Source organism: Enterobacter sp. 22499, from assembly GCF_052044815.1.
GTDB lineage: Bacteria > Pseudomonadota > Gammaproteobacteria > Enterobacterales > Enterobacteriaceae > Enterobacter > Enterobacter bugandensis.
The window spans coordinates 227,138-274,909 of the sequence record NZ_JBQENR010000006.1 but is presented as its reverse complement, the minus strand read 5'-3'; the positions used below and the strand labels follow the sequence as shown (position 1 = coordinate 274,909).

The window sequence follows — 47,772 nt, the reverse complement described above, 5'->3', positions numbered from 1 at the left end:
ATGGTATCTCTCGCATCCCAGGGCATAAGCGACTCCATAAACGGGTTCTTATGCCTCAGTTGTAAGTGTCTACCATGTCCCCGAACAAGTGTTCACTATGTCCCCGGACCGTACACCCACAGGGAGAGGGAGAAAAGCACGTTACGGCGCCGGATTCACCAGCATCTGCCCTACCGAGCCCCTGTCCATCATCTCCAGCGTCTGGCTGTGGAACAGGAATGGGAAGTGCGGCCACGAAGGCTGACCGTAGTAGACGAGCAGTTCAACCTGGCCGTCCACCCACACGGTATCTTTCCAGCCACGATCTTCCGGGAACGGCATCGCGCCATTAACATTGCGGATCAGGAATGACACACCTTCAATATGGAACGACTGCGGCATGTCTGACCGGACCGTCCAGCGCTCCCACGTTCCCTGCTGAGCGGTGATGTCGATGCGATTTACATCCCACAGCGCGCCGTTGATGCCCGGATCGTCGCCCAGGCTGATATCACGGCTGCGCACCGGCGAGCCACTCATGATCTCCTGCGGCAGCAGGCGCATCGGCAGGCTATCGGTGACCAACGGCAGCAGGCCGGTTGGACGCAGAGTAAGCACCAGCGTGGAAACCAGAATGCTCGACGGCTCAAAGAACCCGCGAATACGGTCAACGATGCTCGCGGCTTCACCACAGGTGACGGAGACTTCGTCCCCGTTGGTCATATCCACCAGAATTTCACGACGTTCACCCGGCGCCAGCGCCAGCTGTTTAACGGAGACCGGCGCGGGTAAAAAGCCCTGGTCACCGGAGATCACGTGCAGCGGGCGGCCATCGCTCATCTGCAGCTGATAGCGACGCGAGTTAGAGGCGTTGAGCAGGCGCAGGCGCACCCAGCCGCGGGACACTTCCACGTACGGGCTCTGCGCGCCGTTAACCAGCAAGGTATCGCCGACAAAGCCACCGCTGCCCGGCTCGCTGTACTCCGGCGTGCCGAAGTTATCCAGACGTTTGTCCTGAATAATGACCGGGAAATCGTCCACGCCGTAGTGGTTCGGGATCGGCAGAGATTTACTGACCTCATCTTCCACCAGCCACATGCCGGCCAGACCGTTATAGACCTGCTGCGCCGTACGGTTAGGGGTATTGGCGTGATACCACAGGGTTGCCGCACTCTGGCGAATCGGCAGGACGGGCGCCCAGTCAGCGTTGGGGGACATCATTCGCGCCGCGCCGCCAATCAAAGGGCCAGGAACCTGTAAGCCGCTGATGGTCATGGCGACATTTTCAGCCGTACGGTTGCTGTAAATGAGCTTAACGTCATCGCCGTTCCACACGCGGATGGTCGGCCCGAGGTAGCGCCCGTTAATGCCCCACACCGGCGCGCGCGTGCCCTGGGTAAAGGACCAGTGGCTGCGCTGAAGCGTGAGGAAAAGCGGCTGCCCGCGACGGGATTCAATCAACGGCGGAATGGGCAGCGGCTGCTGCTGCCCGGCGGCGCTGGCTGTCAGCGGCATCGCACCCGCACAAAGGGCAATCCCCGAAGCCTGAATAAACTGACGCCGACTGAGTGACATATAAGCTCCATCTGAAACGACTAACAACGCGGGAATTCTTTTTCCCTTTAACGCCGAATTAAACCTTACCGGCGGCTTCTCTTTCTGCGACTTCTTTATCCAGCAGCGCAATATGCTGAGCCATTAGCTCGCGGCAGTGTGCTGCCAGTTCGCGCACCTGGTCTTTACCGTATTTGCTGGTATCGACGGGTGGCAGCATTTCGACAATCACCAGACCATTATTCAGGCGGTTAAGATTAATCTTATTAGAAGTATTGGAAACGCACACGGGAATAATTGGAACACCTGCCGCAATTGCGGCATGAAACGCGCCGGTTTTAAACGGCAGCAGGCCGCGCCCGCGGCTACGCGTCCCTTCCGGGAACATCCAGATTGAGATCCGGCGCTTTTTAAAATGATTCACCACTTCTGCAATCGTGCCGTGCGCTTTTGCACGGTTGTTACGGTCGATCAGCAGGTTACCGGTCAGCCAGTACAGCTGGCCAAAAAACGGGATCCACAGCAGGCTTTTTTTCCCCACCGTCACGGTCGGAGGCAGAACAATATTGGAGGCCGTCACCATATCGTAGTTGTTCTGATGGTTGGCGATATAGATGGCGTTACCGAAGTTCTCCGCTCCTTCAGGCAGGCGTTTTTCAACCTTCAGACCAAACAGCGGCGCAAGGCGACCGAACATATGGCCAAAGGTGGCAACATGCTTCGGATTACGCGGGCTGAACAGGCAGTAAATAGAGCCGAAAATACAGACCAGAATGCAGTAAATAACGGTAAGAATGAGACGAACAATGTATAGCATAGCGACCTCTGAAGCCCTGACAGCTGACAATTATACTTCACCTGTGGCCAGGTAAGGACTTTATTACGAGCGCGTATTGTTAATCGCAACGCACGAATTAACAACGATTTTACGGGAAATTTTATTGAAATACCCCCTCCGGACAGAGGGGGTGTCATGACATTACTCTTCGCTATCGCCCGCGCTGCTGCGCGCAGGCGAATCAATCTCCACGCGGTCGATACGCTGCAGGCCGCGCATCAGCGAACCGCGGCGACCGCGCTCGCCCACCACTTTCTGCAGCTCTTCCGGGCGAAGCTTGATTTTACGCTTGCCAACGTGGATGGTCAGCGTGCTCTGCGGCGGCAGCAGGAAGAGGTGCGCCAGGCCATCTTCACCTTTCGCGGCTTCCGCCGACGGGATGTTGATGATCTTGTTGCCCTTACCTTTAGACAGCTCCGGCAGGTCGCTGACCGGGAACATCAGCATGCGTCCGGCAGAGGTGATCGCCAGCAGCATGTCGCTCTCGTTCTCAATCACCAGCGGTGTCATCACGCGGGCATTGTCCGGCAGGCTGATCAGCGCTTTACCGGCACGGTTACGCGACACGAGGTCGTTAAAGGTACAGATAAAGCCGTAGCCCGCATCGGACGCCATCAGCAGCTTCTGGTCGTCGGCCTCCATCAGCATGTGGTCAACCGTTGCGCCCGGCGGCAGCGTCAGCTTACCGGTGAGCGGTTCGCCCTGGCCGCGCGCGGAAGGCAGCGTGATCGGGTCGATAGCGTAGCTGCGGCCCGTGGAGTCGATAAACGCCACCGGCTGGTTGCTCTTGCCTTTCACCGCCGCTTTAAAGCTGTCGCCCGCTTTATAGCTTAGGCCCGGCGCGTCGATATCGTGGCCTTTGGCGCTGCGCACCCAGCCGCTCTGCGACAGCACAATGGTCACCGGCTCGGACGGCTGCATGTCGTGCTCGTTCATCGCCTTCGCTTCTTCGCGCTCGTGCAGCGGAGAACGACGGTCGTCACCGAAGGCATCGGCATCCGCCTGCAGCTCTTTCTTCAACAGGGTGTTCATCTTGCGTTCGGAGGCGAGGATCGCCTGCAGCTGATCGCGCTCTTTTTCCAGCTCGCTTTGCTCGCCGCGGATCTTCATCTCTTCCAGCTTAGCGAGATGGCGCAGCTTCAGTTCGAGGATCGCTTCGGCCTGGGTTTCGCTGATGCCAAAGCGCGACATCAGCGCGGGCTTCGGCTCGTCCTCGGTACGGATGATCTCAATCACTTCATCGATATTGAGGAACGCCACCAGCAAACCTTCGAGGATATGCAGGCGCTTAAGCACTTTCTCCAGACGATGGTTCAGACGACGGCGCACCGTATCGCGGCGGAACGTCAGCCACTCGCTGAGGATCTCCAGCAGGTTTTTCACCGCCGGACGACCGTCCAGACCAATCATATTCAGGTTGATGCGGTAGCTTTTTTCCAGATCGGTAGTGGCGAACAGGTGGTTCATCACCTGCTCCATGTCCACGCGGTTAGAGCGCGGCACGATCACCAGACGAGTCGGGTTCTCGTGGTCGGATTCGTCGCGCAGATCATCCACCATCGGCAGCTTTTTATTGCGCATCTGGGCGGCGATCTGCTCCAGCACCTTCGCACCGGACACCTGGTGCGGCAGCGCGGTGATCACCACGGCGCCGTCCTCTTTATTCCACACCGCGCGCATGCGCACGGAGCCGCGACCGTTCTGGTAGATTTTGCGGATTTCTGCACGCGAGGTGATGATCTCGGCTTCGGTCGGGAAATCCGGACCCTGCACGATATCCAGCAGGTCGTCGAGCGTGGCTTTCGGCTGCTCAATCAGGGTGATGGCGGCTTTCGCCACTTCACGCAGGTTGTGCGGCGGAATGTCCGTCGCCATACCGACCGCAATCCCGGTGGTGCCGTTCAGCAGGATGTTCGGCAGACGCGCAGGCAGCATCTTCGGCTCCTGCAGCGTACCGTCGAAGTTTGGCACCCAGTCAACGGTTCCCTGACCCAGCTCGCGCAGCAGCACTTCGGCGTATTTGGACAGGCGGGATTCGGTATAACGCATCGCTGCGAAGGATTTCGGATCGTCCGGCGCACCCCAGTTCCCCTGCCCGTCCACCAGCGGATATCGGTAAGAGAACGGCTGGGCCATCAGCACCATCGCTTCATAGCAGGCGCTGTCGCCGTGCGGATGGTATTTACCCAGTACGTCACCGACGGTACGGGCGGATTTCTTGAACTTGGCGGTGGCGTTCAGCCCCAGTTCGGACATCGCATAGACGATGCGGCGCTGAACGGGCTTCAGGCCATCCCCGATAAACGGCAACGCCCTGTCCATGATGACGTACATGGAGTAGTTCAGGTAGGCGTTTTCCGTGAATTCATGTAGCGCGAGGCGCTCTGCCATATCGCTCATTACGTGTGATTCCTCAACTCAGAAACCGAAGGGTTTCAGGCAATATTGCCGCAGATACTACCTCATCTGACGAATTGAGTCACAAAGAAAAAGGGCCGCATAAGCGGCCCTTTTCGGGTTATTTGTTCAGCTTGATAACCTGCTTCACGTCGATTTCAAACTCGTTCCAGTCTTTGTCGACTTTACCCTGCAGTTCTACTTTATCCTGCGGGGTGACGGTCACGCCGTTCCAGCGCTTGTGGTCAATCTCAACCACCACCGTGCCCGACTCGTCGCGGAAGGTGTAGCGGTCATCGGACAGGCGCTCGGTAATGTTCCCGCGCAGCTTCACCCAGGCATCGTCCTTCAGATCTTTCACTTTAGCCGCGGTGGTGAGGTTGGCGTTGTTATCGACAAAACCGCCCTGCTGGGTTTGCGTCTGGGTCTGTGTCGCAGATGGGCCAGTAAAACCGCCCTGTGCAGCAAAGACCGGCGCGGTGGTCATCATCATGATGGCAGCAATTGCAGCGAATTTTTTCATCTTCATCTCTCCCTTTAATGTCGTTTCGCAGTCCATTAAACAGGGTAAACCTTAACAACTTCTTAAGGGGAAAATTTATTTATTTTTACTGTACAGCAGGCGCTTGCAGAGGGTTTACTGACGGCATCAAGGAGGGAACATGCGCATTTTACTGGTAGAAGACGACAGGTTAATCGGCGATGGCATCAAAGCAGGCTTAAGCAAACTGGGCTTTAGCGTGGACTGGTTTACCGAGGGGAAAACCGGGCAGGCCGCGCTTGCCTCTGCGCCCTATGATGCCGTGGTGCTTGACCTGACCCTACCGGGAATTGACGGTCTGGAGATCCTGCGCGCCTGGCGCGAAAGCGGGCGCAGCGAGCCGGTACTGATCCTGACCGCGCGGGATGCGCTGAACCAGCGCGTTGAAGGGCTGCGCCTCGGTGCGGACGATTATCTCTGTAAGCCGTTCGCGCTGATAGAAGTGGCCGCCCGTCTGGAAGCGCTGGTGCGCCGCAGCCACGGTCAGACCCGCAGCGAGCTGCGCCACGGCAAGGTGACGCTCGATCCGGCAAGCCTCGTCGCCACGCTGGAGGGCGAAACGCTGACGCTTAAACCGAAAGAGTTCGCCCTGCTGGAGCTGCTGATGCGCAACGCGGGCCGGGTGCTGCCGCGCAAGCTGATCGAGGAAAAGCTTTATACCTGGGACGATGACGTCTCCAGCAACGCCGTCGAAGTCCATGTCCATCATTTACGCCGCAAGCTCGGGAGCGAGTTTATCCGCACCGTGCACGGCATCGGCTACACCCTGGGTGACGCATGAAGCTGAGCCTTAAGCTGCGCCTGACGCTCCTCTTTTTAGCGCTGTCTCTGACGGCCTGGTTTGCCGCCAGCCTGGTGGCGTGGCAGCAGACCACCCACAAGCTCGATAAGCTGTTCGACACCCAGCAGATGCTGTTTGCCAAACGGCTGCTGACGATGGATCTGGACGAGATCCGCGCGCCGGAGCGCATGCGCGAGGTGCCGAAAAAGGCCAAACACGGGCATCTGGACGATGACGCGCTGGCCTTCGCTATTTACGCTTCAGACGGCACGATGATCCTTAACGACGGCGAAAACGGGCGCGATATCCCGTATCACTATCGTCGTGACGGCTTTGATGACGGACGGCTTCAGGATGACAACGATGAATGGCGCTTTTTATGGCTGACGTCGCCAGACGGAAAATACCGCGTGGTGGTCGGCCAGGAGTGGGAATACCGGCAGGATATGGCGCTGGACGTGGTCAGCTCGCAGCTGACGCCGTGGCTGGTGGCGCTGCCGGTGATGCTGCTGTTGCTGATCGTCCTGCTGAGCCGGGAGCTGAAGCCCCTTAAAAAGCTGGCCCAGACCCTGCGTTCCCGCTCGCCGGACGCCACCGACGCCCTGCCCACTCAGGGCGTGCCGGCGGAAGTGCGCCCCCTGCTCGACTCGCTGAACCATCTTTTTACCCGTACCCAGGAGATGATGACCCGCGAGCGCCGCTTTACCTCCGACGCCGCCCACGAGCTGCGCAGCCCCCTGGCGGCGCTGAAGGTGCAAACCGACGTGGCGCAGCTTTCTCAGGACGATTCGCAGGCGCAGGAAAAAGCGCTGGCGCAGCTGCACGCGGGTATCGACCGTGCCTCCCGGCTGGTGGATCAGCTCCTCACCCTGTCGCGCCTGGACTCGCTGGACAGCCTGGACGGCGTAGAACAGATAGCGATGGGCGACCTGCTGCAGTCTGCGGTAATGGATATTTATCCTTCTGCACAGCAGGCGGGTATTGATATTCGCCTGCACATCAACGCGCCGGAGGTGACCCGCACGGGTCAGCAGCTGCTTCTGAGCCTGCTGGCGCGCAACCTGCTGGATAACGCCACCCGCTACAGCCCGCGCGGCAGCGTGGTAGACGTGACGCTGAACACCCGTAGCGTTACCGTGCGCGACAATGGCCCGGGCATTTCGCCCGATGCGCTGGCGCGTCTCGGCGAGCGCTTTTATCGTCCACCGGGTCAGGACGCCACGGGCAGCGGGCTGGGGCTATCCATTGTGAAACGCATTGCCGCGCTGCACGGCATGCGCGTCTCGCTGGGCAATGCGCCAGAAGGCGGCTTTGAAGTGAAGGTTAACTGGTAAGGGATTATTGCATTTAGCGCAAAAGACTTTGCACATTTTGCTTATTTTTCCGCTCCGTCCTCGCGCGTAGAATACCCGGCATACTCTCATCACCGAGGACAAATAATGAGCAACATTCTGATTATCAACGGCGCGAAAGAGTTCGCGCACTCTAAAGGCCAGCTGAATGACACCCTGACCGAGGTCGCGGACGGTTTCCTGCGCGACGCCGGGCATGATGTTAAGGTCGTGCGCGCGGACAGCAACTATGACGTGAAGGCCGAAGTACAGAACTTCCTGTGGGCCGATGTGGTTGTCTGGCAGATGCCGGGCTGGTGGATGGGCGCGCCGTGGACCGTGAAAAAGTACATGGACGACGTCTTCACCGAAGGTCACGGTTCGCTGTATGCCAGCGACGGACGCACCCGCTCAGACGCCTCTAAAAAATACGGCTCCGGCGGTCTGATTCAGGGCAAAAAATATATGCTCTCCCTGACCTGGAACGCCCCTCTGGAGGCCTTCACCGAAAAAGATCAGTTCTTCGAAGGCGTGGGCGTAGACGGCGCGTATCTGCCGTTCCACAAGGCGAACCAGTTCCTGGGGATGGATCCGCTGCCGACCTTTATCGTCAACGACGTGATTAAAATGCCTGACGTCCCGAGCTATATCGCAGAATATCGCAAGCATCTCGCGAAAATTTTTGCTTAACTGGTAGCCTGGAATTAAAGGAGTAGTAACCATGCTTACAGTAATCGCAGAAATCCGTACTCGTCCAGGTCAACATCACCGCCAGGCGGTGCTGGATCAGTTCGCGAAAATCATCCCAACCGTACTGAAAGAAGAAGGCTGCCACGGCTACGCGCCGATGGTGGATGCCGCTACCGACGCAAGCTTCCAGGCCACTGCGCCAGACTCCATTATCATGGTTGAGCAGTGGGAAACCGTCGCGCACCTTGAAGCACACCTGCAGACCGCGCACATGAAAGCGTGGAGCGATGCGGTGAAGGGTGACGTGCTGGAGACCCACATCCGTATTCTGGAGCAAGGGGTTTAAAACCTGCCTTCCCTCTCCTTCCGGGGAGGGAATTCTCTCTGACCTGCTATGCTTATTCTGACTTCATGATTAACAGGAGGATGGAATGGGTCTTTTTAACTTCGTGAAAGAAGCAGGCGAAAAGCTATGGGATAACCTGACCGACCACAAAGGTCAGAGCGACAAAATCACCGAGCACCTCAAGAAACTCAACATTCCCGGTTCAGACAAAGTTCAGGTTAACGTTACCGACGGCAAGGCCAGCGTGACGGGTGACGGGCTGACCCAGGAGCAGAAAGAAAAAATCCAGGTCGCCGTCGGCAACATCGCGGGCGTCAGCGAGGTGGAGAACAACATCACCACGACCGATGCCAAAGATGAAGCCACCTACTACACGGTAAAATCCGGCGACACCCTGAGCGCTATCTCCAAAACCGTGTACGGCGATGCCAACCAGTACAACAAGATTTTTGAGGCTAACCGCCCGATGCTCTCCAGCCCGGATAAAATCTATCCCGGCCAGACGCTGCGTATTCCTAAAGCGTGATCCGCGAGTCGGGGGTCGCCCCCCGACCGTTTTTACCAGTACAGTTTCCAGCTCTGCGTAAAGCGCACCAGCGCCTCCACGTAGAAGTAATCTCCCCAGCTCGCACACTCGTCCACCCCTTTGTTGCTCGCCAGGTGATAGACCGAGTGCTTCAGCAGCCCGGTGCCCTTCTCCTCTTTGCCCATCAGGTAGTGCTTCGTCAGTGACGACATAATGCCTTTGGCCCACTCCAGATACCGCTCCCGGTCCGGATCCGTCACGGGCAGGTGCTTCACCAGCTCCAGCAGCCCGCACACCGCAATCGCCGCCGAGGACGAATCGCGCAGCGCGTCGGTCCCCACCAGCGCCAGATCCCAGTGGCAGACGTAGTCTTCCGGGAGGCGGTTGAGGAAGTAGTTCGCCAGCCGCTTCGACAGGGCGATCATCGTCTCGTCGCCGGTATAGATATAGCTCAGCAGGAAGCCGTAAATCCCCCACGCCTGCCCGCGCGACCAGCAGGAGTCATCGGCATAGCCCTGCTGGGTATTGCCGTAGCGCGGCGCGCCGGTTACCACGTCCATATAATAGGTGTGGAACGTGGAGGCATCGTCGCGGATGAGATAGTTTGCCGCCTGCATGACGTGCGCTTTTGCGGCGTCAGCAAAGCGCGGATCCCCCGTCTGCTCCGTCGCCCAGTAGAGCAGCGGCAGATTCATGTTGCAGTCGATGATCATCCGTCCGGCCAGCTCCGGGTCTGAAAGATCGCCCCACGCCTGAATGATTTTCGCCTTCTCATGAAAGCGCTCCAGCAGGGCTTCAGCCGCCAGCAGGGAGAAACCGCGCGCCTCGCGGCTGCCGGTGAGTCGCCAGGCCGCCACGCAGGAGAGCGTGTACAGGAAGCCCAGATCGTGAGTGTTGGTGTCGCTGCGCCCGGCGATGCGCAGGCCGAAGGAGCGCACGTGTTTTTCCGCCATCGAGCGGAATTTCTTCTCGCCGCTCATCTCCCACGCCAGCCACAGCTGGCCGGTCCAGAAGCTGGTTGTCCACTCTACGTTGTTGGTCAGCGGGTAATAACCGTTCCGGCAGGTTTCCGCCGGGAACTGCTCTCCGAATGCCGTTAAATGACGGCTAATCAGCTCGAGGACGTGGCTACGCGCAGAGATCAGTTCATCGCTAAACAGGCGCGAGTCTACTGGAGCAGGAATGGCAGACAGGCGTTCCTCTCTGATACGACTTAACATATTTCGGTTCCTTGTGGTCAGCGTGATGAAGGTTCTGCTACGTTCAGCGGGCGGGGGCCGCGCCATTTGCTCTGGCAGGCGGATAACGTAAAGGCAGAAATAAAGGTAAAGATCAGCGCCGTCGCCCCCATGATGATATAGGTCTGTTCAAAGCCGATGCGGTCATACATATATCCGGCAGGCGAGGAAACCACCACGTTCCCCACGTACAGCATCGCCTGATAGCCCAGTAAATACATGGTGGCGTTCACGCGCTTGTCGAAATGCTCCGCAATATATTTAAAGACCGACACCAGCAGCAGGCAAATTTCTATACCGTATAGCGGCTTGAGCACGGAAATTAACAGATGCGAGTCGCACATCCCGGAAATAATCAAACGCGCCCCGACGATCAGCCCGACAATTAATAGCCCGCGTCTGGCGCCAATAAAGTTAACGAACAGCGGGACAACCATATACATGACGAATTCTATGCCCGACTGCACGGTGCCGAGATAGCCAAACACCGCGTTGCCCTCATGAATATCGTCAAAGAAGGTGACGAAATAGCGCGAGAACTGCTGCTCGGCGATAAACATCATCCACGCCACGCCCGCCACGTACAGGCAAAAAGCCCAGAATTTACGGTTACGCAGCAGGGCATACACATCTGCGGGGGCAATTTTCTCTTTGGTCAATACCGCATCGGCATGAACGGAGTTAGTGTTCACTTTCAGGCTGAGCAGGACAACCAGCATCACGATCGACGTCACGCTGCCCATAATGAAGTTATAGGTCGGTGAGAGGTTGAACAGCAGGCCGGAGAAGGACGATGCCACCGCCCAGCCGAGCGAGCCCCACATACGAATTTGCCCGAACTCCATGCCGTTTAAGCGGCTGAAGCGGTCGGAATAGGATTCACACGCCGCCACGCCTGCATACCAGGCAAAGCTTAAATAGAGCGCGCCGATAATAATCCTCAGCAAGGTGCTGGACATTAACAGCGGCTGATAGACGTAAATAAAAAACGGCGCCATCAGGGCCGACATGGCGACCACAAAATAGAGCAGGTATTTGCTCATGCCGATTTTATCGAGAATATAGCCGTAGATGGGTTTGAGAATAACGGAAAATATTCCGTTCACCGCGAACACGGTTCCAATTACCGTCCCGCTGAGATTCGCTTTTTGACCCAGCCAGATCGCCAGCAGGCCAATACTCGCGGACCAGGTAAAGAAATAGAGAAAAATAAAGCTGCTGATTTTGTAATATTCGGTTCTGTTGGTTGTCGATGTATTTTTCATACCATCCTCGCCGAGGTGTAGGGTTAGAATTTTTATAACGTGAACGACAGCAGACGTTCGCCTCCAGGGTCGCGGATTACGACCCGGTTATGGTTCATATCCAGATGCGGCGCGGCCGCAACGTTCTGTTTTTCACTGGCAATGACGGCGCAGCAGAGCCAGCGCTCTCCCGGTTGGAGATCGGTTTTTAACAGCGGAATGGAGGCGCACTCCGGGAACATGATGCTGCTGTTCGGCGGCGTGACGATGCTGTCCGGGGTGCGTTCAATGAAAGGCGACAGATCGACAATCGCACTGCTGCCGTTCTCTGCCGCCAGATAGCTGCCGCGCTCGCGGATTTGGTGCTCCGTTTTCATCACGGCGAAACCGCCCTCCGCCGTTTGCAGCGTGCGCGCGCTGTTGATGCGGTGCAGGCGCAAATGCCACTCGCCGAAGGGGATTTGCCAGGTCTCGATGTGAACGTCGTGCCACGGCGACCAGCGTGAATAGATGTAGTTTTCATCCACCCGCACCGCGTCGCACTCGCGACGTCCGCGGAAATAGTTATCCCCGTCCGCCAGCAGCAGCATGGAATCACAGGCCGCATGCTTCAGGCCAAAGCGTCCGCGCTCAATGGTGAAGCCAAAGCGGCTGGAGTAGGCAAATTTGGTGTATTTCGCTTCGGTGTTGACGTAGTTATTCAGCTCCAGCTGACCGCCGGTGAGCATGGTGACGTGCTGAGAGTTCGTCGAATGCATCAGGATCTGCTGCGCGTGCGGGATGACGTGCTTCTCCGCCAGCGTGGGCAGCGGCTGTTCTTCTGCCTGCCAGAACGGATGCGTCTCCGGCAGCGCCAGAATCAGGTAGCTTTTAAGCGCCCAGTAGGGCGAGCCGGGAGAGTTATAGTCCTCACACATGGCGAGGTTCGGACAGGCAAAACCGAGGGTCAGAATGCCGTCCCGATCGGTAATCGTCTGCTGCTGCCACCAGCGGAGATGGCGCAGGATAATGCCCTTCACAATACCCGGCGTGAACACGTCAAGTTCAGAGAAGGCAACCGCGCTCCAGAAGGCGACCATCGCAAAGCGGTAGGTCAGGCTGCGGCCAAACGGTACCGACGCGCCGTCCGCGGCGGACCAGTAGATAAAGTCCTCCGCAAACAGACGCGAGCGCTCGCGCAGCACTTCTGCCCTCGCCTCATCGCCGCTTAAAGTGGCGTAAATCAGGCCGTAGAAGTGGAACGCCATGGAGATGTAGTAATCTTTCGGGCGATCCGCGCCGTCGGAATACCAGCCGTCACCCAGGTAATAGACCTCCATCAGCGCAAACCGATGGTCGATGGCGGCCTGGTCGTACGGCAGCCCGGCGCGTTTGAAGCCCAGCTGGACCATAATGGCAAAGTAGTTCCAGTTGCTGTCGGGCATCTGCGCGTCGGCAATCTGATTCAGCCACGCGCGCAGGTTCATCACCTCGCGCTCGCTGAAGCAATCGGTGAGTTTATTCCCCAGCAGGGAAAGCCCCAGACCGTAGGATGCCATCTCGACCAGACGCTGATCGTACGGATCGGTTTCGCCCCAGTAGCCCGGGCTTTGCGGATCGGTGCCGATCCTGATGGCCTGCATGTACTTCTCGCTAAACGGCGAAGCATCGCCCGAAGCCAACAGCGGAAACAGCCCCCATAGCGCGCGGGAGAGCCCCTCCATCTGCGCGATATCCGTCGCGTAGTGCGCGCAGGTATCACCCAGCGAGAACCGCGAATGATTTACCGGAAACTGCTTATCCAGCGCGCCAAGTAAGGTATTCAGAGACGCCACGACGTCCTGGCGTGAAGACAACAGATTTGATTTTTCTTCGCTTTCCGCCCGCATAGTTCCACCCTCGTCATCAACTGCGGCCAAGCATAGTGAATGCTTAAGGTGGAGAAATGTTAGCCACGTCACAGGTGAGAACGTTCGATAAACCTGCGGTTGATAAAATTTAAAAAGGTGGTTTATAAATCTCTTCTGACGGGGAAAAGTTGAGTTTTATTGCACTATGCATGACGCGCCCATAACCGATCGTCTTGAGCTCATTACCTTAAACGACACCGTAGCGTCGTTCAGCCGCCTGTTTGCTAACACGGTGCGTTACCACCACTGGCATCAGTGTCTTGAAATTCTCTATGTGGAAGAAGGGTTTGGCGTCGCGATTGTCGATAACCGTCACTACACCATGCGCCCCGGACGCCTGTTTTTCTTTCCGCCGTTTACCCTGCATAAAGTCAGGGTAGACGAACAGGCGGAAGCAATTTACCGGCGCACGATTATTCACCTCGACCACCATGCGGTGCTGAAGTGCCTGCGTGATTTTCCGCACACGCAGCAGCGGCTGGAGAAACTCTCGCGTCGCGGCTCAGAGGCGTGGGTGGTTGACCTGGCACACTGCCACAGCCATGTCGATCATCTGTTCAGCTGTTATCCGCCGCCGATGAGCAGCGAAAGCATCGCCGGGCTGCTGATTAGCCTGTTTGCTATGTTGCCTGACGATCGTACCGGCGCACCGGGCAGCAGCACGGGGATCGCCAGCCAGGTGATGTTCTGGCTGGACGAGCATTATCAGGAGAAATTCCGCCTCGACGCGCTGGCAGCGGAACTGGGCAGATCGCGCAGCTACGTGTCGCGAAAATTTCATGTGGAGACGGGGGAGAAAATCCACCACTACCTGAACACGCTCCGCCTGCGTAAGGCGTGCGAATGCCTGCTGCACAGTGACGCGAGCGTGCGGGAGATTGCCGCGCGGGTGGGATTTTCTGACGTGACCTGGTTTATCAGCGCATTTAAGAAGGGGATTGGCGAGACGCCGCTGCAGTACCGGAAGAACCATCGTGCGGTATGACACCCTCACCCGCCCCTCTCCTTCAAAGGAGAGGGAGACAATCAACTGCTTTTCTTGCCCGGCTTTAGCCCACGGTGAAGCTCGTTGATGCGCTTCATTGACTTGATGGTGCGCTGCGGCTCGGTGGAAGCGACGGATAAAACAATCATCTCCAGGCACAGCAGCACCGTGCCGTGGAGCGGGATTTTGCCCTTCTCGCCGCCGCGCGGAACGTGGATCACCACGCTGGCCTCTTTGCTGAATCGGGAGTCGGTGGCATTGGTGAGCAAAATGGTGGGGATCCCCAGCCGTTTCGCTTCGCGCAGCGTGGTCTGTCCTTCCCGATGCGCGGATTTTTGCGCCATCATGATCAGCACATCCCCGCGCTGGAGACCTATCAACTGCTCGGCCAGCCCTATTCCGGTGCGGTTAAGCGGCGTGGCGGGTAGCCCCATCCGGCTGAACAGCCTGGCGGTGTAGTCGGCCAAAATCCCGGATGCGCCAATCCCAAATATGGCAACCTGCCTCGCCTGCGCCAGCAGCGAGACCGCCTGCGCCATCGCGAAGCGGTTGTGGGGTTCAGACAACACCTCACAGGTGTGCTGATGCCCCTCCAGCACGAAATCAATGCTCGCATTGACGTCGCTGGTCAGCGTATTCACCGTGGTGGAGATCTTTTCGCTGGAGGTCACGACCGGGCCAAACCACTGCTCCAGCGTCTGCTTGAGATCGCGCAGCCCGGCGAAACCCAGCGCCTGGATGGCGCGAACGACGGTAGCGTCCGACGTTTTCAGCAGCGTCGCGATCTCCATTGCCGTCTGCTCCATCACCGCTTCACGATTTTCATTGATATAGCGCGCCACCTGCAGCAGGCGCGGCGTGAGCTGGTGCGACCGGGAGCGGAGGCGGTCGCCGAAGAGATCAACTTTACGGCTCATCGTGACGCCTCCGGCAGCGGACGTCCGGCAATCTGCGACTGGACCTGCGCGGCCATCAGCCCTAACGAGGCGAACGAGTTCGAGATGGCCTCTTCACGCGAGATAAGCACGTAATGTCCGGTCCGACAGGCATTCAGGAACTGACACCAGCCCGGCATAACCGCATCCATCGCCGCCAGCTCATCCTGCGGTTTGCCGCCCGTATCCCCGCGCCAGGTGGCGAAAACGAAATCCGCATCCAGCTCCGGCAGCCGCTCGGCGCTGACGTCAATGCGTCCCCCTTCCGGGATGGCCTCAATCAGCGGCGGGAAGGTGAACCCGGCATCACGCAGCACGCGGCCCAGCGAGTGATAGCTGTGCATGGCGTTGATTTTCCCCTGATTGGCCTGAATCACCGACACGCTCACTTTGCGGGTATCAATAGTCGTTTTCAGCGCCTTAATCTGCTCCTGATAGCGCCGCTCCAGAACCTTGAGCCGCGCCTGCGTGCCCGTCAGCTGCGCCAGCTTGCGGTAGATCTCCGGCGCGCCGCCATCGAGATGATCGATACTCACCGTCGGGGCAATTTTCTCCAGCTGTTCCACCGGGGTATTTCGCGTCGGCTCGGTAATGATCAGGTCAGGCTTTGCGGCGGCGATGGCTTCAATGTCGATATCCGCAGTGCCGATAAACTTGATGTCGGAATTATCGAAGTCGACGCCGGTCAACATGCCGCTGGAGCGCAGAAAATGGCTGCCGTCCGGCCGGGTGCGGCCATGGCTCGCCACCGGCGGCACGCCAAGCTCAATCAGCGGAATAGTAATGTCCAGGTCGTGTAGCGAGACGATCCGTTTCGGATGCACCGGCACCACCACCTTACGGTTCAGATCGTCAGTAAACGTCTGCGTCGGCTTGGTCGCGCTCGCCGCAAACCCCACCAGCAACAGCAATGAAAACAGTATGCGCATGTTAATCCCCTAAAATCTGTCCCGACGCTGCCAGAGCAGCAGCAGGAAAAACGGTCCGCCAATCAGTGAAATCACAATTCCCGCCGGCAGCTGCAGCGGGAGGAATGCCAGCCGCCCGACGTTATCCGCCAGTAGCACCAGCAGCGCCCCCAGCACGGCGCTACCCGTCAGGAGCGCCGTTTGCCCGCCGCGGAGCAGCAGGCGCGCCATGTGCGGCGCAATCAGCCCGACAAAACCAATGGTGCCCACGCAGGAGACGCAGGCCGCCGTCAGCACTACCGGGGCGAGAACCCTTAGAAGCGCCAGCCGGTTTGTGCGCACGCCAAGGCCCGCTGCGGTGTGGTTACCAAGCAGCGCCACGTCCGCAGCGCGGGCGGTAAACAGCAGCAGCGCAAACGCCGGAAGCGCCCAGGCAGCGGCAATGCAGACCAGCGTCCAGTTTGCCGCATGGAGGCTGCCCGCCAGCCACAGCATCGCCGTCTGCACGTCGCGCACGTCCGCCGTGGTCATAAAAACGCCCATTACGGCGGCAAAGACCCACGACACGCCGATGCCGATCAGGATGAATCGCGGACGTGAGATATCGCGCGCCAGGGCCACCACCAGCAGCGCGGTGAGCAGCCCCCCGGCCATGCCAACCAGCGGCCGCCAGGCCAGGCCCAGCGCCGGGAACTGAAATATCAGCAGCAGTACCGCCGCGCTACAGCCCTCTTTCACCCCGATAAGCCCCGGATCGGCCAGGCCATTGCGGGTAATGGACTGCATTGCCGCCCCCGCCATGCCGAGCATCCCACCGCACAGCGCCGCCATCAGCAGGCGCGGCAGGCGGATATCCATCACGATGTAGCGCGTCTCTGACGTCAGGGTTTCTGGATAAAACAGCGCGCGCCCGATGGCGGAAGTGGGGATGGGCAGAGAGCCGTGCGTCAGGCCAAACCCCGTCAGCAGGCAGGCGGCCAGCGTCAGGATGACCAGACATACCAGTGCCTTTGGGCGGACCAGCGCCGAGAAGGTGCCAACGCGTAGCGCACGCAGTCCGGCGCGGTTCATTTAAACATCCTCGAGGCCATGAAGATAAAGACCGGGGCGCCAACCAGCGCGGTCATGATGCCGGTTGCCAGCTCCCAGGGCGAAAACAGCGTGCGGGCAGCGATATCCGCCAGCAGCAGAACCAGCGCCCCGCACAGGGCAGACAGCGGCACCATCACGCGCAGATCGACCGACACCAGACGGCGAACGAGCTGAGGCACCACGAGCCCGATAAAACCGATCGGCCCGGCGAGGGAGACTGCCGCACCGCAGAGCAGCGCGATAGCCATCAGGGCAAGCAGCCGCGTTTTCAGCAGCGATACGCCAAGCCCCTGCGCCATTCTGTCGCCCAGCGCCAGCATGTTGAGCGAGGGCGACAGCCAGAGCGCCAGCGCAAAGCCCACGCCAGCCACCCACAGGGCAGCGGCAATCGTTTCACCGCTGACCCCCGCTAAATCCCCCGCCAGCCAGGTGCGCATGGCGAGCAGCGTCTGTTCATCGAGGATGAGCACCGTGGCGGTAATCGACGAGGCAAACGCCGACATCGCCACGCCGCACAGCGTGACCTTCATCGGCGTAAGCCCGGTGCGTCCGGACGAGGAGAACGTGAGCACCAGCAGAAACAGCGCCGCGGCTCCGGCGGCGGCAATCAACGGGCGCCCAAACGGCAGCGTCATCCCCAGCGCGCTCGTCAGCACCACCGCCAGCGCCGCCCCGGCGTTGAGCCCCAGAATATGCGGTTCGCCGAGCGGGTTGCGGATCGTGGATTGCAGCAGCACGCCCGCCACGCCGAGCGCGGCGCCCGTCACCATCGCGGCGCAGAGGCGCAGCAGTCTGAGCTTGATGATGATGTTATGGTCGAAATTGCGCGGATCGAAGTGAAGGATGGCCTCCACCACCGTATGCGGGGCGATAAAGCGGGCGCCGATCCCCAGATGGGCAATCGCACCCGTTGCCAGCAGCACGGCGAACATCAGGAAAGCCAGAGAGGTGCGCATCATGGCTGTTTTGCGACCTGGCGAAACGGCATAAAGAACGGTTTACCGGTCAGCGGATTGATGGACATATGCACGTCGACATCAAACACCGCTTTAATCAGCTCCGGCGTGCAGGCGTCCCCTTCATGCAGTACGCCCTCGACTTTTCCCTGGCGTAAAAAGACCAGCGAATCGCCGTAGCTCACGGCGAAGTTGAGATCGTGCAGCACCACCACCACGGTACGTCCGTGCTCGCGCGTCAGCGTATGCAGCAGTTCGAGGATCTCCACCTGATACCGGAGATCGAGGAACGTGGTGGGTTCATCCAGCAGGATATAGGGCGTTTGCTGCGCCAGCGCCATGGCGATCCAGCAGCGCTGACGCTGGCCGCCGGACAGGCTTTCGACGGGCATGTGGGCAAACTCGGCCGTGCCGGTCAGGCGCAGGGCCTCCTCTACCGCCTGCTCGTCCTCGTCGCTCCACTGGCGCATAACGTTCTGCCAGGGAAAACGCCCGCGTGAGACCAGCTCAAAGACGGTTAACCCTTCCGGCAGCAGCGGAGACTGCGGCAGGATGCCAAGCTGGCGGGCGACGGCTTTCGTCGGCTGCGCGTGGATCGCCTTGCCGTCGAGAACCGCCGCGCCGCCAAGCGGCTGAAGCAAACGCGCGATGGTACTCAGCAGCGTGGATTTTCCGCAGCCGTTCGCCCCCACCAGAACGGTGATTTTCTGCTGGGGGATCGCAAGGGAAATATCATCAACGATGATTTTTTTCTGATAACCGGCAGAAAGATTCTCCAGAACCAGACCCGGTTTTGTCGTGTTGTGAGCCACGTGCATGCCAACGTAATAAAAAAGGGAAACAAATATAAATAAAAATCATTCTCTTTTGAGAGTTTGAGGCCGCGCCATGTAGTAGTCAAGGGAAGAAACACCCTGAAAAAACCAGGGATAACGGTGCGTTACTACACTGACCGGCAAAACAATAAAGACTTAATTTTCAATTAACTAACAGGCTACCACTGCGCTTTTCCGTTACGTTTCAGAGATGTAGTCGATTTTTGGCTTTTTTCATTTACTACTACATTTCCGCATGATTGAATGATTCTCAATTACATGTTCGATGCCAGTTCTGGCTAACGGGCAGACCATAAAGGGCAATGACTCACAGGTTCTTCCGTAAAGCACCTTCACGGATATTTTGGGATAACAGTTGTAATGGCTACGTTCACACCTTCACTCTCTGGGATAAAAGGGCGCGCGCTCTTTTCACTGCTGTTTATGGCGCCGCTGTCGCAGGCAGCAGACACCACGGCTAAAGACGGCGAAACGCTTACCGTCACCGCCGATCCAAATGCTACGGCGGAGGCCACCAACGGCTACCAGCCGCTGAATACCTCCACCGCCACGCTGACCAACATGCCGATGCTGGATATCCCGCAGGTGGTGAATACCGTTAGCGATAAGGTGCTGGTGGATCAGCACGCCACCACGCTGGATGAAGCGCTCTATAACGTCAGCAACGTGGTGCAGACCAACACTCTGGGCGGTACGCAGGATGCCTTCGTACGCCGCGGGTTTGGCGCAAACCGCGACGGCTCGATCATGACCAACGGCCTGCGCACCGTGCTGCCGCGCAGCTTTAACGCCGCAACCGAACGCGTGGAGGTGCTGAAAGGCCCGGCCTCAACGCTGTACGGCATTCTCGATCCGGGCGGCCTGATTAACGTCGTCACGAAGCGCCCGGAGAAAATCTTCGGTGGCTCGATTTCTGCCACCTCTTCCAGCTTTGGCGGCGGCACCGGACAGGTCGATGTCACCGGTCCGATTGAGGGCACGCGCCTGGCGTATCGCCTCACGGGCGAGTATCAGGACGAGGATTACTGGCGCAACTTCGGCAACGAACGCAGCACGTTTATCGCCCCGTCGCTGACCTGGTTCGGTGACGATGCCACCGTGACCGTGCTCTATTCGCATCGCGACTATAAGACGCCGTTCGATCGCGGAACGATCTTCGATCTCAACACTAAAAAGGCCGTCGACGTCGATCGCAAAACCCGCTTTGACGAGCCGTTTAACGTGACCGACGGGCAGTCCGATCTCGCTCAGCTTAACGCGGAATACCGCCTCAACAGCCAGTGGACCGCGAAGTTCGACTACAGCTACAGCCAGGATAAATACAGTGACAACCAGGCCCGCGTCATGGCCTACGATTCAAAAACCGGCACCCTGACCCGCCGGGTGGATGCAACCCAGGGCTCGACCCAGCGCATGCACAGCACCCGTGCGGATCTGCAGGGCAACGTGGATATCGCGGGCTTTTATAATGAGATCCTCACCGGCGTGTCGTATGAAAATTACGATCTGCTGCGCACGGACATGATGCGCTGTAAGAACGTCAAAGGTTTCAATATCTATAATCCGGTTTACGGCAAACTCGACGAGTGTACAACCGTCTCCGCCGCTGACAGTGACCAGACGCTCAAGCAGGAGAGCTACTCGGCCTACGCCCAGGATGCCCTGTACCTGACGGATAAATGGATCGCCGTCGCCGGGCTGCGCTACCAGTATTACACCCAGTACGCGGGCAAAGGTCGTCCGTTTAACGTCAATACCGATAGCCGCGACGAGCAGTGGACGCCGAAGCTGGGGCTGGTTTACAAACTGACGCCCGCAGTCTCGCTGTTTGCCAACTATTCGCAGACGTTTATGCCGCAGTCGTCCATTGCGAGCTATATTGGCGACCTGCCGCCGGAAACCTCAAACGCGTACGAAGTAGGCGCAAAGTTCGATCTGTTCGACGGCATAACCGCCAATATCGCGCTGTTTGATATTCACAAGCGCAACGTGCTGTACACCGAAAGCATCGGGGGCGAAACCATCGCCAAAACCGCGGGCCGCGTGCGCTCTCAGGGCGTGGAGGTGGATCTCGCAGGATCGCTGACGGAGAACACTAACATTATCGCCAGCTACGGCTATACCGACGCGAAGGTACTGGAGGATCCGGATTACGCGGGTAAACCGCTGCCGAACGTGCCGCGCCACACCGGCTCCCTGTTCCTGACGTACGACATTCATAATGCGTTTGCCGGGAATACCCTGACGCTCGGCGGCGGCGGGCACGGCGTAAGCCGCCGCTCGGCGACCAACGGTGCGGATTATTATCTGCCGGGCTATTTCGTGGCGGATGCGTTTGCGGCGTATAAGATGAAGCTGCAGTATCCGGTGACGCTGCAGGTGAACGTGAAGAACCTGTTTGATAAGACCTACTACACGTCGTCGATTGCGACCAACAACCTGGGCAACCAGATTGGCGACCCGCGCGAAGTGCAGTTTACGGTGAAGATGGAGTTTTGATGTAAAAAAGCCCGGTGGCGCTAATGCTTACCGGGCCTACGATCCATTCCCTCTCCCTGTGGGAGAGGGTTAGGGTGAGGGCATCAGGCCTCAATATCCGCCATATCCCCTTTCTCCTGCAGCCAGTTACGTCGGTCTTCCGAACGTTTCTTGGCGAGGAGCATATCCATCACGGCGTTGGTTTGCTGTTCGTCTTCGTCGCTGATCGTCAGCTGCACCAGGCGGCGCGTGTTCGGGTCCAGCGTCGTTTCGCGCAGCTGCATCGGGTTCATTTCGCCCAGCCCTTTAAAGCGCTGCACATTTGGTTTGCCCTTCTTACGCTTAAGCTGCTCCAGCACGCCCGCCTTCTCTTCTTCCGTCAGCGCGTAGTACACCTCTTTGCCGAGGTCGATACGGTAGAGCGGCGGCAGCGCCACGTGGACGTGACCGTTTTTCACCAGCGTGCGGAAGTGCTTTACAAACAGCGCGCACAGCAGCGTGGCGATGTGCAGACCATCGGAGTCCGCATCCGCGAGAATGCAGATCTTGCCGTAGCGCAGCTGGCTCAGATCCTCACTGTCGGGATCGATGCCGATCGCAACGGAGATGTCGTGTACTTCCTGCGAGGCCAGCACTTCGTCTGAAGAGACTTCCCAGGTGTTCAGGATCTTACCCTTGAGTGGCATGATCGCCTGATATTCACGATCGCGCGCCTGTTTGGCCGACCCACCCGCCGAATCCCCTTCCACGAGGAACAGCTCGGTGCGGTTGAGATCCTGCGCGGTGCAGTCCGCCAGCTTGCCCGGCAGCGCAGGGCCGCTGGTCAGCTTTTTACGCACCACTTTCTTCGCGGCACGCAGACGACGCTGGGCGCTGGAGATGGCCATTTCAGCCAGCATCTCAGCCGCCTGAACGTTCTGGTTCAGCCACAGGGTAAACGCATCTTTCACCACGCCGGAGACGAACGCCGCGCACTGGCGCGATGACAGACGTTCTTTGGTCTGACCGGCAAACTGCGGATCCTGCATCTTCACGGAGAGCACGTAGGCGCAGCGGTCCCAGATATCTTCCGCCGAGAGCTTCACGCCGCGCGGCAGAATGTTGCGGTATTCGCAGAACTCACGCATCGCGTCCAGCAGTCCCTGACGCAGGCCGTTCACGTGGGTACCGCCGAGCATGGTTGGGATCAGGTTGACGTAGCTTTCGGTCAGCAGCTCACCGCCTTCCGGCAGCCACAGCAGCGCCCAGTCCACCGCTTCGGTATCACCGCTAAAGTTACCGACGAACGGTTTTTCCGGCAGCGTTGGCAGGCCGTTTACCGCTTCGCACAGGTAGTCGTTCAGGCCATCGGCGTAGCACCAGGTCTGCTCGGTGTTGTTGACGTGATCTTTAAAGGTAATTTCCACGCCCGGGCACAGTACCGCTTTGGCTTTCAGCAGGTGCGTCAGGCGAGAAACGGAAAAGCGCGGGCTGTCGAAGAAGCTTTCGTCAGGCCAGAAGTGGACGCTTGTGCCGGTGTTGCGTTTAGCGCACGTGCCGACAACCTGCAGATCCTGCACCTTCTCGCCGTTTTCAAACGCGATGTTGTACACCTGGCCGTCGCGACGGACGTTCACTTCCACGCGTTTGGACAGGGCGTTCACCACGGAAATCCCCACGCCATGCAGACCACCGGAGAACTGATAGTTCTTGTTGGAGAACTTACCGCCCGCGTGCAGTCGGCAGAGAATCAGCTCAACGGCAGGCACGCCCTCTTCCGGGTGGATGTCCACCGGCATGCCGCGACCGTCGTCGATGACCTCCAGCGACTGATCGGCGTGTAGGATGACGTCAACGCGTTTGGCATGGCCCGCCAGCGCTTCGTCCACACTGTTATCAATAACTTCCTGGCCCAGATGGTTCGGGCGCGTCGTATCGGTATACATCCCCGGGCGGCGGCGAACCGGCTCAAGCCCGGTGAGTACCTCAATGGCATCAGCGTTATAGGTTTGCGTCATGATTTAAACTAGCAATTCGCATTGATTGTCAGTGGCTGTGCAGTCCAAGAAAATCGACAATCTGGGTGAAATGATCCTCAAAGCCCGTGAAAGCATGGTTTCCGCCCTCTTCTATAGTCTGGCGGCAGGAGGCGTAATACGCCACTGCCTGGCGGTAATCCAGCACTTCATCACCCGTCTGCTGCAGCAGCCAGATGAGATCCGGCGCTTCAAGCGGGTCGACCTGCATAACTTTGAGATCGTAAATATGGCGTGACTCTAGCACATATTGCTGCCCGGTGTAGGGGTTCTCGTTTTCGCCAAGAAAGTCCCTCAGCAGCTCAAATGGCCGTACCGCCGGATTAACCACAACGGCGGGCAGCATAAAGCATTGTGAGAGCCAGGTGGCATAGTACCCGCCCAGCGATGAGCCGACTACGCCAAAGGATTCACCGCCGTGCTCAAGCACGATCGATTCGAGCATTTCCGCCGCCTCCGCCGGGTACGGCGGCAGCTGCGGGATAATCATCTCAACGTGGGGGTGATGCTCGCTCAGCCACTGGCGAAACTGCGTCGCTTTTGCGGAGCGCGGCGAGCTGTTGAATCCGTGCAGATAAAGGAGCGTAGACATCAGTAGCCTTCTGAAGCGGTATCCGGGCGGAACTCTGCGCCTGCCAGACGGCAGACTTCCGTGGTCAGCGTGCCGTCGGCATGCAGTTCCAGCCAGCGCCAGCCTGGCGCGATGGTATCCAGCGTAAAGTTGGCGCAGTGCGGCTTAAACTGCACACAGGTTGACGGCGTCGCCAGCATGCGGCGTCCGTTCCAGTCGAGATCCTGTTCCTGATGGATGTGTCCGCACAGCAGGTGTTTCACGCGCGGGTATTTCGCCAGCACGCTATCCAGCGCCGCGGAGTTACGCAGGCTGTGCTGATCCAGCCAGCTGCAGCCCGCCGGCAGCGGATGATGATGGAGCAACAGCAGCGTATGACGTTCAGGTTCGGCAGCCAGTTTGGTCTCCAGCCAGTCGAGTTGAAACTCGCTTAATTCACCGTGCGGGACGCCAAATACCTGGCTGTCCAGCAGCAGGATCTGCCACTGTTCACCCGCAAATACGCACTTCGCCGGAGAAATCCCCGCATCCTGAAGGGAGCTGTACATTGCGGGCTGGAAATCGTGGTTTCCGGGCAGCCAGACGCAAGGCACGCTAAAGCTCGCGATGCCTTCAGCAAAATGCTGGTAGGCCGCGGAGGACTGGTCCTGCGCCAGATCGCCCGTTGCGACAATCAGGTCGCAGTCGCGATGTTCAGCGTGAATGGCGCTCAGTACCGCCTGATAACTCTCCCAGGTATTAACCCCCAGCAAAGTTTCATGCTTTTCGGCAAAAAGGTGGGTATCGGTGATTTGTAATATCCTGACTGGCGCCCCACCAGCAACAGTCAGGTTCAACAGGCTTTCCAAATGGTGTCCTTAGGTAGGTTTATGACGCTAACAAACCGGAATCGCCATTGCTCCATGTGCTAAACAATATCTTAGCCAGTCGGCTAAAAACTGGTTAATTTGATGCTTTTCGTCGCGTTGATGCAACTTTTTATTCGGATAATCATACCGCGCCTTGAAGCGAAAGATCTGCTGACTTGAACACACTTCAGCGACCATCGCGTCATGATAGAGACGCACCGTCATCGACGGCAGGCTCCAGTAGCTGATGCTGGGCGCTGTTTGTTCTATTTCCACCAGCGTAGTGTAGCGCGTTGATTCTGTTATCGTTAACCGATACTGCGCGTTGCTCACCTGATAGCTTACCGTTTCGCCGGGTGCGTCGTTTCTCGGCAGCAGGCGGCGCAGCTGTGCGAAATTGGTTTCGCACAGGCGCATCATTTCTGGGAAGTCAGGCGTATAGCGCTTCATTTTTTCCACTCGTTTCGTAATGTCTGATAATGCAGCTGCAGCCATTGCAGGGCGATGACAGACGCTGCGTTGTCGATTTTCCCCTCTTCTACCCACTGATAAGCCTGTTCCCGGCTCACCACATGAACCCGAATATCTTCGTTTTCATCAGCCAGACCGTGAATACCTTCTGCGGTCGTGGCGTCCACTTCGCCCACCATAATGGATAAGCGTTCGCTGGTGCCACCCGGACTCGCCAGATAGCTCAACACCGGTTTTGTGCGGCCTACCACCAGCCCGGCCTCTTCCAGCGCCTCGCGACGGGCGACGTCTTCAACCGACTCGCCCTCTTCGATCATCCCTGCCACCATCTCCAGCAGCCACGGGCTTTCACTGGTGTCATACGCGGCAATGCGGATCTGCTCCACCAGCACGACTTCGTCACGCACTGGGTCAAAGGGTAGCAAGACAGCCGCATGCCCGCGCTCAAAAATTTCACGTCTGATTTCGCCGCTCATTTCACCGTTGAACAGGCGATGCCTGAAACGGTAAAGATCCATCGAAAAAAAACCGCTATAAAGCGTTTCTCGTGCAATAATTTCTACATCGTTTTTGGCGAATGTCACGGGCAACTTTTCTGGTTTTTGCATGAGTCGAGTCCTGGTAGCAATGGTGATGAAATTGTGAATTTCAAGGCTGTTTGGCTGCCGTTTGTAAGGCTATATGGTAGATTGGTGCAAATTACCGCCAGATGGCACGTAACGCCAACCTTTTGGTGTGGATGATTCTGTTAGAATCGGCAATTATTTTTTAATTAGATCAGCGCTAATACTGCTTCACAACAAGGAATGCAAATGAAGAAATTGCTCCCCATCCTTATCGGCCTGAGCCTGACGGGCTTCAGTGCAATGAGCCAGGCGGAAAACCTGTTACAGGTCTACCAGCAGGCACGTCTGGGCAACCCTGATTTACGTAAATCAGCGGCCGATCGTGATGCTGCGTTTGAAAAGATTAACGAAGCGCGTAGCCCACTGCTGCCGCAGTTAGGTTTAGGTGCAGATTATACCTACAGCAACGGTTTCCGCGACGCTAACGGCGTTAACTCCAATGCTACCAGCGCCTCACTGCAATTAACACAGACGCTGTTTGATATGTCCAAATGGCGCGCCCTGACCCTGCAGGAAAAGAGCGCGGGCATCCAGGATGTGACCTATCAGACCGACCAGCAAACGCTGATCCTGAATACTGCCACCGCGTACTTCAACGTGCTGAGCGCCATTGACGCGCTCTCCTACACCGAAGCGCAGAAACAGGCGATCTACCGCCAGTTAGATCAAACCACCCAGCGCTTCAATGTGGGTCTGGTGGCAATCACCGACGTGCAGAACGCCCGTTCACAGTACGACACCGTGCTGGCCAACGAAGTGACCGCGCGTAATAACCTCGACAACGCGCTGGAATCCCTGCGCCAGGTGACCGGGAATTACTATCCTGAGCTGGCTTCCCTGAACGTCGACAGCTTCAAAACGGATAAGCCGCAGGCCGTTAACGCCCTGCTGAAAGAGGCGGAAAACCGCAACCTGACGTTGCTGCAGGCGCGTCTGAGCCAGGACCTGGCCCGCGAGCAAATTCGTCAGGCGCAGGACGGCCATCTGCCAACCCTGAGCCTGAGCGCGTCCACCGGCGTTTCTGACACGACCTACAGCGGCTCTAAAACCAATTCTGCCCAGTATGACGACAGCAATATGGGTCAGAACAAAGTGGGCCTGAGCTTCTCCCTGCCGCTGTACCAGGGCGGTCAGGTAAACTCTCAGGTGAAACAGGCGCAGTACAACTTTGTTGGCGCGAGCGAGCAGCTGGAAAGCGCGCACCGCAACGTGGTGCAGACCGTGCGTTCGTCCTTCAACAACGTGAACGCTTCCATCAGCAGCATCAACGCCTATAAACAGGCCGTTGTGTCTGCACAGAGCTCCCTGGACGCGATGGAAGCGGGTTACTCGGTCGGTACACGTACTATCGTTGACGTGCTGGACGCGACCACCACGCTGTACAACGCGAAACAGCAGCTCTCCAGCGCGCGTTATCAGTACCTGATTAACCAGCTGAACATTAAGCAGGCTCTGGGTACGCTGAACGAGCAAGACCTGCAGATGCTGAACAGCGCGCTGGGCAAACCGGTCTCTACCTCGCCGGACAGCGTTGCGCCGGAGAACCCGGAGCAGGTTGCCGCCGTTGATAACTTCAACGCTAACGGCAGCGCCCCTGCCGCACAGCCAGCGGCCGCGCGTAGCACGGCACCTGCAAGCAGCGGTTCTAACCCGTTCCGTAACTAAGAGTGTTATCACGCCCTCTCTCACCGGGAGAGGGCGCAGCTGAATCACACCCGAACGTAAGCCAACGTAAAGATCCCCCTGATTCCGCCCCTCTTCGCTTCATTTTCAACCACTCATCCACTATCCTGAGCGTTATTACCACTGGGTCCTGGAAGACAAACATGAAACGGACAAAAACGATCAATCACGCGTCGTTCCGCAAAAGCTGGAACGCACGTCATCTCACCCCTGTTGCGCTGGCAGTAACCGCGGTCTTTATGCTGGCAGGCTGTGAGAAAAACGACGAAACGGTTTCGCTGTATCAAAACGCGGACGACTGCTCCGCCGCAACCGGCCAGGCAGCAGAATGTAAAACCGCCTACACCAACGCCCTGAAAGAAGCGGAACGCACCGCGCCGAAATACGCCTCACGCGAAGACTGCGTGGCGGAATTTGGTGAAGGACAGTGTCAGCAGACGCCAGCTCAGGCAGGTACTGCGCCGGAAAATCAGGCGCAGGCGCAGTCCAGCGGCAGCTTCTGGATGCCATTAATGGCAGGCTACATGATGGGCCGCCTGATGGGCGGCGGTGCGGGCTATCAGCAGCAACCGCTGTTTAGCTCGAAAAACCCGGCCAGCCCGGCTTATGGTCAATATACCGATGCCAGCGGCAAAGGCTATGGCGCAGCGACCCCGGGCCGCACCGTGACCGTCCCGAAAACCGCGATGGCGCCGAAGCCTGCGACCACCAGCACCATCACCCGCGGTGGGTTCGGTGAGTCTGTGGCGAAACAGACCAGCATGCAGCGTAGTGCAACAGGCACTTCCACTCGCTCAATGGGCGGCTGATCATGGAACGAGTCGGTATTACCGAGCGCCCGGACTGGCGCGAAAAAGCCACTGAATACGGTTTTAACTTCCACACCATGTACGGCGAGCCGTACTGGTGTGAAGATGCTTACTACAAACTGACGCTCGACCAGGTGGAAAAACTGGAAGAGGTGACGGCCGAGCTGCACCAGATGTGCCTGAAGGTGGTGGATAAAGTCATCGACAGCGACGAGCTGATGACTAAATTCCGTATTCCGAAGCACACCTGGAGTTTCGTTCGTCAGTCGTGGAAAACGAATCAGCCTTCGCTTTACTCTCGCCTCGATCTGGCGTGGGATGGCGTGGGTGAGCCGAAGCTTTTAGAAAACAACGCGGATACGCCGACCTCTCTTTACGAAGCGGCATTCTTCCAGTGGATTTGGCTGGAAGATCAGATGAACGCCGGAAACCTGCCGGAAGGTAGCGACCAGTTCAACAGCCTGCAGGAAAAGCTGATTGAGCGTTTCGCCGAACTGCGGGAGCAGTTTGGCTTCAATCTGCTGCATCTTGCCTGCTGTCGCGACACGGAAGAAGACAGGGGCACGGTTCAGTATCTGCAGGACTGCGCGGCCGAAGCGGAAGTGGCGACTGAATTCCTCTATATCGAGGATATCGGCCTGGGTGAAAAAGGTCAGTTTACGGATATGCAGGATCAGGTGATCAGCAACCTGTTCAAGCTCTATCCGTGGGAATACATGCTGCGTGAAATGTTCTCCACCAAGCTGGAAGACGCGGGCGTGCGCTGGCTGGAACCGGCGTGGAAGAGCATTATCTCCAACAAAGCCCTGCTGCCGATGCTGTGGGAGATGTTCCCGAACCACCCGAACCTGTTGCCAGCTTACTTTGCCGAAGATGAGTTCCCGCCGATGGAGAAATACGTCGTTAAGCCTATCTTTTCCCGCGAAGGCGCGAACGTCTCCATTATCGAAAACGGTAAAACGCTGGAAGCGGTTGAAGGGCCATACGGTGAAGAAGGGATGATCGTCCAGGAGTTTTATCAACTGCCGAAATTTGGCGACAGTTATACGCTGATCGGCAGCTGGCTTATTAACGATCAACCTGCCGGGATTGGTATTCGCGAAGATCGCGCGTTGATTACGCAGGATCTGTCACGGTTCTATCCGCATATTTTTGTTGAATAAAACTTGCCCGGTGGCGCTACGCTTACCGGGCATGTTTTTACCCCACCTGCACCGACAGCATACTCAAACTGCCCATCTCAATGCCGTCAACCGGAATGGTAACCGGCTCCTGACCGTCCCATGCACCTAACACATACAGCAGCGGCATGAAGTGTTCCGGCGTCGGGTTAGAGAGCGAACCGCCTTCGTGATCCAGATAGTTCACTAACGGATGCTTCTCAACCGGGCCTTGCCAGGTCAGGTTCGCTTTGACGTAGGCGTTAAAAGCGCTCGCCCACGGGTATGGCGTGTTCTCACCGTGCCAGCGCGCCGTACGCAGGTTATGCACCACGTTGCCGCTTGCCACCAGCATGATGCCCTCATCACGCAGGGTCGCCAGTTTGCGGCCCATTTCCAGGTGCCAGGCCGCCGGTTTAGTGCTGTCGATACTTAACTGCACCATCGGAATATCTGCATCAGGGTACATCTTAATCAGCACGCCCCACGAGCCGTGGTCAAAGCCCCAGGCTTCTTTATCCAGCGCCACTGGAACAGGTGCGAGCAACTCTACCAGCCGCTGTGCCAGCGCAGGCGAGCCGGGAGCCGGATAATGCGTATCATACAGCGCCTGCGGGAAGCCGCCGAAATCATGAATGGTTTTAGGCGCTTCCATGGCCGTCACGCCGGTACCACGGGTAAACCAGTGCGCAGACACCACCACAATCGCCTTCGGACGCGGCAATGTCTCCCCCAGATGACGCCAGGCGCGGGTATAAACGTTGTCTTCCAGAACGTTCATTGGGCTGCCGTGGCCTAAAAACAGTGCAGGCATACGAGAAGAAGACATGGTGGTATCCTTAGAGAAGGTGTCAATTTGATGGTGCAACATTACGCGCATTCAGGTGAAGATAAACGCAGATAACCGTGAAGATCATCATCAGGAAATTTGAACATAAGATATCGCTTAAGGAGAGTGCATGTCAGTACCCTTAATTTTGACCGTGCTTGCGGGTGCCGCGACCTTTATCGGTGCGTTCCTCGGCGTGCTCGGGCAAAAACCGTCTAATCGTCTTCTGGCATTCTCGCTGGGCTTCGCCGCTGGCATCATGCTGCTTATCTCGCTGATGGAGATGCTGCCAGCAGCGCTTCACACCGAGGGCATGTCTCCGGTTCTGGGCTACGGCATGTTCATCGTCGGCCTGCTGGGCTATTTTGCGCTCGACCGTATGCTGCCCCACGCCCACCCTCAGGATTTGATGCAAAAAAGCGTTACTCCAATCCCCGGCAACATCAAGCGCACGGCGATCCTGCTGACGCTGGGTATCAGCCTGCACAACTTCCCGGAAGGTGTCGCCACGTATGTCACGGCCAGCAGCAATCTGGAAATGGGATTTGGTGTCGCGCTGGCGGTAGCCTTACACAATATTCCTGAAGGACTTGCCGTGGCCGGGCCGGTTTATGCCGCAACGGGTTCAAAACGTACAGCCGTCTTCTGGGCGGGGATTTCCGGGATGGCCGAAATTCTCGGCGGCGTGCTGGCGTGGCTGATCCTTGGAAGCCTCGTCTCCCCTGTCGTGATGGCGGCGATTATGGCTGCCGTGGCCGGGATTATGGTTGCGCTCTCCGTAGATGAGCTGATGCCGCTGGCGAAAGAGATCGATCCTAACAATAATCCCAGCTACGGCGTGCTGTGCGGCATGTCGGTGATGGGGCTAAGCCTGGTTCTGCTGCAAACGGCAGGTATAGGCTGACACGGATGCCCTCATCGATGAGGGCAATTCTATGATGCGCCCCAGCGCAGCCGTTGCATTTTACACTGTCTGCGGCTCTGTATTTACAATTGGAAAATCAAGAGTTTTTATGGATATTTTTAAGCGCAATATTTCCCAATTAAATTGCGCTTAAAAAGCCGCTGCCGCATGAAATATTAACCGGTTACGATAGTAATAAATTATATATTAACCTCCTCTAAAAATATCTTTAAGCCTCATTAATCGCAAACACCACCCTCAACCCATTATACTTTACGAGTATTCTGAAAATTAATATTCAGATTATGAATTCAATTGAAAAAGGATATTTTCATGTATATGGGTAAAAAAGTACTGTTAGCGGTTGCGATGGCTGCCATCGTTTCGGGTTCTGCTTTTGCTGATGACCAGGGTTCCGGCAAAATCAAATTCAAAGGCGTGGTCATTGATGCACCGTGCAGCATTGCACCAGACAGCGTTGATAAAGAAGTGGACCTCGGTGAAGTTACCACTGCCGTGATCAACGCTAACAAAAAGTCTACCGCTGTTCCGGTTGATATCAATCTGGAGAACTGCCAGCTTGACGATCCGGCGGACGAAACGGATACGCCAGTGACCAAAGTTGACGTGACCTTCACCAGCGCAGCAACTGACGCTACTGACACCAGCCTGATGAGCAACACCTATGCTAGCGGTGCTCAGAACGTCGGTGTTCGTCTGCTGGACAACAACGAAGCCAACATCACCCTGGGTTCGGCTCAAACGGTCGATCTACTGTCGGGTTCCACCACTCAGACTCTGCACTTCAAAGCATTAATGGAAGTTGCTCAGGGTAAAACTGCCACAGCGGGTCAGGTTGAAGCTACTGCCAACTATGTGCTGATGTACAAATAAGGTAATGCATCACGATAAAACCGGCTGGCATTATTTGCCAGCCGGTATGTGATATTATTTTGGTAACAGGATGATGACATATAAATTACAATCTAAAATCATCATTGCGTCCCTGTTAATGACGAAGATTGCCTCTGCCACCGAGTTTAATATCAATGCCATTGATAAAGACCAGCGGAGCAGCGTTGATCTCTCCCTTTTTAAAAATGAAATAGCGGTTACCCCTGGCAGCTATTTTGTTACCGTATCCATTAACGACACACCGCTGGCTAACGGCTGGCAGCTTAGCTGGAAAGAGGTAAATAACACGGTACAGGTGTGTATTCCTCCTGAACTGGCGGATACGTTTGCCCTGAAAGAGGAAGTCCGCGACGCCTTACCCGAAAAAGAGGGATGCGTCGACTTTTCCTCCAGACCGGATATCACCTTTAATTTTGAACAAGCGACCCAGACGCTGAAGGTCACCGTACCCCAGGCATGGTTGCAGTACCGCGCCGCCGACTGGATGCCACCCGCAACGTGGGACAATGGCGTACCGGGCGTGATTCTGGATTACAACCTGTTCGCCAGCCACTATCAGCCCAGCGACGGCAGCAGCACCAACAACGCCAACACCTATGGCACGGCGGGCGCGAATATGGGCGCATGGCGCCTGCGCAGTGATTATCAGTACAGCCAAACACATACCGATGCAGGTTCGGATCATGACGGACGCTTTTCGCGCGTCTACATGTTCCGCCCTCTTCCTTCACTTGGTGCTAAGCTGACGCTGGGTGAAACGGACTTCCAGTCCTCAATCTTTGACGCTTTTACCTATACCGGCGCCTCCCTGATCAGCGATGAGCGCATGCTCCCCTGGTCGCTGCGTGGCTATGCGCCACAAATTACCGGTATCGCGCAAACCAACGCGACCGTCACCGTCAGCCTGGCCGATCGCGTAATTTATCAAAGCAAAGTTCCGCCTGGCCCCTTTGTTATTCAGGATCTTAACCAGTCCGTTCAGGGGACGCTGGACGTAAAAGTGACGGAGGAAGACGGGCGCGTCAGCACCTTCCAGGTCTCGGCGGAATCGGTGCCTTTTTTAACGCGTAAAGGGCAGGTTCGCTACAAGCTGGCGGCGGGTAAAGCGCGTAAAGACGCCTCTCATGACGTCGAAGACACCGGTTTTATGAGCGGTGAATTCTCATGGGGAATGCTGTCAAACACCTCGCTCTATGGCGGGACGCTTGCCGACGGGGATCATTACCGTTCCGTTGCCGCCGGGATCGGGCAAAATATGGCGCATCTGGGTGCCCTCTCTTTTGACGTCACGCAGGCCACCAGCCAGCTCCCCTTCCAGGATAGCCAGACGGGTTACAGCTATCGTTTTAACTACAGTAAGCGTTTCGATACCACCGGCAGCCAGCTTACGCTTGCCAGCTACCGCTACTCCGATCGGAAGTTCCTGAGCTATGCCCGCTTCCTTGATTATGACGACAACGATCGTCAGACAGAAAAGCAGACGTTGAGCGTAACGGCCAGCCAGTACATCAGCCCGTTATCGCTCAACCTCTACGTCAACGTACTGCGTCAGACCTGGTGGAATGAAGCCCCGTCCACGACGGGAAGCATTACCGCAGGCTATAACTTTGATCTGGGACGCTGGAAAAACCTCGGCGTCACCCTCTCCTGGAGCAAAACGCATTACGAAGATGAAGACGACGATACGCAGTTTTATCTTTCCCTGAGCGTACCGATCGATCCGGATCATCGTCTCAGCTACGATCTGCACAACAGCGATAGCCTGAGCCAAAATGTCTCCTGGTACGACACGTCCGATCGCAATAATACCTGGGGCGTCTCCGCGGGGACGGAGAGTGAACACGCGGACGCGGGCGCACAGATGAGCGGTAACTATCAGCATTATTCACCGTTTGGCGATCTGAATATCTCCGGAAGTTATAAAGCTGATGAATATAACTCCCTGAGCGCCAGCTGGAATGGCTCGTTTACCTCAACGGCCAAAGGCGCGGCGCTGCACCGTCGCAGCTACGGAAACGAACCGCGCGTGATGGTCAGTACCGACGGCGTCGGCAACATTCCGCTGAACATGTCACGGGATGAAACCAACCGCTTTGGTATCGGCGTTTTACCGTCGGTTTCCAGTTACTCTCCCGCCAGCGTACAGGTCAATCTGGATAACCTGCCTGACGGCGTCGATGTGGACAACCGCATTACGACCACCACCTGGACCGAGGGGGCGATTGGCTATCGCCAGATTGCGACGCGCGCAGGCAACGATATTGCCGGCATTCTACGTACGCCAGCCGGCACCCCGCCGCTGGGCGCGATTGTTCATCTACTGGAAAGTGACCAGCAAATCGGCATGGTCGCCGACGAAGGCCACGTCTGGCTGGGTGCGGTAGAGCCTGAACAACAATTCCGGGTAACGTGGGGTGACAATCAGCAGTGTCGCTTCTCGCTGCCTTCACACCTTGAAAACAGTATGCAGTTGATACTGCCATGTCAGTAAGAAACCATGATGAAACTCACCTCTTTTACCAGCCTGTGCCTGATGTTAATCGGCACCGCATTTACCACTCACGCTGCCGTTAACCTGGACCGCACCCGCATTGTGTTTCCGGAAAGCGATAAGGCCAGCAGCCTCAAGATTGATAATCAGAGCAAAACGTTGCCTTATCTGGCGCTCTCCTGGATAGAAGATGAAAACGGACGCAAGGAGGACAGCCATTTTATGGCGCTTCCGCCGATCCAACGTCTTGAAGCGGGCGCCTCGTCTCAGGTCCGGATTGTGAAGCAGGCCGCGACCGCCCGGTTGCCGAAAGACCGGGAATCACTGTTTTATTTCAACCTGCGCGAGGTGCCGCCGAAAAGTTCCAGCGCGAGCGAGGAACGCAGCGTAATGCAGGTCGCGATGCAGAGCAGGATCAAACTGTTCTGGCGTCCCAAAGCGATCTCCAAAAAGGCAGGCGATCAGGCAGAAATGCGTATGGAAGTCACCGCAAACGCGAAAGGGCTCACCGTGCATAACCCTACGCCTTATTACATCACGCTGGCGTGGCTGAGCAAAAATGCGAAAACCATGCTGCCCGGTTTTGACAGCCTGATGATCGCCCCGTTTGCGACGGCGACAACCTCTACCGGTGACTATCACGGCAACTACTACAGCATTGGCTACATCGATGATTACGGTGCGCTGAAAAAGGTCGACGCGCAATGTTCAGGTACGGCGAAATGTACGCTCAGCGAGCATAAGGTCGATAAAGATGCGCAAGCTCGCTAATCTGCTGTTCCTGCTGCTGATATCCGCTCTGCCCGTAAGAGAAGCGCTGGCGCTGGACTGCTATCTTGGTGCTTCAGGCGGGCCGGTTGAAGAGACAAAAACCATCTCGCCCTTTGCTATCCCCAGCAACGCGCAGGTGGGGCAGAAAATCTGGGAATCAGATGACATTAAAATCCCGGTTACCTGCGATCACAACGTCACCAGCGGCTTTCAGCCGGAAGACGTTTACGCCTGGGTCAACCCTTACCCGGCCGCAACGGACCCTTACTATGAGCTTGGCGTAACCTACGAAGGTGTGGACTACGATGCCACGGGCCAGCCGAATGGCGTGGATACCCGCCAGTGTCTCGATAACAAGAACATCCTCATCTATACCCCGGCTCAGATCCGGCAGATGGGCTGGGAAAACCTGATCTGCTCCGGTAACCCGGATGACGTCCATACGACACGCACGTTTATTGCCCGCTTTCGCCTGTTTGTAAAAATTAAGGCGATTCCGCCTCACGGCTACGTGAGTTCGCTCGGCGATTACATCGTGGTGCAGTTTGACGGTAAAGGCGGGGTCAACCAGATGGCCGACGCGAAAAACCTGAAGTATCACATCAACGGCTTGCAAAACATTACCGTTCTGGACTGCGGGGCAACCTTCAGCATCTACCCTGAAAACCAGGAGATCGATTTTGGCACCTTCAGCGCTCGCGACATTGTGAACCAGAAAACGCGCGTTCGTGAATTTACGGTCAAAACCACCAAGGTGCAGGACGCGCAGTGCTCTGATGGATTCAAAATGGATTCGTCATTCTACACGAACGAAAAACTCAGCGCTGACGATACGGCGCTGTTGATTGGCAACGGGCTAAAACTGCGTATTCTGAACGGAACGGATCCGTTTACCTTCAACCACTATCAGGAGTATGCCGACTTCACCGGGAGTACGTTGCAGTATGAGCAAAAGTACACGGCAGAGCTGTCGTGGGATGAGGGAAAAGCGATCCAGTCCGGACCGTTTGAAACCGTGGTGCTGTTTAAAATTAACTACCACTAAAAAACAAAAAAGCCGGGTTTCCCCGGCTTTTTCACATCAGCTGTCTCAGCTGGCCTTGCGCTCGTGCGCCTGGCGGTATTCTACCAGATCTTCAATTGTGACAACCGGCATGTTGTGCAGACGCGCAAAGGTGATGCACTCTGGCGCGCGGGCCATGGTGCCGTCATCGTTGGTCAGTTCACACAGCACGCCCGCAGGCTTAAAGCCCGCCAGTGTCACCAGGTCGATCGTCGCTTCGGTGTGACCACCGCGGGTCAGCACACCGCCCGCCTGCGCGCGCAGCGGGAAGACGTGGCCTGGACGATGCAGATCGGAGGGTTTCGCATCATCAGCAATGGCGGCACGCACGGTGGTCAGGCGGTCAGCCGCCGATACACCGGTAGTCACGCCATGCGCCGCTTCAATGGTCACGGTAAAGCCGGTACCAAAGGCGCTGGTGTTGTTCTCAACCATCATCGGCAGCTCAAGCTGCTTACGACGATCTTCGGTAATACACAGGCATACGATGCCGCTGCCGTGACGGATGGTCAGCGCCATCTGTTCAACGGTCATGTTTTCGGCGGCGAAAATCATGTCGCCTTCGTTTTCACGATTTTCATCGTCAAGCACCATCACACCGCGGCCTTCGCGCAGTGCATCCAGTGCATGTTCAACACGTTGAGTTGAAGTGCCAAAAGAGGAAAGTAGCGTCTGATTCATGGTAAAAAAACCTCATTAACATTATGGTTACCAGAATCAGGGCAGTCTTAGGAGCGCCGTATAAGCGGCAAAAAGATAACGTGAGCGGGCCCATGCCCGACTGGATCGTTACTCTCTCCCATCCGGACTTTAACCGTCGGCCCCGGAATTACACCGGATCTGCTGACCTTTGAGAATTCACCCAAAGCGCTCGCGGGCTTTCAGCGTTAAGCTGATTTACCGCCGGTGGGGAATTTCGCCCCGCCCTGAGAATAAGCGAGATAACTATAACGCTATTGATTAACCTGGGCAATGCATAAGCTTCAAACAAATCTGCTTTATCCTGGGTCATGACGCGCTACAATGTTCATCAACACCGACTTATCAAGGGAAGCCATTATGATTGACCCGAAAAAAATTGAGCAGATCGCGCGTCAGGTTCATGAGTCCATGCCGAAAGGCATTCGTGAATTTGGTGATGACGTTGAGAAGAAAATCCGCCAGACGCTGCAGGCGCAGTTGGTTCGCCTTGATTTAGTCAGCCGCGAAGAGTTTGACGTGCAGACCCAGGTTCTGCTGCGCACCCGCGAGAAGCTGGCGCTGCTGGAACAGCGTCTGAGCGAGCTGGAAAACCGTAATGCGCCGGAAGAAGTGAAGCCGGCACCGGCCATTCCGCCGGTGGACGATCAGGAGTAAGTGCGGCCTGATGCCCTCTCCCACAGGGAGACGGTGAAAAAAAACGGGCCAATTGGCCCGTTTTTTACTGACTGTCTTTCTGGATCTTCTTGATGATGTTGGTGGTGGAACACCCGTCCTCAAAGTTGAGCACCATCACTTCACCGCCATTCGCCCAGACCTCTTCGCTACCCGCGATTTGCTCTGGCTTGTAATCGCCGCCCTTCACCAGCAGGTCAGGCAGGATCCCGGCAATCAGGCGCTGCGGGGTATCTTCTTCAAACGACACCACCCAGTCCACCGCTTCCAGCGCGCCAAGCACAATCATACGTTGCTCGAGCGGGTTCACCGGGCGCGTTTCGCCCTTCAGGCGTTTGGTCGACGCATCGCTGTTCACTGCCACAATGAGGCGATCGCCCAGCTTGCGCGCATTCGCCAGATACGACACGTGGCCCGCGTGCAGGATGTCAAACACGCCGTTGGTCATCACCACTTTTTCACCGCGCTTGCGCGCGGCGGCGACGGCCACCTTCAGCTCGTCTTCGGTCATGACGCCAAAACCGGTATCCGCACGACCGCGCACCGCGTTTTCCAGCTCGATGGGCGAAACGGTTGAAGTACCCAATTTACCGACGACCACGCCCGCCGCGGCGTTCGCGAAGTAGCACGCCTCTTCCAGGGAGTTACCCGCGGCCAGCGTTGCCGCCAGCACGCCGATCACCGTATCACCGGCACCGGTCACGTCGTACACTTCCTGCGCCTGGGTTGGCATATGCAGCGGCGCCTTGCCCGGCTGCAGCAGCGTCATCCCCTGCTCGGAGCGGGTGACCAGCAGCGCGGACAGCTCGAAGTCAGCAATGATCTTCATGCCGCGCTCAACCAGTTCTTCTTCCGTTTTGCACTTGCCCGCCACCGCTTCGAACTCAGAAAGGTTTGGCGTCAGCAGGGTTGCGCCGCGATAGCGCTCAAAATCGGTGCCTTTCGGGTCGATCAGCACCGGTACGCTGGCTTTACGCGCCAGCTGAATCATCGTTTGCACGCTCGCCAGCGCGCCTTTGGCGTAGTCAGACAGCACCAGCGCGCCGATGTTGCCCAGCGCCTGGTTAATGCGCTCGTGCAGCGGCTCGGGATCAACGCCTTCGAACCCTTCTTCAAAATCGAGGCGGATCAGCTGCTGGTTACGCGACAGCACGCGCAGCTTGGTGATGGTTGGGTGTGTCGGAACAGAAACGAAGTCGCACTTCACGTTCACGTCCGCCAGCGACTTGCTCAGCGCACGCGCCGCATCGTCAATGCCGGTCAGGCCCACCAGACGCGAGTGCGCGCCCAGCGAGGCTATGTTCATCGCCACGTTTGCCGCGCCGCCGGGACGCTCTTCAATGGTATCGACCTTAACCACCGGTACCGGCGCTTCAGGAGAGATGCGGCTGGTCGGCCCATACCAGTAGCGATCCAGCATCACATCCCCGACAACCATTACTCCAGCACGTTCAAACTCTGGCAGTGTTACTTTCATTCCTGACTCCAGAAAGATTCACAATTTGCGCGCGATAATATCACACTTGTTTTGTTACGCACGGCTCCACCAGCCATTTCTGCCAGCTTGCCGTCACCTGGGCGCGCTCTGCGGTAAAACAGTCCAGCGCCACGTGGCCCGGCTGTTCCTGCAATGCCAGGTGATGAAGCTCATCGCGCAGCGTGGTGTAGGCGCGGGTTAAGGCCTGCGCCTCCTGCTCGTCCATGATGTCGTTTTGCGCAAGCAGTTCCAGAATGCGCACGTTATCGGACCAGCGGGTTAACTTCGGCTTGTCGTGGGCATGCAGTAGCACCAGGTACTGAGTGATGAACTCAATATCGGTAATCCCGCCCTCATCGGCTTTGATATCAAAGCGATCGCGATGTTTATTACCCAAATGCGCGCGCATTTTCTCACGCATTTCGCGCACTTCAGTTTGCAGGGTGCTGCCCTCGCGCGGGGTCGTCATGACTGACTTGCGGATCGCATCGAACTGCGTTTTGAGCTGCGGATCGCCGTACACCACGCGGGCACGCACCAGCGCCTGATGTTCCCACGTCCAGGCTTCGTTCTTCTGATAGTCAGCAAAAGCGTCCGTCGAGGTGACCAGCATGCCTGCCGCGCCGGACGGGCGCAGACGCGCGTCCACCTCGTACAGAATGCCCGACGAAGTGCGGGTGCTGAACAGGTGCATGATGCGCTGGGCCAGGCGCAGGTAGAACTGCCGCCCGTCAATCTCACGTTCGCCGTCGGTCATGACGTCCGCCGGACAGTCGTGCAGGAAAATCAGATCCAGATCGGAGCTGTAGCCCAGCTCCCAGCCGCCCAGCTTGCCGTAACCGACCACGGCAAACCCTCGCCCCTCGCGGTCAGCAAGGTGCTTCGGCTGGCCGTAGCGGGCCACCATCTGCACCCACGCCTGGTGGACTACCGCGTCGATGATCGCCTCCGCCAGCCAAGTTAAGTGATCGCTCACTTTCATTACCGGCAGCGTACCGGCGATATCCGCCGCCGCCACGCGCAGCATCTGCGCCTGCTTAAACTGACGCAGCGCCTCGAGCTGTTGCTCTTCGTCCTCTTCCGGCACGCGCAGCAGATACTGGCGCAGCTCGTCGCGGTAGGCGTCCGTCGCCGTCGGCTGATAGAGCGTGTTCGGGTCGAGCAGTTCGTCCAGCAGCAGCGGGTATCGCGCCAGCTTGTTGGCCACCATCGGCGACGCGGCGCAGAGGGAAATCAGGTGTTTCAGCGCGCCGGGAAACTCGCTCAGCAGTTCAAGATAGGTGGTACGCGTGATAATCCCGCTCAGCAGCGGCATCATGCGCGACAGCGGCACCGGCGCATCCTCGCGGGAGCAGACCTCGCTCAGCAGGTGCGGCATCAGATGATCCAGCACCTGACGACCGCGCGGCCCAATGGCGCGCTTGTTCAGCTCAAGGCGGAAATCGGCAATCAAGGCCACCACGCGATGGCGGGCGTCGTCGCTTAAGTGCGCCAGCACCGGCGTGGTGTCATCTTCCTGGAGCGCGTCCTGCCACAGTTCGCGCCAGTGCTCGGAGAGCGCATCGTCCGGCGATTCACTTTCGTCGTCACCAATAAGATCGTTAAAGATGCGGCGAACGCCTGCCATATGGGCATCCAGCCGTTCGGTCAACGTTGACCAGTCATCCACCCGCATGCCCCAGGCCAGGCGCGCCCGGTTAAGGTCATCGCCCGGCAGGGTCTGGGTCTGTTCGTCGTTAATGCTTTGCAGCAGGTTTTCCAGACGGCGCAGGAACAGATAGGCCTCGCGCAGGGTTTGCGCGTCGCCGTCCGGCAGCAAATGCAGTTGCTCAATGGCGCTCAGCGTCGGCAGCAGCGAGCGGGACTGCAGCGACGGCTCGCGCCCGCCGCGGATCAGCTGGAAGACCTGAACGATAAATTCGATTTCGCGGATGCCGCCCGCGCCAAGCTTGATGTTGTCCTTCAGGCCGCGACGGCGCACCTCGCGGGCGATCATCCCTTTCATATTGCGCAGGGACTGGATCACGCTAAAGTCGATGTAACGGCGGAACACGAACGGGCGTAGCATGGCGCGCAGCTCATTGGCGTAAGCGTCGTCGCTGTCGCCCATGATCCGCGCTTTGACCATCGCGTAACGCTCCCAGTCGCGCCCCTGCTCCTGGTAATAATCTTCCAGCGCGGCGAAGCTCAGCACCAGCGGGCCGCTGTCGCCAAACGGGCGCAGGCGCATGTCCACGCGGTAAACAAAGCCGTCCTGCGTAGGCTGATCCAGCGCCTTAATCAGACGCTGCCCGAGTCGGGTAAAGAACTGGGCGTTATCCAGCTCGCGACGACCGCCTCGCGTGGCGCCATTCTCCGGCCAGGCAAAGATCAGGTCGATATCCGAGGAGAAGTTCAGCTCGCAGCCGCCCAGCTTGCCCATCCCCAGAATCAACAGCGGCTGCGGAACCCCTTCTTCGCTGCACGGCGTGCCCCACTCTTTACAGCAGGCGGCGTAGAGCCAGTCCCGCGCGGCGACAATCAGCGTCTGCGCCAGCTCGCTCAGCTGCTGCAAGGTGCTCTCTTCACTCACCAGCTCCAGCGCCTGCGCCCAGGCAATGCGCACCATCACCCGGCGGCGGAACTGACGCAGAACGCGCATCAGCGTGGCTTCATCCGCCACCTCTGCCAGCGCGGTTTGCAGCCAGCCAGCATAGTGCCGCCACTCGTCAGCCTGCGGCGGCGCGCTTTCCAGCTCTGCCAGCCAGTCAGGATTGGCGCTGACGCTCTCCTGCACAAAATCACTGAACGTGAGCACGCTTTTCGCCTGCTCGCTTAACGATGACGCGGGTAACGACTCGGGCAGACGTTCGCAAACGGTTTGCCAGTGCTGCTGTAACTGCGAAGAAAGCGGCATATCAGGGGTTCCTTGCCAGAATTAACGTTTTCCGCTGTGCAGCCAGTATGGATCCTGCGAAATGGCTTCGTTGCGGAAATGCTCGATCTCAATCTGCTGACGGGTCTCAATGGCATGCTTAAGCCCCTGCCAGTTCTCCAGCCAGGCCTGCGCCTTCACGCCCTCGTACGCTCCCGACAGAAGCAACATGCTGTCGATATTACGCGCCAGGCGGGGAAGCTGGTCGCCATACTGGTCGCCCAGCGGATGCGCGAAGGTGGTTCTCAGCTCGGCGGCGTGGCGGGAAAGATGGATATCCGCGAAGCGTTTAAAGTTGTCCGCGATTTTGGTCTGCGCTTTTGCATCGAGGAAGACGCGCCAGCCGCGCGTCACCAGAAACTCGGTCAGCGCCAGTTTTGCCGCGGCATTTTGCGGGCTATATAGCGCGGTTTGCGCCGACACGTCGGAAAGCAGCAGCGTTTCGGTCTGGGTCAGCAGATCGCGTAAGTGAGCGCTAGCTTTACGCGGTACGATACCGCCAAACAGCGTCAGGGTATGACGCACCAGTCCGATAGCGGCCAGCACCTGTTTTTTGGCATTTTTGACGTTACGCGCCCACAGTTCTTCATGGTACTGCCATTGGGAGAGCGCCAGCTCCAGCGCCGCTTCCATGCCCTGTTCAATGCTGGCTTTCGGGACGACGCGCAAAATCGGAGTCTCTCTCAGCACGCGTGGCGCATTTCCGGCAGCCAGGTGGTAGCCCCGCGCCGCTTTGCTCAAGCTGCCCTGACGTAAACCCGGCTGGCTTACCAGCTTGCGCGCCAGCTTCAGCACGTCGCTCGCATCCCCTTCCAGAAGTTCCAGCTCCAGCTCGCAGATCGGTTCCTGGAACTCACCCGCCTTCACCTCGCCTAAATCCAGCGCGATTTCAATGCGGCTCTTGCCTTCCGTCACCAGCCATTTCTCGCGAGCGAAATCAGTGCTGAACAGCGGCTGCACCTGCCCAGCCAGCGTGGCGGGCAGTTCGCCTTCCGGCCAGACTTCCGCCGGGAAACGTTCCAGCTCAAGTTCTGGCTTACTGATGTCGATATTGTATTCCGGGCGCTGATGCAAACCGCCGACCACGCGGCCGGCGATTTTCATCGTCATCTCGTAGCGTCCGTTCGCGCCGCGGATACGCAGCCCCATATCGTGGTTGCGCAGCCAGTTGTCCGGCGTTTCATAGTAGATGTTGAGCAACGGTACGGGTTCATGGTGCTCGCCGGAGAGCGTATTCAGATGCTGACGGAGCGCGTCAACGCTGTCTTTTTCGACGATAAATTTTAATTCGATTTCCTGAGCCATAGCCTTGTACTTTTGCGGGCGTCACAGACGCGTCAATGAGGGCGAACTTCCTCGCCATTTATTTGTCAGTACATAGTATTTTGCGCCAAATTGCCATGCAATGAGCAATTTGTCGGGCGTAAATGTGTAGAGTCGTGACACAGATGATTCTGATTGCTGATGAATGCTTTGCGTAGAGACACTGTTGCCACTACTATCGTTCCACTTTTTATGAAAATAACGACTAATGATGCTTAAATTACGCCTGATTGGACTTACTTTACTCGCTTTTAGCGCCGCAACCGCAGTGCACGCTGAAGAGAAGCGTTACGTTTCTGACGAACTTAACACCTGGGTGCGCAGTGGCCCCGGAGACAATTATCGCCTCGTGGGCACGGTGAATGCCGGCGAGGAAGTCACCCTGTTGCAGACCAACGCGGAGACCAATTACGGTCAGGTTCGCGACAGTTCCGGCCGTACCTCCTGGATCCCAATGAAAGAGCTGAGCACCGTGCCAAGCCTGCGCACCCGCGTGCCGGATCTGGAAAACCAGGTGAAGACCCTCACCGACAAGCTGAACAACATCGACGGGACCTGGAACCAGCGCACCGCTGAAATGCAGCAGAAAGTGGCGCAGAGCGACGGCGTGATCAACGGTCTGAAAGAAGAGAATCAAAAGCTCAAAAACGAGCTGATCGTCGCGCAGAAAAAAGTGAACGCCGCAAACCTGCAGCTTGATGACAAACAGCGCACCATTATCATGCAGTGGTTTATGTATGGCGGCGGCGTGCTGGGCGTTGGTCTGGTGCTGGGTCTGGTTCTGCCACATCTGATCCCAAGCCGTAAGCGTAAAGATCGCTGGATGAACTAATTCGTCTTCTCTGCCAGACTTACGTATCATTCTGGAAAAGAGAAAACGGGAGAGTTGGGCGTGAAGAGTTATCTGGTCGGTGGTGCGGTACGTGATGCGTTATTAGGTCTGCCGGTCAAAGATAAAGACTGGGTGGTGGTGGGCGCCACCCCGGAAGAGATGCTCGACGCGGGCTACCAGCAGGTAGGCCGCGATTTTCCCGTGTTCCTGCATCCGAAAAGCCGGGAAGAGTACGCCCTGGCGCGTACCGAACGGAAATCCGGTTCCGGTTATACGGGCTTCACCTGCTACGCCGCGACGGATGTGACGCTGGAGCAGGATCTGCTGCGCCGCGATCTCACCATTAACGCCCTGGCCCAGGACGAAAACGGCCATATCATCGACGCCTACGGCGGGCAGGACGACCTGCGCGATCGTCTTTTGCGTCACGTCTCCCCGGCATTTTCTGAAGATCCGCTCCGCGTGCTGCGCGTGGCGCGTTTTGCCGCGCGTTACGCGCATCTGAGCTTCCGTATTGCGGATGAGACGATGGCGTTGATGACGACCATGACCGAGGCGGGCGAGCTGGAACACCTGACGCCGGAGCGCGTCTGGAAAGAGACGGAAAATGCCCTCACCACCCGCAACCCGCAGGTCTTTTTCCAGGTTCTTCGCGACTGCGGCGCGCTGAAGGTGCTGTTCCCGGAAATCGACGCGCTGTTTGGCGTGCCCGCACCGGCGAAATGGCATCCCGAAATTGATACCGGCGTACACACGCTGATGACGCTGAGCATGGCCGCCATGCTCAGCCCTGAGGTGGACGTACGTTTTTCCACCCTGTGCCACGATCTCGGCAAAGGCTTAACGCCGAAAGAGTTCTGGCCGCGCCATCACGGGCACGGTCCGGCGGGGGTAAAGCTGGTTGACGGGCTCTGCCAGCGTCTGCGCGTGCCGAATGACATCCGCGATCTGGCAAAGCTGGTCGCCGAGTTCCACGACCTGATCCATACCTTCCCGATCCTGAAGCCCGCCACCATCGTGAAGCTGTTCGATAATATTGACGCCTGGCGCAAGCCGCAGCGCGTGGAGCAGATTGCGCTCACCAGCGAAGCGGACGTGCGCGGTCGCACCGGGTTTGAAGCGTCCGATTATCCCCAGGGGCGTTTGCTGCGCGAAGCGTGGGAAGTCGCAAAAGCGGTGCCAACGAAAGACGTGGTTGAGGCAGGATTTAAAGGCCCGGAGATTCGCGAGGAGCTAACCAAACGGCGGATTGACGCGGTTACCGCGTGGAAGGAAAAGCGTTGCCCTCAGCCGAAAGAGTGAGGGCAATCGGTTATCAGAAGAAGACCACGTACACCGCAGCCGCGACGATAAAGCGGTAGATCGCGAACGGAATAAACGAGATACGCTTAATCAGCTGCAGGAAGGTTTTGATGGCAATCAGCGCCACGATAAAGGCGGTGATAAAGCCCACGGCAAACATCGGAATATCGCCTGTGGTCAGGAAGCCAATGCTTTTGTAAAGGTCCAGCGCGGTGGCGCCCATCATCATCGGCACCGCCAGCAGGAACGAGAACTCGGACGCCGCATAGCGGCTCACGCCCATCAGCATCCCGCCTGAAATGGTCGCACCTGAACGGGAGAAGCCCGGCCACAGCGCCAGACACTGGAAGCAGCCAATGATAAACGCCTGACGATAGGTCATATCGTCCAGGCCTTCCGCACGCGGGACTTTTGGCTTCAGCACTTCCGCGGCAATCAGCAGGAAACCGCCCACCACCAGCGCGTACATGACGTTAATCGGGTTAAACAGCGATTTAATGGTGTCGTGGAATACCAGCCCCAATACCACCGCCGGGATCATCCCGAGCAGGATGTGAATCAGCGTCAGGCGGCCTTTGCCCTCTCCTTCACGCTGCGGCAGACGGCCAAAATGGATGCCGATCAGGCCAAACAGGCGACGCCAGAACATCACCACCACCGCCAGAATCGAGCCCAGCTGAATTACCACCTCAAACGTCTTTGCGGTATCGCCTTCGAAGCCCAGCAGATGGCCAACGATAATCATATGGCCCGTACTGGAAACCGGCAAAAACTCCGTCAATCCTTCGACCACACCCAGAATTGCCGCCACCAGCAGCGAGTGCATATCGCTCATCTATAAACCCCTAAAAAAGATATAAAAAAACGGTCGCCCCTAACGGCTACCGTGAAAGATACAGCCTTAAGACCGATATAACCTAAAATGGTTTAGCAATTATGACGTTAAATCTTTCCTTTCAGATTTGTGCCACGCTCGATAATCACGCCTACGTTGGCCGCGCGCGCCACTGCCCCCGGCTTGCTCAGCTTAATGCGTACCCACGGTGAGTTGAATTTGGTCAGCAGCAGATCCGCCACCTCTTCCGCCACCCGTTCCACCAACGCAAAACGCTGTCCTTCCACGTGGCCGATCACCGCTTCGCTGATGTCGGCATAGCTCAGACAGTCATTCACGTCATCGCTTTTTGCCGATTTGCGGTTATCCCATCCCATTTCGATATCGAACACCAGTTTCTGCTCGATGGTCTGTTCCCAGTCGTAAACACCAATTGTGGTGATTACCGAAAGTTGCTCTATAAATACAATATCCATCACGACCTGCCTGCTTTTTGGCTAAACCGGATACCACTTCCGGCGAATTATGCGTATTATCCACAGATGCTGAGAATACAGATACATTTTCAAAACGGAACAGCGTTATGAGTGCAATCGCGCCTGGAATGATCCTCCTCGCCTATCTTTGCGGCTCAATCTCCAGCGCCATTCTGGTCTGCCGCATTGCCGGGTTACCTGACCCGCGTGAAAGTGGTTCCGGGAATCCGGGAGCGACCAACGTGCTTCGAATTGGCGGCAAGGGAGCAGCCGTAGCGGTTTTGATTTTTGATGTTCTGAAGGGGATGCTACCCGTCTGGGGCGCCTATGCGCTGGGCGTCACGCCATTCTGGCTGGGGCTCATCGCCATCGCCGCCTGCGTCGGCCATATCTGGCCCGTATTCTTCGGCTTTAAAGGCGGCAAAGGGGTGGCGACCGCCTTTGGTGCCATCGCGCCCATCGGATGGGACTTAACCGGCGTCATGGCCGGGACCTGGCTGCTGACCATTCTGCTGAGCGGCTATTCGTCGCTGGGTGCC

The 47,772-nt window shown here is 57.5% G+C and carries 43 protein-coding genes and 1 riboswitch (1 of these 44 running past the window's edge); of the genes, 19 read left to right on the top strand and 24 right to left on the bottom strand.

Annotated features, from left to right (window positions below; all coding sequences use genetic code 11):
• Nucleotides 1-141: 141 nt before the first annotated feature.
• The 4 genes from ftsP to ACTJI7_RS17955 form a co-directional block, all read right to left on the bottom strand.
• Nucleotides 142-1,554, bottom strand: coding sequence for a cell division protein FtsP (ftsP, locus tag ACTJI7_RS17970; RefSeq protein ID WP_028014423.1), 1,413 nt, complete (start codon nucleotides 1,552-1,554; stop codon nucleotides 142-144).
• 58 nt (nucleotides 1,555-1,612) lie between these two features.
• Nucleotides 1,613-2,350, bottom strand: coding sequence for a 1-acylglycerol-3-phosphate O-acyltransferase (gene plsC / locus ACTJI7_RS17965; RefSeq protein ID WP_028014424.1), 738 nt, complete (start codon nucleotides 2,348-2,350; stop codon nucleotides 1,613-1,615).
• 162 nt (nucleotides 2,351-2,512) lie between these two features.
• Nucleotides 2,513-4,771 carry a DNA topoisomerase IV subunit A gene (gene parC, locus ACTJI7_RS17960; protein WP_440670507.1) on the bottom strand — a complete coding sequence of 753 codons (2,259 nt, stop codon included), beginning with the start codon at nucleotides 4,769-4,771 and terminating at the stop codon, nucleotides 2,513-2,515.
• A gap of 118 nt (nucleotides 4,772-4,889) precedes the next feature.
• Entirely contained in the window at nucleotides 4,890-5,291 is a 402-nt protein-coding gene (locus tag ACTJI7_RS17955) for a YgiW/YdeI family stress tolerance OB fold protein (protein WP_023309189.1), read from the bottom strand.
• Nucleotides 5,292-5,430: 139 nt separating this feature from the next.
• On the opposite strand from ACTJI7_RS17955, the gene qseB reads away from it, so the two are divergent.
• The 5 genes from qseB (at nucleotide 5,431) to lysM (ending at nucleotide 8,983) form a co-directional block, all read left to right on the top strand.
• Nucleotides 5,431-6,090: a quorum sensing response regulator transcription factor QseB gene (qseB, locus tag ACTJI7_RS17950; RefSeq protein ID WP_045261340.1), complete on the top strand. Its 660-nt coding sequence runs from the start codon at nucleotides 5,431-5,433 to the stop codon at nucleotides 6,088-6,090.
• Complete coding sequence (gene qseC, locus ACTJI7_RS17945) at nucleotides 6,087-7,424, top strand: quorum sensing histidine kinase QseC (RefSeq protein ID WP_440670504.1); 1,338 nt, start codon at nucleotides 6,087-6,089, stop codon at nucleotides 7,422-7,424. Before qseB ends, qseC begins: the two co-directional genes overlap by 4 nt.
• A gap of 105 nt (nucleotides 7,425-7,529) precedes the next feature.
• Complete coding sequence (locus ACTJI7_RS17940; protein ID WP_041908121.1) at nucleotides 7,530-8,111, top strand: NAD(P)H-dependent oxidoreductase; 582 nt, start codon at nucleotides 7,530-7,532, stop codon at nucleotides 8,109-8,111.
• 31 nt (nucleotides 8,112-8,142) lie between these two features.
• On the top strand, nucleotides 8,143-8,457 hold the full coding sequence (locus ACTJI7_RS17935; protein ID WP_008502984.1) for a putative quinol monooxygenase: 315 nt from the start codon (nucleotides 8,143-8,145) through the stop codon (nucleotides 8,455-8,457).
• 85 nt (nucleotides 8,458-8,542) lie between these two features.
• On the top strand, nucleotides 8,543-8,983 hold the full coding sequence (gene lysM / locus ACTJI7_RS17930) for a peptidoglycan-binding protein LysM (protein ID WP_028014428.1): 441 nt from the start codon (nucleotides 8,543-8,545) through the stop codon (nucleotides 8,981-8,983).
• Nucleotides 8,984-9,015: 32 nt separating this feature from the next.
• Here the strand turns inward: lysM and ACTJI7_RS17925 are convergent, their stop codons facing one another.
• From ACTJI7_RS17925 to ACTJI7_RS17915, 3 genes are read right to left on the bottom strand one after another with little or no spacing between them, the layout of a single operon-like run.
• A complete protein-coding gene (locus ACTJI7_RS17925) occupies nucleotides 9,016-10,203 on the bottom strand; it encodes a glycoside hydrolase family 88 protein (protein ID WP_440670502.1) in 1,188 nt (395 codons plus the stop codon).
• Nucleotides 10,204-10,220: 17 nt separating this feature from the next.
• Entirely contained in the window at nucleotides 10,221-11,486 is a 1,266-nt protein-coding gene (locus tag ACTJI7_RS17920) for an oligosaccharide MFS transporter (protein WP_440670500.1), read from the bottom strand.
• 32 nt (nucleotides 11,487-11,518) lie between these two features.
• Nucleotides 11,519-13,333 (bottom strand): DUF2264 domain-containing protein, encoded by a 1,815-nt coding sequence (locus ACTJI7_RS17915; RefSeq protein ID WP_440670498.1) that lies wholly within the window; start codon nucleotides 13,331-13,333, stop codon nucleotides 11,519-11,521.
• A gap of 166 nt (nucleotides 13,334-13,499) precedes the next feature.
• On the opposite strand from ACTJI7_RS17915, the gene ACTJI7_RS17910 reads away from it, so the two are divergent.
• The gene (locus ACTJI7_RS17910; RefSeq protein WP_049138341.1) at nucleotides 13,500-14,339 is read left to right on the top strand and encodes a helix-turn-helix transcriptional regulator; all 840 of its coding nucleotides are present in this window, start codon (nucleotides 13,500-13,502) and stop codon (nucleotides 14,337-14,339) included.
• Nucleotides 14,340-14,380: 41 nt separating this feature from the next.
• Here the strand turns inward: ACTJI7_RS17910 and ACTJI7_RS17905 are convergent, their stop codons facing one another.
• Genes ACTJI7_RS17905 through ACTJI7_RS17885 form a run of 5 tightly spaced genes read right to left on the bottom strand, consistent with a single transcriptional unit; the run spans nucleotide 14,381 to nucleotide 19,042 of the window.
• Nucleotides 14,381-15,256, bottom strand: coding sequence for a MurR/RpiR family transcriptional regulator (locus ACTJI7_RS17905; RefSeq protein ID WP_028014433.1), 876 nt, complete (start codon nucleotides 15,254-15,256; stop codon nucleotides 14,381-14,383).
• Nucleotides 15,253-16,203: an iron-siderophore ABC transporter substrate-binding protein gene (locus ACTJI7_RS17900; protein ID WP_440670496.1), complete on the bottom strand. Its 951-nt coding sequence runs from the start codon at nucleotides 16,201-16,203 to the stop codon at nucleotides 15,253-15,255. Before ACTJI7_RS17900 ends, ACTJI7_RS17905 begins: the two co-directional genes overlap by 4 nt.
• 9 nt (nucleotides 16,204-16,212) lie before the next feature.
• Nucleotides 16,213-17,253 carry a FecCD family ABC transporter permease gene (locus tag ACTJI7_RS17895; RefSeq protein ID WP_440670494.1) on the bottom strand — a complete coding sequence of 347 codons (1,041 nt, stop codon included), beginning with the start codon at nucleotides 17,251-17,253 and terminating at the stop codon, nucleotides 16,213-16,215.
• Nucleotides 17,250-18,233 carry a FecCD family ABC transporter permease gene (locus ACTJI7_RS17890; RefSeq protein WP_193540952.1) on the bottom strand — a complete coding sequence of 328 codons (984 nt, stop codon included), beginning with the start codon at nucleotides 18,231-18,233 and terminating at the stop codon, nucleotides 17,250-17,252. Before ACTJI7_RS17890 ends, ACTJI7_RS17895 begins: the two co-directional genes overlap by 4 nt.
• Nucleotides 18,230-19,042, bottom strand: a complete 813-nt coding sequence (locus ACTJI7_RS17885) for an ABC transporter ATP-binding protein (protein WP_028014437.1) — start codon at nucleotides 19,040-19,042, stop codon at nucleotides 18,230-18,232. Before ACTJI7_RS17885 ends, ACTJI7_RS17890 begins: the two co-directional genes overlap by 4 nt.
• Before the next feature lie 384 nt (nucleotides 19,043-19,426).
• Here ACTJI7_RS17885 and ACTJI7_RS17880 point away from each other — a divergent pair, with 384 nt between their 5' ends.
• Complete coding sequence (locus ACTJI7_RS17880) at nucleotides 19,427-21,565, top strand: TonB-dependent siderophore receptor (RefSeq protein ID WP_440670491.1); 2,139 nt, start codon at nucleotides 19,427-19,429, stop codon at nucleotides 21,563-21,565.
• Nucleotides 21,566-21,648: 83 nt separating this feature from the next.
• Here ACTJI7_RS17880 and parE read toward each other — a convergent pair whose 3' ends face one another.
• From parE to nudF, 5 genes are read right to left on the bottom strand one after another with little or no spacing between them, the layout of a single operon-like run.
• On the bottom strand, nucleotides 21,649-23,541 hold the full coding sequence (parE, locus tag ACTJI7_RS17875; RefSeq protein ID WP_028014439.1) for a DNA topoisomerase IV subunit B: 1,893 nt from the start codon (nucleotides 23,539-23,541) through the stop codon (nucleotides 21,649-21,651).
• A gap of 28 nt (nucleotides 23,542-23,569) precedes the next feature.
• The gene (yqiA, locus tag ACTJI7_RS17870; protein WP_041908103.1) at nucleotides 23,570-24,151 is read right to left on the bottom strand and encodes an esterase YqiA; all 582 of its coding nucleotides are present in this window, start codon (nucleotides 24,149-24,151) and stop codon (nucleotides 23,570-23,572) included.
• Nucleotides 24,151-24,978, bottom strand: coding sequence for a 3',5'-cyclic-AMP phosphodiesterase (cpdA, locus tag ACTJI7_RS17865; protein ID WP_028014441.1), 828 nt, complete (start codon nucleotides 24,976-24,978; stop codon nucleotides 24,151-24,153). Before cpdA ends, yqiA begins: the two co-directional genes overlap by 1 nt.
• 27 nt (nucleotides 24,979-25,005) lie before the next feature.
• Nucleotides 25,006-25,428: a DUF1249 family protein gene (locus ACTJI7_RS17860; RefSeq protein ID WP_003862516.1), complete on the bottom strand. Its 423-nt coding sequence runs from the start codon at nucleotides 25,426-25,428 to the stop codon at nucleotides 25,006-25,008.
• The gene (gene nudF / locus ACTJI7_RS17855) at nucleotides 25,425-26,057 is read right to left on the bottom strand and encodes an ADP-ribose diphosphatase (protein ID WP_028014443.1); all 633 of its coding nucleotides are present in this window, start codon (nucleotides 26,055-26,057) and stop codon (nucleotides 25,425-25,427) included. The genes ACTJI7_RS17860 and nudF overlap by 4 nt, the downstream gene beginning before the upstream one ends.
• Nucleotides 26,058-26,261: 204 nt before the next feature.
• On the opposite strand from nudF, the gene tolC reads away from it, so the two are divergent.
• The 3 genes from tolC to ACTJI7_RS17840 all read left to right on the top strand — a co-directional run bounded on the left by tolC (nucleotide 26,262) and on the right by ACTJI7_RS17840 (nucleotide 29,730).
• On the top strand, nucleotides 26,262-27,740 hold the full coding sequence (gene tolC / locus ACTJI7_RS17850; protein ID WP_028014444.1) for an outer membrane channel protein TolC: 1,479 nt from the start codon (nucleotides 26,262-26,264) through the stop codon (nucleotides 27,738-27,740).
• A 161-nt stretch (nucleotides 27,741-27,901) separates the two neighbouring features.
• Nucleotides 27,902-28,567 carry a DUF1190 family protein gene (locus tag ACTJI7_RS17845; protein ID WP_028014445.1) on the top strand — a complete coding sequence of 222 codons (666 nt, stop codon included), beginning with the start codon at nucleotides 27,902-27,904 and terminating at the stop codon, nucleotides 28,565-28,567.
• 2 nt (nucleotides 28,568-28,569) lie between these two features.
• Complete coding sequence (locus ACTJI7_RS17840; protein WP_047364600.1) at nucleotides 28,570-29,730, top strand: glutathionylspermidine synthase family protein; 1,161 nt, start codon at nucleotides 28,570-28,572, stop codon at nucleotides 29,728-29,730.
• 37 nt (nucleotides 29,731-29,767) lie between these two features.
• Here the strand turns inward: ACTJI7_RS17840 and ygiD are convergent, their stop codons facing one another.
• Entirely contained in the window at nucleotides 29,768-30,556 is a 789-nt protein-coding gene (gene ygiD / locus ACTJI7_RS17835) for a 4,5-DOPA dioxygenase extradiol (protein ID WP_126300152.1), read from the bottom strand.
• A gap of 130 nt (nucleotides 30,557-30,686) precedes the next feature.
• Here ygiD and zupT point away from each other — a divergent pair, with 130 nt between their 5' ends.
• The 5 genes from zupT (at nucleotide 30,687) to ACTJI7_RS17810 (ending at nucleotide 36,682) form a co-directional block, all read left to right on the top strand.
• Complete coding sequence (gene zupT / locus ACTJI7_RS17830) at nucleotides 30,687-31,460, top strand: zinc transporter ZupT (RefSeq protein WP_028014448.1); 774 nt, start codon at nucleotides 30,687-30,689, stop codon at nucleotides 31,458-31,460.
• Between the two features lie 333 nt (nucleotides 31,461-31,793).
• Entirely contained in the window at nucleotides 31,794-32,354 is a 561-nt protein-coding gene (locus ACTJI7_RS17825; RefSeq protein ID WP_126344887.1) for a fimbrial protein, read from the top strand.
• 73 nt (nucleotides 32,355-32,427) lie between these two features.
• A complete protein-coding gene (locus tag ACTJI7_RS17820; protein ID WP_192971924.1) occupies nucleotides 32,428-34,866 on the top strand; it encodes a fimbria/pilus outer membrane usher protein in 2,439 nt (812 codons plus the stop codon).
• A gap of 9 nt (nucleotides 34,867-34,875) precedes the next feature.
• The gene (locus ACTJI7_RS17815) at nucleotides 34,876-35,637 is read left to right on the top strand and encodes a fimbrial biogenesis chaperone (RefSeq protein WP_440670514.1); all 762 of its coding nucleotides are present in this window, start codon (nucleotides 34,876-34,878) and stop codon (nucleotides 35,635-35,637) included.
• Complete coding sequence (locus ACTJI7_RS17810) at nucleotides 35,621-36,682, top strand: fimbrial protein (RefSeq protein WP_028014452.1); 1,062 nt, start codon at nucleotides 35,621-35,623, stop codon at nucleotides 36,680-36,682. Before ACTJI7_RS17815 ends, ACTJI7_RS17810 begins: the two co-directional genes overlap by 17 nt.
• Before the next feature lie 45 nt (nucleotides 36,683-36,727).
• On the opposite strand, the gene ribB is transcribed toward ACTJI7_RS17810, so the two are convergent.
• Nucleotides 36,728-37,381, bottom strand: coding sequence for a 3,4-dihydroxy-2-butanone-4-phosphate synthase (gene ribB, locus ACTJI7_RS17805; RefSeq protein WP_028017147.1), 654 nt, complete (start codon nucleotides 37,379-37,381; stop codon nucleotides 36,728-36,730).
• A 106-nt stretch (nucleotides 37,382-37,487) separates the two neighbouring features.
• Nucleotides 37,488-37,638: riboswitch (FMN riboswitch) on the bottom strand.
• 121 nt (nucleotides 37,639-37,759) lie between these two features.
• On the opposite strand from ribB, the gene ubiK reads away from it, so the two are divergent.
• Nucleotides 37,760-38,056, top strand: coding sequence for a ubiquinone biosynthesis accessory factor UbiK (gene ubiK, locus ACTJI7_RS17800; RefSeq protein ID WP_028014454.1), 297 nt, complete (start codon nucleotides 37,760-37,762; stop codon nucleotides 38,054-38,056).
• 64 nt (nucleotides 38,057-38,120) lie between these two features.
• Here the strand turns inward: ubiK and hldE are convergent, their stop codons facing one another.
• The 3 genes from hldE to ACTJI7_RS17785 are packed head-to-tail and all read right to left on the bottom strand — an operon-like array spanning nucleotide 38,121 to nucleotide 43,770.
• On the bottom strand, nucleotides 38,121-39,551 hold the full coding sequence (gene hldE, locus ACTJI7_RS17795) for a bifunctional D-glycero-beta-D-manno-heptose-7-phosphate kinase/D-glycero-beta-D-manno-heptose 1-phosphate adenylyltransferase HldE (RefSeq protein ID WP_003862540.1): 1,431 nt from the start codon (nucleotides 39,549-39,551) through the stop codon (nucleotides 38,121-38,123).
• 40 nt (nucleotides 39,552-39,591) lie between these two features.
• Nucleotides 39,592-42,447 (bottom strand): bifunctional [glutamate--ammonia ligase]-adenylyl-L-tyrosine phosphorylase/[glutamate--ammonia-ligase] adenylyltransferase, encoded by a 2,856-nt coding sequence (gene glnE / locus ACTJI7_RS17790; protein WP_440670487.1) that lies wholly within the window; start codon nucleotides 42,445-42,447, stop codon nucleotides 39,592-39,594.
• A 21-nt stretch (nucleotides 42,448-42,468) separates the two neighbouring features.
• Nucleotides 42,469-43,770 (bottom strand): CYTH domain-containing protein, encoded by a 1,302-nt coding sequence (locus ACTJI7_RS17785; RefSeq protein WP_028014456.1) that lies wholly within the window; start codon nucleotides 43,768-43,770, stop codon nucleotides 42,469-42,471.
• Between the two features lie 229 nt (nucleotides 43,771-43,999).
• On the opposite strand from ACTJI7_RS17785, the gene ACTJI7_RS17780 reads away from it, so the two are divergent.
• Nucleotides 44,000-44,620, top strand: a complete 621-nt coding sequence (locus ACTJI7_RS17780) for a TIGR04211 family SH3 domain-containing protein (protein ID WP_028014457.1) — start codon at nucleotides 44,000-44,002, stop codon at nucleotides 44,618-44,620.
• A 60-nt stretch (nucleotides 44,621-44,680) separates the two neighbouring features.
• Nucleotides 44,681-45,922 (top strand): multifunctional CCA addition/repair protein, encoded by a 1,242-nt coding sequence (locus ACTJI7_RS17775; RefSeq protein WP_440670485.1) that lies wholly within the window; start codon nucleotides 44,681-44,683, stop codon nucleotides 45,920-45,922.
• Nucleotides 45,923-45,935: 13 nt separating this feature from the next.
• Here the strand turns inward: ACTJI7_RS17775 and bacA are convergent, their stop codons facing one another.
• Nucleotides 45,936-46,757 (bottom strand): undecaprenyl-diphosphate phosphatase, encoded by an 822-nt coding sequence (gene bacA / locus ACTJI7_RS17770; protein WP_028014459.1) that lies wholly within the window; start codon nucleotides 46,755-46,757, stop codon nucleotides 45,936-45,938.
• A gap of 107 nt (nucleotides 46,758-46,864) precedes the next feature.
• Nucleotides 46,865-47,233, bottom strand: a complete 369-nt coding sequence (gene folB, locus ACTJI7_RS17765) for a bifunctional dihydroneopterin aldolase/7,8-dihydroneopterin epimerase (protein ID WP_028014460.1) — start codon at nucleotides 47,231-47,233, stop codon at nucleotides 46,865-46,867.
• Between the two features lie 107 nt (nucleotides 47,234-47,340).
• On the opposite strand from folB, the gene plsY reads away from it, so the two are divergent.
• Nucleotides 47,341-47,772, top strand: the 5' portion of a protein-coding gene (plsY, locus tag ACTJI7_RS17760; RefSeq protein ID WP_014833311.1) for a glycerol-3-phosphate 1-O-acyltransferase PlsY. The gene runs 183 nt beyond the window's last position; 432 of the gene's 615 nt are visible here — the first part of the coding sequence; it begins with the start codon at nucleotides 47,341-47,343; its stop codon lies off the right edge, out of view.

Bases quoted from the DNA above. Each gene is read 5' to 3' on its own strand.
- ftsP (WP_028014423.1), bottom strand. From the start codon at position 1,554: ATGTCACTCAGTCGGCGTCAGTTTATTCAGGCTTCGGGGATTGCCCTT.
- plsC (WP_028014424.1), bottom strand. From the start codon at position 2,350: ATGCTATACATTGTTCGTCTCATTCTTACCGTTATTTACTGCATTCTG.
- parC (WP_440670507.1), bottom strand. From the start codon at position 4,771: ATGAGCGATATGGCAGAGCGCCTCGCGCTACATGAATTCACGGAAAAC.
- ACTJI7_RS17955 (WP_023309189.1), bottom strand. From the start codon at position 5,291: ATGAAAAAATTCGCTGCAATTGCTGCCATCATGATGATGACCACCGCG.
- qseB (WP_045261340.1), top strand. From the start codon at position 5,431: ATGCGCATTTTACTGGTAGAAGACGACAGGTTAATCGGCGATGGCATC.
- qseC (WP_440670504.1), top strand. From the start codon at position 6,087: ATGAAGCTGAGCCTTAAGCTGCGCCTGACGCTCCTCTTTTTAGCGCTG.
- ACTJI7_RS17940 (WP_041908121.1), top strand. From the start codon at position 7,530: ATGAGCAACATTCTGATTATCAACGGCGCGAAAGAGTTCGCGCACTCT.
- ACTJI7_RS17935 (WP_008502984.1), top strand. From the start codon at position 8,143: ATGCTTACAGTAATCGCAGAAATCCGTACTCGTCCAGGTCAACATCAC.
- lysM (WP_028014428.1), top strand. From the start codon at position 8,543: ATGGGTCTTTTTAACTTCGTGAAAGAAGCAGGCGAAAAGCTATGGGAT.
- ACTJI7_RS17925 (WP_440670502.1), bottom strand. From the start codon at position 10,203: ATGTTAAGTCGTATCAGAGAGGAACGCCTGTCTGCCATTCCTGCTCCA.
- ACTJI7_RS17920 (WP_440670500.1), bottom strand. From the start codon at position 11,486: ATGAAAAATACATCGACAACCAACAGAACCGAATATTACAAAATCAGC.
- ACTJI7_RS17915 (WP_440670498.1), bottom strand. From the start codon at position 13,333: ATGCGGGCGGAAAGCGAAGAAAAATCAAATCTGTTGTCTTCACGCCAG.
- ACTJI7_RS17910 (WP_049138341.1), top strand. From the start codon at position 13,500: ATGCATGACGCGCCCATAACCGATCGTCTTGAGCTCATTACCTTAAAC.
- ACTJI7_RS17905 (WP_028014433.1), bottom strand. From the start codon at position 15,256: ATGAGCCGTAAAGTTGATCTCTTCGGCGACCGCCTCCGCTCCCGGTCG.
- ACTJI7_RS17900 (WP_440670496.1), bottom strand. From the start codon at position 16,203: ATGCGCATACTGTTTTCATTGCTGTTGCTGGTGGGGTTTGCGGCGAGC.
- ACTJI7_RS17895 (WP_440670494.1), bottom strand. From the start codon at position 17,253: ATGAACCGCGCCGGACTGCGTGCGCTACGCGTTGGCACCTTCTCGGCG.
- ACTJI7_RS17890 (WP_193540952.1), bottom strand. From the start codon at position 18,233: ATGATGCGCACCTCTCTGGCTTTCCTGATGTTCGCCGTGCTGCTGGCA.
- ACTJI7_RS17880 (WP_440670491.1), top strand. From the start codon at position 19,427: ATGGCTACGTTCACACCTTCACTCTCTGGGATAAAAGGGCGCGCGCTC.
- parE (WP_028014439.1), bottom strand. From the start codon at position 23,541: ATGACGCAAACCTATAACGCTGATGCCATTGAGGTACTCACCGGGCTT.
- yqiA (WP_041908103.1), bottom strand. From the start codon at position 24,151: ATGTCTACGCTCCTTTATCTGCACGGATTCAACAGCTCGCCGCGCTCC.
- ACTJI7_RS17860 (WP_003862516.1), bottom strand. From the start codon at position 25,428: ATGAAGCGCTATACGCCTGACTTCCCAGAAATGATGCGCCTGTGCGAA.
- nudF (WP_028014443.1), bottom strand. From the start codon at position 26,057: ATGCAAAAACCAGAAAAGTTGCCCGTGACATTCGCCAAAAACGATGTA.
- tolC (WP_028014444.1), top strand. From the start codon at position 26,262: ATGAAGAAATTGCTCCCCATCCTTATCGGCCTGAGCCTGACGGGCTTC.
- ACTJI7_RS17845 (WP_028014445.1), top strand. From the start codon at position 27,902: ATGAAACGGACAAAAACGATCAATCACGCGTCGTTCCGCAAAAGCTGG.
- ACTJI7_RS17840 (WP_047364600.1), top strand. From the start codon at position 28,570: ATGGAACGAGTCGGTATTACCGAGCGCCCGGACTGGCGCGAAAAAGCC.
- ygiD (WP_126300152.1), bottom strand. From the start codon at position 30,556: ATGTCTTCTTCTCGTATGCCTGCACTGTTTTTAGGCCACGGCAGCCCA.
- zupT (WP_028014448.1), top strand. From the start codon at position 30,687: ATGTCAGTACCCTTAATTTTGACCGTGCTTGCGGGTGCCGCGACCTTT.
- ACTJI7_RS17825 (WP_126344887.1), top strand. From the start codon at position 31,794: ATGTATATGGGTAAAAAAGTACTGTTAGCGGTTGCGATGGCTGCCATC.
- ACTJI7_RS17820 (WP_192971924.1), top strand. From the start codon at position 32,428: ATGACATATAAATTACAATCTAAAATCATCATTGCGTCCCTGTTAATG.
- ACTJI7_RS17815 (WP_440670514.1), top strand. From the start codon at position 34,876: ATGAAACTCACCTCTTTTACCAGCCTGTGCCTGATGTTAATCGGCACC.
- ACTJI7_RS17810 (WP_028014452.1), top strand. From the start codon at position 35,621: ATGCGCAAGCTCGCTAATCTGCTGTTCCTGCTGCTGATATCCGCTCTG.
- ribB (WP_028017147.1), bottom strand. From the start codon at position 37,381: ATGAATCAGACGCTACTTTCCTCTTTTGGCACTTCAACTCAACGTGTT.
- ubiK (WP_028014454.1), top strand. From the start codon at position 37,760: ATGATTGACCCGAAAAAAATTGAGCAGATCGCGCGTCAGGTTCATGAG.
- hldE (WP_003862540.1), bottom strand. From the start codon at position 39,551: ATGAAAGTAACACTGCCAGAGTTTGAACGTGCTGGAGTAATGGTTGTC.
- glnE (WP_440670487.1), bottom strand. From the start codon at position 42,447: ATGCCGCTTTCTTCGCAGTTACAGCAGCACTGGCAAACCGTTTGCGAA.
- ACTJI7_RS17785 (WP_028014456.1), bottom strand. From the start codon at position 43,770: ATGGCTCAGGAAATCGAATTAAAATTTATCGTCGAAAAAGACAGCGTT.
- ACTJI7_RS17780 (WP_028014457.1), top strand. From the start codon at position 44,000: ATGCTTAAATTACGCCTGATTGGACTTACTTTACTCGCTTTTAGCGCC.
- bacA (WP_028014459.1), bottom strand. From the start codon at position 46,757: ATGAGCGATATGCACTCGCTGCTGGTGGCGGCAATTCTGGGTGTGGTC.
- folB (WP_028014460.1), bottom strand. From the start codon at position 47,233: ATGGATATTGTATTTATAGAGCAACTTTCGGTAATCACCACAATTGGT.